At 70.3% G+C, this 57671-nt stretch carries 39 protein-coding genes and 1 pseudogene (1 of these 40 only partly in view); 16 read left to right on the forward strand and 24 right to left on the reverse strand.

Annotation, left to right across the window (positions count from 1 at the left end; all coding sequences use genetic code 11):
• Nucleotides 1–3669, reverse strand: partial view of a type I polyketide synthase gene (locus tag BJ998_RS05200; protein WP_221337879.1) — the 5' portion only. The gene continues 795 nt to the left of window position 1, outside the view; the window shows 3669 of its 4464 coding nt (coding positions 1–3669); its start codon is at nt 3667–3669; the stop codon falls past the left edge of the window.
• 601 nt (nt 3670–4270) lie between these two features.
• Here BJ998_RS05200 and BJ998_RS05205 point away from each other — a divergent pair.
• Nucleotides 4271–6619: an ATP-binding protein gene (locus tag BJ998_RS05205; RefSeq protein WP_184858975.1), complete on the forward strand. Its 2349-nt coding sequence runs from the start codon at nt 4271–4273 to the stop codon at nt 6617–6619.
• A gap of 17 nt (nt 6620–6636) precedes the next feature.
• Here BJ998_RS05205 and sbnB read toward each other — a convergent pair whose 3' ends face one another.
• From sbnB to BJ998_RS05220, 3 genes are read right to left on the reverse strand one after another with little or no spacing between them, the layout of a single operon-like run.
• Nucleotides 6637–7710 (reverse strand): 2,3-diaminopropionate biosynthesis protein SbnB, encoded by a 1074-nt coding sequence (gene sbnB, locus BJ998_RS05210; protein ID WP_221337880.1) that lies wholly within the window; start codon nt 7708–7710, stop codon nt 6637–6639.
• A complete protein-coding gene (locus BJ998_RS05215; RefSeq protein ID WP_184858977.1) occupies nt 7707–8684 on the reverse strand; it encodes a TauD/TfdA family dioxygenase in 978 nt (325 codons plus the stop codon). The genes sbnB and BJ998_RS05215 overlap by 4 nt, the downstream gene beginning before the upstream one ends.
• A 19-nt stretch (nt 8685–8703) precedes the next feature.
• Nucleotides 8704–10938 (reverse strand): amino acid adenylation domain-containing protein, encoded by a 2235-nt coding sequence (locus BJ998_RS05220; protein WP_184858979.1) that lies wholly within the window; start codon nt 10936–10938, stop codon nt 8704–8706.
• Between the two features lie 355 nt (nt 10939–11293).
• Between BJ998_RS05220 and BJ998_RS05225 the strand changes: the two genes are divergently transcribed.
• The gene (locus tag BJ998_RS05225) at nt 11294–14164 is read left to right on the forward strand and encodes an AfsR/SARP family transcriptional regulator (RefSeq protein WP_184858981.1); all 2871 of its coding nucleotides are present in this window, start codon (nt 11294–11296) and stop codon (nt 14162–14164) included.
• A gap of 33 nt (nt 14165–14197) precedes the next feature.
• On the opposite strand, the gene BJ998_RS05230 is transcribed toward BJ998_RS05225, so the two are convergent.
• On the reverse strand, nt 14198–16099 hold the full coding sequence (locus BJ998_RS05230) for a multicopper oxidase family protein (protein WP_184858983.1): 1902 nt from the start codon (nt 16097–16099) through the stop codon (nt 14198–14200).
• Nucleotides 16100–16863: 764 nt separating this feature from the next.
• Here BJ998_RS05230 and BJ998_RS05235 point away from each other — a divergent pair.
• From BJ998_RS05235 to BJ998_RS05260, 6 genes are all read left to right on the forward strand, one after another.
• Complete coding sequence (locus BJ998_RS05235) at nt 16864–18303, forward strand: flavin monoamine oxidase family protein (RefSeq protein ID WP_221337881.1); 1440 nt, start codon at nt 16864–16866, stop codon at nt 18301–18303.
• Nucleotides 18300–21545, forward strand: a complete 3246-nt coding sequence (locus BJ998_RS05240) for a ferritin-like domain-containing protein (protein WP_184858985.1) — start codon at nt 18300–18302, stop codon at nt 21543–21545. Before BJ998_RS05235 ends, BJ998_RS05240 begins: the two co-directional genes overlap by 4 nt.
• A gap of 5 nt (nt 21546–21550) precedes the next feature.
• Nucleotides 21551–22780: a cytochrome P450 gene (locus BJ998_RS05245; RefSeq protein ID WP_184858987.1), complete on the forward strand. Its 1230-nt coding sequence runs from the start codon at nt 21551–21553 to the stop codon at nt 22778–22780.
• A complete protein-coding gene (locus BJ998_RS05250) occupies nt 22773–23789 on the forward strand; it encodes a methyltransferase (protein WP_221337882.1) in 1017 nt (338 codons plus the stop codon). Before BJ998_RS05245 ends, BJ998_RS05250 begins: the two co-directional genes overlap by 8 nt.
• Before the next feature lie 64 nt (nt 23790–23853).
• A complete protein-coding gene (locus BJ998_RS05255; protein WP_184858989.1) occupies nt 23854–25503 on the forward strand; it encodes an FAD-dependent monooxygenase in 1650 nt (549 codons plus the stop codon).
• 451 nt (nt 25504–25954) lie between these two features.
• Nucleotides 25955–26911, forward strand: a complete 957-nt coding sequence (locus tag BJ998_RS05260) for an anti-sigma factor RsbA family regulatory protein (protein ID WP_184858991.1) — start codon at nt 25955–25957, stop codon at nt 26909–26911.
• Nucleotides 26912–27036: 125 nt separating this feature from the next.
• On the opposite strand, the gene BJ998_RS05265 is transcribed toward BJ998_RS05260, so the two are convergent.
• Nucleotides 27037–27564: a helix-turn-helix domain-containing protein gene (locus BJ998_RS05265; RefSeq protein ID WP_246488524.1), complete on the reverse strand. Its 528-nt coding sequence runs from the start codon at nt 27562–27564 to the stop codon at nt 27037–27039.
• 241 nt (nt 27565–27805) lie between these two features.
• On the opposite strand from BJ998_RS05265, the gene BJ998_RS05270 reads away from it, so the two are divergent.
• Nucleotides 27806–28876 (forward strand): NADH-quinone oxidoreductase subunit B family protein, encoded by a 1071-nt coding sequence (locus BJ998_RS05270; RefSeq protein ID WP_184858995.1) that lies wholly within the window; start codon nt 27806–27808, stop codon nt 28874–28876.
• 59 nt (nt 28877–28935) lie between these two features.
• Here BJ998_RS05270 and BJ998_RS05275 read toward each other — a convergent pair whose 3' ends face one another.
• The 4 genes from BJ998_RS05275 to BJ998_RS05285 form a co-directional block, all read right to left on the reverse strand.
• The gene (locus tag BJ998_RS05275) at nt 28936–29346 is read right to left on the reverse strand and encodes a YkvA family protein (protein ID WP_312889941.1); all 411 of its coding nucleotides are present in this window, start codon (nt 29344–29346) and stop codon (nt 28936–28938) included.
• A 153-nt stretch (nt 29347–29499) separates the two neighbouring features.
• Nucleotides 29500–29625 (reverse strand): hypothetical protein, encoded by a 126-nt coding sequence (locus tag BJ998_RS48480; RefSeq protein WP_281392779.1) that lies wholly within the window; start codon nt 29623–29625, stop codon nt 29500–29502.
• A 106-nt stretch (nt 29626–29731) separates the two neighbouring features.
• Nucleotides 29732–34120, reverse strand: coding sequence for a cation-translocating P-type ATPase (locus tag BJ998_RS05280; protein WP_184858999.1), 4389 nt, complete (start codon nt 34118–34120; stop codon nt 29732–29734).
• A 2-nt stretch (nt 34121–34122) separates the two neighbouring features.
• Nucleotides 34123–34632, reverse strand: coding sequence for a hypothetical protein (locus BJ998_RS05285; RefSeq protein ID WP_184859001.1), 510 nt, complete (start codon nt 34630–34632; stop codon nt 34123–34125).
• A 504-nt stretch (nt 34633–35136) separates the two neighbouring features.
• Between BJ998_RS05285 and BJ998_RS05290 the strand changes: the two genes are divergently transcribed.
• Nucleotides 35137–36300: a glycoside hydrolase family 5 protein gene (locus BJ998_RS05290; protein WP_246488525.1), complete on the forward strand. Its 1164-nt coding sequence runs from the start codon at nt 35137–35139 to the stop codon at nt 36298–36300.
• 70 nt (nt 36301–36370) lie between these two features.
• On the opposite strand, the gene BJ998_RS05295 is transcribed toward BJ998_RS05290, so the two are convergent.
• Nucleotides 36371–37207, reverse strand: coding sequence for an arginase family protein (locus tag BJ998_RS05295; RefSeq protein WP_184859003.1), 837 nt, complete (start codon nt 37205–37207; stop codon nt 36371–36373).
• A gap of 87 nt (nt 37208–37294) precedes the next feature.
• Nucleotides 37295–38143, reverse strand: coding sequence for a helix-turn-helix transcriptional regulator (locus BJ998_RS49030; protein ID WP_184859005.1), 849 nt, complete (start codon nt 38141–38143; stop codon nt 37295–37297).
• A gap of 122 nt (nt 38144–38265) precedes the next feature.
• On the opposite strand from BJ998_RS49030, the gene BJ998_RS05305 reads away from it, so the two are divergent.
• Nucleotides 38266–39045 (forward strand): NAD(P)H-dependent oxidoreductase, encoded by a 780-nt coding sequence (locus BJ998_RS05305; RefSeq protein WP_184859007.1) that lies wholly within the window; start codon nt 38266–38268, stop codon nt 39043–39045.
• Between the two features lie 52 nt (nt 39046–39097).
• Here the strand turns inward: BJ998_RS05305 and BJ998_RS05310 are convergent, their stop codons facing one another.
• Genes BJ998_RS05310 through BJ998_RS05325 form a run of 4 tightly spaced genes read right to left on the reverse strand, consistent with a single transcriptional unit; the run spans nt 39098 to nt 43376 of the window.
• Entirely contained in the window at nt 39098–40249 is a 1152-nt protein-coding gene (locus tag BJ998_RS05310) for a glycoside hydrolase family 68 protein (protein ID WP_281393116.1), read from the reverse strand.
• 4 nt (nt 40250–40253) lie between these two features.
• Entirely contained in the window at nt 40254–41078 is an 825-nt protein-coding gene (locus tag BJ998_RS05315; RefSeq protein ID WP_184859009.1) for a carbohydrate ABC transporter permease, read from the reverse strand.
• Nucleotides 41075–42022, reverse strand: coding sequence for a carbohydrate ABC transporter permease (locus BJ998_RS05320; protein ID WP_184859010.1), 948 nt, complete (start codon nt 42020–42022; stop codon nt 41075–41077). The genes BJ998_RS05315 and BJ998_RS05320 overlap by 4 nt, the downstream gene beginning before the upstream one ends.
• A gap of 1 nt (nt 42023) precedes the next feature.
• Complete coding sequence (locus BJ998_RS05325; protein ID WP_184859012.1) at nt 42024–43376, reverse strand: ABC transporter substrate-binding protein; 1353 nt, start codon at nt 43374–43376, stop codon at nt 42024–42026.
• Nucleotides 43377–43472: 96 nt separating this feature from the next.
• Between BJ998_RS05325 and BJ998_RS05330 the strand changes: the two genes are divergently transcribed.
• Nucleotides 43473–44615 (forward strand): LacI family DNA-binding transcriptional regulator, encoded by a 1143-nt coding sequence (locus BJ998_RS05330; protein ID WP_221337884.1) that lies wholly within the window; start codon nt 43473–43475, stop codon nt 44613–44615.
• Nucleotides 44616–45010: 395 nt separating this feature from the next.
• Complete coding sequence (locus BJ998_RS05335; protein WP_184859014.1) at nt 45011–46828, forward strand: ricin-type beta-trefoil lectin domain protein; 1818 nt, start codon at nt 45011–45013, stop codon at nt 46826–46828.
• An 89-nt stretch (nt 46829–46917) separates the two neighbouring features.
• On the opposite strand, the gene BJ998_RS05340 is transcribed toward BJ998_RS05335, so the two are convergent.
• The 4 genes and pseudogenes from BJ998_RS05340 to BJ998_RS05350 all read right to left on the reverse strand — a co-directional run bounded on the left by BJ998_RS05340 (nt 46918) and on the right by BJ998_RS05350 (nt 50544).
• Entirely contained in the window at nt 46918–48807 is a 1890-nt protein-coding gene (locus BJ998_RS05340) for a glycoside hydrolase family 44 protein (RefSeq protein ID WP_312889942.1), read from the reverse strand.
• Between the two features lie 588 nt (nt 48808–49395).
• Nucleotides 49396–49710, reverse strand: a complete 315-nt coding sequence (locus tag BJ998_RS05345) for a hypothetical protein (RefSeq protein ID WP_184859016.1) — start codon at nt 49708–49710, stop codon at nt 49396–49398.
• A 196-nt stretch (nt 49711–49906) separates the two neighbouring features.
• Nucleotides 49907–50043: pseudogene (locus BJ998_RS47090) on the reverse strand (IS5-like element ISMt1 family transposase); the annotation flags it as partial.
• 33 nt (nt 50044–50076) lie between these two features.
• Nucleotides 50077–50544 (reverse strand): hypothetical protein, encoded by a 468-nt coding sequence (locus BJ998_RS05350; RefSeq protein ID WP_184859018.1) that lies wholly within the window; start codon nt 50542–50544, stop codon nt 50077–50079.
• Nucleotides 50545–50555: 11 nt separating this feature from the next.
• On the opposite strand from BJ998_RS05350, the gene BJ998_RS05355 reads away from it, so the two are divergent.
• Nucleotides 50556–51373 (forward strand): IS5 family transposase gene (locus BJ998_RS05355; RefSeq protein WP_184857770.1). Its coding sequence is split into 2 segments (ribosomal slippage): nt 50556–50898 and nt 50898–51373, totalling 819 coding nucleotides; the frame shifts between segments, so codons are not numbered across the junction.
• A 178-nt stretch (nt 51374–51551) separates the two neighbouring features.
• Here BJ998_RS05355 and BJ998_RS05360 read toward each other — a convergent pair.
• Both BJ998_RS05360 and BJ998_RS05365 read right to left on the reverse strand, forming a co-directional pair.
• Nucleotides 51552–52688, reverse strand: coding sequence for an IS701 family transposase (locus tag BJ998_RS05360; RefSeq protein WP_425558910.1), 1137 nt, complete (start codon nt 52686–52688; stop codon nt 51552–51554).
• A gap of 65 nt (nt 52689–52753) precedes the next feature.
• Nucleotides 52754–53074, reverse strand: a complete 321-nt coding sequence (locus BJ998_RS05365) for an HTTM domain-containing protein (RefSeq protein WP_184859020.1) — start codon at nt 53072–53074, stop codon at nt 52754–52756.
• 136 nt (nt 53075–53210) lie between these two features.
• On the opposite strand from BJ998_RS05365, the gene BJ998_RS49035 reads away from it, so the two are divergent.
• Nucleotides 53211–53936: a hypothetical protein gene (locus BJ998_RS49035; protein ID WP_184869222.1), complete on the forward strand. Its 726-nt coding sequence runs from the start codon at nt 53211–53213 to the stop codon at nt 53934–53936.
• Nucleotides 53843–54067 carry a transposase gene (locus BJ998_RS05375; RefSeq protein WP_184859022.1) on the forward strand — a complete coding sequence of 75 codons (225 nt, stop codon included), beginning with the start codon at nt 53843–53845 and terminating at the stop codon, nt 54065–54067. The genes BJ998_RS49035 and BJ998_RS05375 overlap by 94 nt, the downstream gene beginning before the upstream one ends.
• 241 nt (nt 54068–54308) lie before the next feature.
• Here BJ998_RS05375 and BJ998_RS05380 read toward each other — a convergent pair whose 3' ends face one another.
• Entirely contained in the window at nt 54309–55376 is a 1068-nt protein-coding gene (locus BJ998_RS05380) for a ParB/RepB/Spo0J family partition protein (RefSeq protein ID WP_184859025.1), read from the reverse strand.
• Nucleotides 55377–55905: 529 nt separating this feature from the next.
• A complete protein-coding gene (cmlS, locus tag BJ998_RS05385; RefSeq protein WP_184859027.1) occupies nt 55906–57618 on the reverse strand; it encodes a chloramphenicol-biosynthetic FADH2-dependent halogenase CmlS in 1713 nt (570 codons plus the stop codon).
• Between the last annotated feature and the right edge of the window lie 53 nt (nt 57619–57671).

Genomic DNA, 57671 nt, shown 5'->3' on the forward strand with positions numbered 1-57671 from the left:
GTGCACGACGAGATCGTCCGGCCCGAGCAGGTGCCCGATCACCGTGACGTTGGTGGCGTGGCCGCTCACCAGCGTGAGCGCGGCCTCGGTGCCCAGCAGGTCGGCGAGGGCGGCGTCCAGCTCCGCGTGCGGCGGGCGGTCACCGGACAGCATCCGGGCCGCCGAGACCGAGGTCCCGTACCGGTCGACCGCGTCCTTCGCCGCGGCGCTGACGGTCGGATGCCCGGACAGCCCGAGGTAGTTGTAGCTGGAGAAGCAGATCAGGTCGGTGCCGGCGACGCGGGTGCGGCTGGCGTTGATCCCCTCATGCGTCACGAAGTACGGGTTGCGCAGCCCCAGGCGGTCCACGAGCTGGACCCGCCGCGCGGACTCGACGATCTCCGGGAACGCGGCCGGGTCGATGTGCTCCAGCGGCGGCTCCGGCGCCTCGTCGACCGGCTCGGCCGGCATGTCGATGACGCGCGGCAGGTCCGGCTCGTGATGTTCGCGCTGCTCGTCGACCAGCCGCACGAGATCGTCGACGGTGACGTCGGCCGACAGCCGCTTGCCGTCCAGCGGCAGGTCGGGCCACAGCTTGCGGATGACGGCGCCGAGGTCGGCGATCATGATCGAGTCGAACCCGAGATCACGGCCGAGCGACTGCTCGCCCCGCAGGTGCTCCGGCGGGTACACGCTGATCTCGGCGATCGCCGCGAGCACCTGGTCCCGGACGGGTGGCGAGTCCCGCGCGGGCGATAAGGCGTTCGCGTGCTCGGTCTTGGTGAGGGTGCGGAGCACGGCGAGCACCTCGTTGAGGAGATCGACCAGGTCGTTCACGGGGTGGTCCTCCGGTGGGTCGACGATGGTGGGACGGGCGTCGCCCGGCGAGGCGACCGGCCGGACACGCCGGCGCGGCGACCGGTGGCGCGACGCGATCCGGACCGAGTACGGCTGGGCGGCCAGCGGTGAGGGCGGCAGCGTGGCCAGGTCGCGTTCGCCGTCGCCGAACAGCGGCAGCAGATCCACCGGCAGCCCGAGCACGGCCAGCCGGACCAGCCCGGACAGGAAGGCGCGGCCGTCGTCCGGTTCCGCCTCCAGGGCGACGAAGTGGCAGCCGGTGGTGTCGGCGATCGACCGCCGGGCCATGGCCAGCAGCCCGTTCCCGCCGAAGACCTGGACGAAGACGCGGGCGCCGGCGTCGGCCGCGGCCTGGCTGGCCGCCGCGAACCGCACCGGCGACGACGCGGACCGCTGCCACCAGCCGCGCAACTCGTCCGGGTCCGTGCAGACCCGGCCGCTGACCGTGGAAACGAGCACTCGGCCGGAGCGCAGCGGCAGCTCGGCGACCCGGTCGGCGACCAACTCGTCGGCTTCGGCCACCAGCGGCGAGTGGAACGCGTGCGAGACGCGCAGCGGCACCGCCGGCACCCCCGCCTGCGCGCAGCGCTCGGTGAGCATCGCGACCGCGCCGACCGAGCCGCTGCCGACGACCTGCTCGGGATGGTTGAAGCAGCCGGGCCACATGCCCTCGATCCCGGCCGTGAGCTCGTCGAAACGTTCCTCGCTGCTCTGCACGGCGACCATGCCGCCCGCCGCCCGGCTGCCGCCGTTGGCGATCGCCTCACCCCGGTGCACCAGGAAGTCGATGGCGTCGACCGGGTCGAGCAGCCCGGCGCCGACCGCGGCCGGGAACTCGCCGACGCTGTGGCCCACCGTGATGTCGGGGCGGACGCCGAACTCGGCGAGCAGCGCGGTCGTCGCGATGCCCAACGCGCCCAGGGCCGGCTGGCAGCGCCGGGTGTCGGTGAGTGCGGTCTCCGCGATCTCGGGGGCGGATTCCCAGCCCCACACCAGCGACGCGAACGACGTCCCGGTCGAGGCCCGGACGCGGTCGTCCAACCGTTCGATCTCGCCGCGGAAGCTGCGGAACCCGTGGTAGAGCTCGCTGAGCATGCCGACCCGCTGTGCGCCCTGCCCCGGGTAGAGGAAAGCCACCTGCCGGTCCGACTCGGCCAGCGGCGCGGCCGCGGCGTGAATGCCCCGGCCGAGATCGCCGACCTCGCCCGCGCGCAGCGCCGCCGCGGCGGCGCCGAGCAGGTCGATCAACTCGCTCCGGCTGGTCGCGACGAAGGCCACGCGGGCGGACAACGGCGTGCGGGTCGCCAGGGTGTACGCGACGGAGGCCGGTGTCAGTCCGGGGTCGGCCACGACCTGTTCGCGCACCGCCGTCACGTGTTCGGCGAGCAGCTCCAGCGAGTCGGCGGTGAGCAGCACCGGCACCGGCCGGGCGGCGCGCACGGTGCGCCGCCGCGGCGCTTCCTCCAGCACGGCATGGACGTTGGTGCCGCCGAAGCCGAACGAGCTGACCGCGGCCCGTCGCGGGTGTTGCGGCCGGCTGCGCCACGGCAGCGCCCGCTCGGCGATCGCAAGCCTCGCGTCGGTCAGCATCCCGGCGTCGTCGGGAGTCGTCTCCGGCTGCGGCGGGATCGTGGCGTTGTGCAGCGCCAGCACGGCCTTGACCAGTCCGGCGGCGCCGGCCGCCGCCATCGTGTGCCCGATCAACGCCTTGACCGAGGACACCTGGCACTCCGCGGCGACGTGGTCGGGGTCCTCCATCCGCAGCGCGCGCAGCGCCTCGAGCTCCACGCGGTCGCCCACGACGGTGCCCGTGCCGTGGGCCTCGACGAACTCGACCGTGTTCGCACTGACGCCGGCGTCGCGGTAGGCGGCCCGGAACGCCGCCAGCTGTCCCTCGACCCGAGGCGTCACGGGGCCGTCGCTCGCGCCGTCGTTCGACGTGCCGACGCCTTTGATCACCGCGTAGATGCGGTCGCCGTCGCGCACCGCGTCCGCCAACGGGCGAAGCACCGCGACGGCTCCGCCCTCGCCGAGCACAAATCCGTCCGCGCGCTCGTCGAAGGGACGGCACACGCCGTTCGCCGACACCGCGCCGACGCGGCACAAGGTGACCAGACCGTCGGGTGTGAGGTTGAGGAAGACTCCACCGACCAACGCGACCGTGCAGGTGCCGGCCCGGAGATGGTGCATGGCCTCATGCAGCGCGACCATGGACGACGAGCAGGCCGAGTCGACCGCGAACGCGGGACCGCCGAGGTCGAAGACGGAGCTGACCGCGCACGCCGCCATGTTCGGCAACGTGCCGGGCAGCGAGAATGCCTGGAGCGGAGCGAGCGCCTGCTGCGCCGCGTCCTGGATCGCGGCGAGCAGCGCTTCGTCCTCCTGCCCGCAGTGCAGTGACCCGTCGGCGAGCAGCATCGCGCGCAGTCGCGTCGCCGCCAGATCCTGGTACGTGGACTGGTTCAGGCCGACGAACACGCCGGTGCGCGCCCGGTCGAACGGGCGGCGCTCCCATCCGGCGTCCTGCAACGACTCCCGCGCGAGATCGATCAACAGCCGGTGCTGCGGGTCCATCGCGATGGCCCGCCGGGGCGGGATGTTGTAGTGCGCTGTCGCGAACCGCTCGACGTCATCGATGAAGGCGCCCTGGTCGGTGTAGGCCGTGTGCGGGGAGCGACGATCGCGTGGATCGTGGAATGTCTCGTGTCGCCAGCGATCAGGCGGAATCGCGTCGAACTGCCGCTCGGCCCGCAGAATCATTCGCCAGTACTGCCCCACGTCGGCCGCGCCCGGAAATCTGCACGCCAGACCGACAACAGCGATGTCGCTCACGCGGCCACCCTGCCCAGACGTCGAACCCGGTGTTCTGCCCGACAAACCGAGGCCGTGCGCCGACGCGCGACCTCGCCACGATGAAGATCCACGAGCACAGTCTGTTGCCGGTGGCGGGTCCGCAGAAGGGGGCCATGCACCTGGCCCCGCACCGATTCGGACCGGCCCGCCCCGATTCAGAGCAGTGCTCGGATTCGCGGTCGTGTCCGCGAGACGCCCCGTGTCGCCGTCAGCCGAACACCTCCTTTCGTGCGAGACATCGGGTGCGCACTCCCGACGGCTCGCACTTGGCGACGATTCCCAGATTCCACTGGTTGCCGGTGGGCTCCAAGAGGCCATGTCGGTGGCCACCTCGTGGGCCGCTCGGGGCCGCACCCCGGCGTTGTCGGCGCGGCCGCGCCACTGACGTGAATCGGCCGCCGAAGACGCAAATCGGCCAGGCACCCCCGTTGACGGCCAGGATTCGACGTCCTAGCGTTCGGCCCGTGGTTCACCCGGGGTTAACCAGGCAGCGCGCGGCGGACGGCACCCGGTGAACCAGCAATGGCGGAAGCCGCCCCGGCGACGCTGCCGGTCATGAGCAGATCCCTTGGTAGGCAGCGTGACGGAACCAGCAGGCGCGTCGACGCGGCGGCGGGCGGGCAACATGCCGGCCGAGGTCACCAGCTTCGTCGGCCGCCAGCGGGAGATCGCCGACGCCAAGCGGTTGCTGTCGCAGTGCCCGCTGGTCACGCTCACCGGGATGGGCGGCGTCGGCAAGACCAGGGTCGCCCTGCGCGTCGCCCGTGAGCTGCGGCGGTCCTTCACCGACGGGGTGTGGCTCGTCCAGCTCGCCGGGCTCGACGATCGGGACCTGGTGGCGCACACGGTGGCGGAGACGCTGAAGGCACATGACAACACCGGGCGGGAGGTGTCCGCGGTACTCGCCGACCACCTGCGCGATCGGCGGCTGTTGCTGGTGTTGGACGGCTGCGAGCACCTGGTGGACGCGTGCGCCCGTCTCGTCGAGACGGTGCTGGAGGCCGCGTCGGGACTGCGCGTGCTGGTGACCAGCCGGCAGCCGCTGCGGACCCCCGGGGAGCACGTCCTGCCCATCCCCCCGCTGGCGACACCGAGCCTCGAACGCCCGTTGCGACCGGACGCGGCCAACCGCTATCCGGCCATGACGCTGTTCGCGACCCGGGCGACGGCCGCGGCGCCGGACTTCGAGCTCACCTCGGCCAACTGGGCTCAGGTCGCGACGCTGTGCCACCGGCTCGACGGGATCCCGTTGGCGATCGAACTGGCGGCCGTGCGGGTTCGTGTGCTGGGCCTTCGCCAGATCCTGGAACGCCTGCAGGACCGCTACCAGTTGCTGATCACGCGGCGCTGGGGCGGGTCGCCCCGGCACCGGGCCCTGCTCGCGACCGTCGAGTGGAGCTACGACCTGTGCACCCGTCAGGAACGGCTGTTGTGGGCCAGGGCATCCGTCTTCGCCGGGAGCTTCGACCTGCGGGCGGCGGAAGTAGTCTGTTCCGACGACGGCATCGTCCCCGACGAGGTTTTCGACGTGGCCTCGGGACTGGTCGAGAAGTCGGTGCTGACCAACCAGCGCGGCCCCGACGGCGTGCGCTACCGGATGCTGGACACGTTGCGGCAGTTCGGCGCGGACCGGCTGGCCGAGGACGAGGAGCGAATGACGCTGCGCCGCCGGCACCGCGACTGGTTCCTCCGCGTCGCCCGGTCGTGCGAGCGGGACTGGTTCGGTCAGGACCAGGAGCGGACGTTTCGCCGCACCCAAGCGGACAAGGCCAATCTCCGTGCCGCGCTGGAGTTCTGCCTCACCGCACCGGGCGAGTCCCAGGCCGGCCTGGAGCTGGCCGGCACGCTGTGGTTCTACTGGGTCGGCTGCGGCTTTCTGGCCGAGGGCCGCCGCTGGCTGGACCGGGCCCTGGCCCAGGACACCGCGCCGAGCCACGCGCGGGCCAAGGCGCTGTGGGTCAACGGTTACGTGTGCATCCTGCAGGGCGACTTCGCCGCCGCGAGGCCGATGCTGCACGAGTGCCTGGCGATGGCTGAGGTCCTCGGCAGCGACCTGCCGGCGGCGTACGCGGTGCACCGGCTCGGCTGCGCCGAACTGTTGGCCGGCAACCACGCTCGCGCCCAGGAGCTGTTCGAGGATGCGCTCGGCCGCTACGCCGCGCTCGGCGAGCTGAACAGCAACGTGATCATGGCTCGGATCGAGCTGGCCATGGTCTCCGCCTTCCGCGGCGACCTCGACGAGGCGGTCGAGCTCTGCCTGCGGACACAGCGCGTCTGCCTGGCCCACGGCGAGCGGTGGGCCTACTCCTACGCGCTGTACGTGCTGGCCTTCGCGGCGTGCACCAGGGGCGACCTGAGCCAGGCGGTCCGTCACGCACGGGAGTGCATCCGCATCAACCACACCTTCCGCGACCTCGTGGGCATCGTGCTGCCCATCGAACTGCTCGCGCTGCTGGAGGCGTTGTCGGGCGCGGCGCCCCGAGCCGCCGTGTTGCAGGGCGCCGCCCGCACCATCTGGTCATCGGTCGGTCTCTCCCTCTTCGGCTCCAAGTACTTCAACGCTCCCCACGACACCTGCACGGAACTCGCCCGCGGCGCCCTCGGGGACGCGGAGTACGAGGCCGGCTTCCGCCGGGGCGCCGAACTCACCCTGGACGAGGCGGTCGCCTACGCGCTGGGCGACACGCTGCCGAGCATCGAAGGCGCCGCCGAGCCACCGGTCGCGCCGCCGGCGACACCGCTGACCAAACGCGAGTTCCAGGTGGCCGAGCTCATCGCCGACGGACTGTCCAACAAGGACATCGCCGGCCGCCTGTTCATCGCCCTGCGCACCGCCGAAGGGCACGTCGAACACATCCTCACCAAGCTCGGCTTCACCTCCCGCGCGCAGGTCGCCGCCTGGGTCAACGAACGCCGGCCGGCTCGCTGAACGTCGGCTCGTCGGCCTCATCCGTACCGGCGCAGCTCGTGGAAGAAGTCGTCGACGACGCGCAACTCGCCGCCGCGCGACACCTCGTCGTAGACGTACTTGCCCAGCGCCACGTCGAGCACGCCGAGGCCGAACGGCGAGAACACCAGCGGCCGGTCCACCGGCAGCATCACCCGTCCGTCCATCACGTCGTCCAGCGTGCCGCACAGGAAGTCCCGGTTGCCGGCCAGGCGCTCGGCCAGCGCCATCGAGGTGTTGCCCGTCAGGGAGTGCTCGACGTCGTCGACGATGTTGACCGAGGCGAGCACGACCTCCGGCGCGAGATCGCGCAGGGACATGTGCAGCACCAACGGGTTGTGCCCGAACCAGGACAGGTCGCCGACGTGCGGCCGGGTGGCCACGGTGGCGAAGACCACCACGTCGCTGGCGCGGATCAACCGCTCGGCGCTGTCGTACCCGGCGATCCGGCCGGCCGCGCCCGACCGCTCGAGGTAGCCGCGGAAGCCGGCCACGCTGTCCGCGGCCAGGTCGTACACGCCGGTCTCGTCGAACGACCAGCCGGTGCCGACCAGATAGGTGTGGACGTAGCGGGCCATCAACCCCGCCCCGAAGAACCCGATGCGCGTCGGGCGCGGCCGGGCGCAGCCGAGCCACTCGGCCGCCAGGGCCGCCAGGGCCGCCGTCCTGGTGGCGCTGATGATCGAGCCTTCCATGCAGGCGAACGGGTAGCCGGTGTCGTGGTCGTTGAGGATCAGCACGGCCGACGCGCGCGGCCGGCCAGCCGCCACGTTGCCGGGGAAGCTGGAGATCCACTGCACCCCGTCCACCCCGACATGGCCGCCGATCGACGCGGGCAGCGCCATGATCCGGCTGGCCGGCCGGTCGGGCAGGCGCAGCGAACACGAGCGCGGATTCTCCGTGCCGCCGCCGAAGCAGTGCAGCCGATAGGCGTCGTCGATCACCTCGACCACCTGGTCCTCGCGCCCCGTCAGCACGCGCTGCACCTGCGCGCCGGAGATCACGGCGAACGCCGGCGCGCCGGCCGGTTCGGACATCGGGGAGGTCGTCGCGGAGGGATGGATCCTGGTCATCCGTTGGTCACCCGCACCGGGTCGGCCATCGCCACCACCACGTCGCGCGGTCCCGCGAAGGGCTGCCGGCCGTGGGCGGTGCGGACGTTGTCCACGAGCAGGAGGTCGCCGGCCCGCCATGGCTCACGCACCGTGTGGGCCTCGTAGGTGTCGCCCAGCAGCCGCACGATCCCGGCGTCGACCGGGTCGCCGTCGCCGAAGCACGTGGTGAAGGGCAAGGCGTCGGCGCCGTACACGTCCACCAGGTACTCGCGCACCTCGGGGACCATCGTCCACTCGTTGAGGAAGGCGATCTGGTTGAACCAGCAACGCCGGCCAGTGACCGGATGGCGCATCACGGCTTTGCGGCGCTGCCGGGTGCGCAACCCGCCGTCGGGCCGCCACTCGTAGTCGATGGCGTTGGCGCGACAGTAGTTCTCGACGGCCATCCGGTCCTCGGTGCCGAACGCCTCCGCGATCGACGCCCCGATCTCGTTGTTGTAGTTGCGGACGAGCAGCCAGCCCTCCCGCTCGAACCGCCCCACCAACTCGGCGGGGAGCGCGTCGAGCACGGCAGCCGAGTCGGCGACGGTCGTGGCCCCGCCCGCGGTCGGGGCGCGCAGGCACGCGAACAGCATCAGTCCGGGGAACTCCAGCGCGTAGCTCAGCTCGTGATGCATGCACATCGGCTCGCCGGCCGGCCACGGTGACGAGGAGTACACGCCGTCGGCGTGGACACGCCTGGGGGCGAACGTCTCCCGCTCCGTCATCAGGCTCGTCGCCAGCCGCCGGAAGACGGCGGTGGCGTCGTCCACGTCCTGCAGCCCGAGACCACGCACCAGAAGCGAGCCGTGCTCGACGACGGCGGCGCGCAGCCCGTCCCGGTGCCCGGCCGTCCACCGCACCACGTCGCGGGCGTCGTCGACCCACAGCATCGGCGTCGTTCCCGGCCGCAGGTCCACGTCGAGCGTTGCCGCCAGGGATGAGGTCGACATCAAGTCCTCCTTCTGTTCGTCACTCATGGCAGGCCAACAACCGGGCCAGGTCGGCGAGCACCGGGTGGCGGGTGACGTCACGCAGGGACACCGCGCGGTCGAGGCCGATCACCAGCCGCACCGCCGACAGCGACGTGCCGCCCCGGTCGAAGAAGTGGTCGTGCCGGCCGATCCGGTCCGCCCGCAGGCCCAGCGCCTTCGCCCACGCGACCGCCAGCCGGTGCTCGGTCGGCGTGCTCGGCGGGTCGCGATCCGGCCCGGCGGCGGGCGCCCGCGACAGGGCCGTGTCGACCTCGCCGATCTCGCCCCGGCAGCCAGGGATCTCGGCCTGGCAATCGCGCGGACCGAGAAGCTCCAGCTTGCCGTCGAGCCGCCAACGGCCGTGGTCGCCGCCCCGGTAGAGGCGTTCGCCCTCCCGGTGCGGATCGGTCATGAAGGCCGACCGGGTGCGTTCCGCGTCGTCGACGTAGCCCCGGCCGACGCAGACCCCGGAGAACACGATCGCGCCGGGGGCGCCGAGCGGCACCGGCACCAGGTGCTCGTCGACCACGTAGGCACGAACGTTGTTGACGCACCGGCCGAGCGGGACCCGGTCCCCCGCCGGCGGCGCGGTCATCACCTCGTGGTGGGTGGCGCCCGAGGTCTCGGCCGTCCCGTACGCGTTGACCAGCCCGATCCCGGGTTGGGCGGCGAACCAGCGCCGCGCGAGGTCCGGGCGCAACTCCTCGCCGGTGACCGACACGAACCGCAGGTCCGGCAGCCGGCGAGGGGTGTGTTCCAGCCAGGCCAGCACGGCGTCGAGGTAGGACGGAGCGACCTGGAACACGGTGACCCGACCGCGCACGATCGTGTCCACGAAGCGCTCGACGTCGGCGATCGCCGCCGGCTCGACCAGCAGGGTCCGCCCGCCGACCAGCAGCGCGGACAGCAGCTGCCACAGCGAGAGGTCGAAGCCCTGGGGCGCGGTCTGGGCGACCACGTGCCCCGCGGCGAGCCCCAGGTCGTCGATCTTGGCGTAGAGGTGGTTGAGCATGCCCGCGTGCTCGCCCATCGCGCCCGTGGGCTCGCCGGTGGAGTCGGCGGTGAAGTAGATGTGGGCCAGCTGCTCCGGGCCGACGTGCACGCCGAGGTCACCGTCGGCGTACGGCTGTCCGCAGGCCGCGTCGATGAAGATCAACTCGACCCGGGACAGCGTGTCGAGGTCTTGGTCGAGCGCGCGGGTGCTGCCGAGTTCGGTCAGCACGAGCCGACAACCGGCGCGGCGCAGCATGGCCGTGACGCGGTCGGCCGGCAATTGCGGCTCGATCGGCACGTACACGCCGCCGGCCTTGAAGACCGCGACGACGGCGGCCGCCCAGTCCAGGTTGCGCTCGGTCACCACCGCGACGGCGTCCTCGCGTCGCAGCTCGCGCGCCTGCAGGGCCCGCGCCAGCCGGTTGGCCCTGGCGTTGAGCTCCCGATAGGTCAACCGCCGGTCGCCGTGCACGACGGCGACGGCGTCCGGGTGCATCCGCACCCGCCGCTCGAACAGCTCGTGGAACCGGCGGTCCGGCAGTGTCCGGTGGGGGCCGGCGAGTTCGTCGAGTTGGAAGCGGAATTCCTCGGCGGACAGCAGGCTCTGCGGCCCGTGCTCGGCATCCGGATCGGCGGCGAGCAGCATGAGCGCGGTGCGGTGGTAGCCGGCGATCCTGGCGGCGCAGTCGGCGTCGAGCACATCGGTCCGGTACCGCAGCCGCAGCACGACTCGCTCGTCCGTACGGACGACGCCGACCCGCAGCACCGTCCGGCCGGTGAGGTCGCCGTCGCCGGTCGGATCGAACACGACCTCGAACGGCTGCTCGGTCACGCCCAACTCGCGTGCGCACTCCTCGACCGGAAAGTCCTTGTACGCCAGCAGGTCCGACTCGACGCGCCGAACGTCGCGCAGCAACGCCCGCCAGGTTTCCCGTCCGATCGCCAGCCGACAGGGCAACGGTGGACCGCCCGGCGTCGCGACGTAGCCGGTCACGACCGCCCGCTCGCCGCACAGCGCGGCGAGCACCTTGGCATGGGCCGCCAGCTGCACCGAACTCACCGGCACCGCCAGCTGGTCCGCCAGCCGGCCCAGCGCGGCCGTGACGTCCTCGGGGATCGCCGAGTCGAGCTCGGCGGCACCCGGCACCGGCGTGCGGGTCCACCGTGGGATCGTGGTGGAGCCGCCGGCGAGCAGCACGCCGCGCCAGTGTTCCCGGCCGGACTCCGTTGGCGTTGCCATCGACTCATCCTTTCCGTCACCGTGGGCACCCGGTCGCCGCGCAGGACGTCGGCCGGCGTCCCGGCCGGCGCCGCCTCGATACGATTCGCCGACGTGTCAACGGATTGGCGTCACGACATCCACCACAACGCCCGCCACTTGTGAGCGGGTTGCACAGCGGTTGTGGCCCGTGCAACCCGAGCGCGAGGCCGCGGCGCCGCTGGCCGAAGTGCGTCATCGGCGCGGTCGCGTCGTGCCGGCAGCCTGTCCTTACCCGGGGCGGGTCCCGGTAAGTTGCTCGGTCCGAGCCAGTACGTTGGGCGGCCGAGGCGGGGTGGAAATGCCCGAGGGGCTGGACATACGCATCCTGGGACCGGTGGAGGTGGCCGGGCCCGGCGGGCAGGTCGACCTGCGCGGCCGGGGGCAGCGCACCCTGATCGCCCGGCTCGCGCTGCAGCCCGGGACCACGATGTCCCAGGACACGCTGATCAAGGCCCTGTGGCCGCAGACCCCGCCGCCGACCGCGGTGAAGACCTTGCACAGCCACATGGCCCGGCTGCGCATCCAGCTGCGGCTGGCCGGTGTCACCGACGTCATCGCGACCCGGGATCCGGGCTACGTGCTGCTGGCCGAACCGGAGGAGGTGGACGCCACCCGGTTCGAGAACCTGGTGGCGGCGGGGCACAGCGCGGTTGCCACGGGGCAGCACGAGCTGTCCTCGGGTCTGTTCCGAGCAGCGCTCACACTGTGGCGCGGCGAGCCGCTGACCGATTGCCGGCCGGGCGAATGGGCCAGCGCCGCCGCCGTCCGGCTCGGCGAGATCCGGCTCGCCGCCGCCGAGGACCTGATCGGCGCCCGGCTCGCGCTCGGCGAACACATCACCGCCATCGGCGAACTGGAGTCGCTGGTCACCCAGCACCCGTTTCGGGAACGCCTGTGGGAGCTGCTGATCCTCGCCCTCTACCGATCCGGGCGGCAGGCCGACGCGCTTGCCGCCTTCCACCGGGCCCGCGCCACCCTGGTCGACGAGCTCGGCATCGAGCCGGGCCGGCAGCTGCGCCGGTTGGAGGCCGCCGTCCTGACCGCGGACCCCATGCTCGACCTGTCGGCGGCTGCGACCGTGCCGGTCGCCGATCCGACACCCGCCGACCGCTCCCGGCGGCGCGTGCCGGTGCCCCTGACCCGGCTGGTCGACCGGGCGGCCGACACGGCCCGGACACGGTGGTTGTTGGACGAGCGGCGCCTGGTCACATTGACCGGTCCGGGTGGGTGCGGCAAGACGCGGCTGGCCATCGCCGTGGCCTCCGGGTACGAAACGGGCGAGCTCGGCTTCGTGGATCTGGTGTCACTGACCGATTCCGCCCTCGTGCCGCAGTCCGTCGCCGACGCCTTCGGCCTGCCCGAGCAGGCGGGTCGCAGCGTGCTCGACACCGTGGCCGACCACGTCCGCGATCGGCCGACGCTGTTGGTCCTGGACAACTGCGAACACCTCGTCCGGGCCTGCGCGCACCTGGTCCGCGCGCTGCTGTCCGCCTGCCCGGCGCTGCACGTGCTGGCCACCAGCCGCGAGCCGCTGCACGTGCCCGGCGAATTGGTCTACACCGTGCGCCCCCTGCCCACGCCCGACCCCGAGGCCACGGATTCCTTCGACGACCTGGCCTGCTACGACGCCGTCCAGCTGTTCGTCGACCGCGCCCAGGAGGCCGGCGCCCACATCAGGAAGGACGGGGCCACGGCCCGGGCGCTGGCCACCATCTGCGCGAGTCTGGACGGCCTGCCGCTGGCCATCGAGCTGGCGGCGGCACGTGCGGCGGCGCTCCCGCTGTCCCAGATCGCCGAGCACCTGCGCGACCGGTTCCTCGGACTGTGCTCCGGCGGCCACGGCGCCCGGCCGCAGCATCGGACTCTGCACGCGACCGTCAAGTGGAGCTACGACCTGCTCACGCCGGACGAGCGGGCCCTGTTCCGGAGCCTGGCGGTGTTCGCCGGAGGTTTCGAGCTCCCCGCCGTGGCGGCGCTGTGGCCGCACGACAACGCGGTCGACCTGCTGGGCCGGCTGGTCGAGAAGTCGTTGGTCACCAAGGAACCCGACACCGCGCGGTACCGGCTGCTGGACACGATCCGGCACTTCGCGGCCGCGCAGCTCACCGACGCCGAACTCGCGCGGGCCCGGCGCCTGCACGCCGAGTACCACCTGGGGCTGGCCGAGCAGGCGGAGCGGCACCTGTGCGGCGCGGGCGCGGTGCAGTGGCTGGAGCGGCTCGCCGCCGACCACGAGAACCTGCGTACGGCCGTGGCCTGGGCTCTCGCCCGTCCCGACCCGACCCCGGCACTGCGGTTGACCACCGCGCTGATCCGCTACTGCCGGCTGCGGGGCCACTACGGGGACTGCCGTGACTGGCTGACGGCCGCGCTGGAGCTCCCCGGACAAGCGCCCGCGGCCTTGCGCGCCAAGGCATTCGCCGGCGCGGCCGTCGTCACGTTCCTCCAGTGCGACTACGACCCGGCAGTGTTGCTGGCCGAGCAGAGCCTGCTCCTCTACGAGGCCGGCGACGACCAGCGGGGCCTGGCGTTCGTCCGCTCGCTGCTCGGTTCGATCTGCCGGGAACAGGGCGACTACGCGCGTGCGCTCGACTACCACCAGTCGGCCCTGCGGAACTTCCAGGGCCTCGACGACGAGCACGGCATCGCCCACGCGCTGCACCTGAGCGCCTTCACGGCGTGGCTGCGGGGTGATCTCGCCCCGGCCGAGCGATGGGCGTACGAGAGCCTGCGCCGTTCCCGGAAGCTGGGCGACGCCGAGTCGGTTTCCAGCGCGCTCAAGCACCTCGGCGCCGTCGCGCACTACCGCGGCGACAACAAGCTGGCGTGCCGGCTGTTGCTCGAAGCCCGTGCGCTCTCCGAGCGGACCGGGTGCCGGGAGGGCATCGCCTGGGCGCTCAACCTGCTCGGTCTCGTCCACCACGCCACCGGATCGGCCGAGGCCGAAGCGTTGCTCGAACGGAGCCTCGCCGCGCACCGGGAGCTGGGCGACCGGTCGCGCACGGCCAGCGTGCTGGAGACGCTGGCCGCGATCGCCTGCGACCGGTCGGCGTGGACCCGCGCGGCCGACCTGTTGAGCGAGGCCACCGCGATCCGCGCGGCGCTGGGCATCCCCGTCCCGCCCTGCGAGTTCCCGCTCCTGCGGCGCACCCGGGCCGCGCTCGGCGCGGCCGAGATGTCGCGGTCACGGGAGTGCGGCGGCTGACCCCGGTGGCCTCCACCGGCGGCTCCCGCCCGGTCAGCCTCCCGGTTGGATGGGGCGCATCATCTCGTTGTCCTCGTGATCCAGGATGTGGCAGTGCATGACGTAGCGGCCCGGGATGTCGAACCGCGCGTCGACTCTGGTGATCTCGTTCGGGTACACGATCACCGTGTCCTTCTCCCCGGTCTCCCCGCTCTCCGGGCCACGGCCGGGAGCCGCGCCCCCGAGCGGTTGGCGGCCGGTGACGCGGAACTGCACCTGATGCAGGTGGATCGGGTGCGCCTCCCCGGTGAAGTTGGTCAGCTCCCAGGTCTCGGTGGTCCGCAGCGCGGGGCGTTCCGTGACGTCGTCGGCCCAGGTCAGCGGTTTCGGCGTCCCGTCGGCGGCCACGGTGCCGAGCAGGAACGACACCGCGGCCGCCGGCTGCGCGGTGGAACGGCGTTCGGTCAGCGAGATCCGCCACGTGCGCCGGGACGGGCCGAGCGGTGGCAGCCGCGGCAGGGACAGCTGGGCCGGCGGCACGCTGGTGTCCCGTGTGGACTGTTGCGTGACGACGAACTTCATCACCTGCCCGGTCGTCGCCGGATCGGCCGGGGTCAGACCCTTGCCGGGCGAGCCGCCCATGAACATCCCGTCGGGCCCCTCGTTGATGAGGAAGAGTTCGGTTCCGGCCGCCAGGGAGGTGAAGTCGATGATGACGTCGACGCGTTCCGCCGGCGCGCACAGCAGCTGGTCGGTTTCCACCGGACGGGGCAGGAAGCCGCCGTCCGCGCCGATCTGCCAGCACGGCAACGCCGCCGGCACCGGCCGCGGGGCCAGCGGGTTGGCGACGATCTTGAGCAGCAGGGTCCGCGCGTTGCACGCGTTGAGCAGCCGGAACCGGTAGCGCCGCGGTTCGACCGGCAGGACCGGCCAGGTGCGGCCGTTGACGACCATCGTGGTGCCGAAGAAGTCCGGGTTCCAGATCGGCGGGACGTCGCCGGCCGGGACGAACGGGCCGTCCGGCGGCACGTCCCCGGTGAACGCCCGGCTGTCGGGGAAGAAGATCGAGCCGTCACGGTTGAAGGAACGGTCCTGCACCACAAGGGAAAGCTCGTGGTACCGAATTCCGGGACGGTCGTCGACCCCCGGCGCGGGGCCGGGCAGCACGCCCGGCGGCAGGTCGCGCGCGCCGCCCCTGAGCAGGTAGAAGCCCGCCAGGCCGGCGTGGGTGTTCAGCCGCGACAGGCCGAGCGTGTGGTCGTGGAACCACAGGGTCGCGGCGGACTGGTCGTTGGCGTACTGGTACACGGCCGTGCCCGGCGGCCACTCGACGCCGAACCGGTCGGCGGCCATCGCGCGGTAGCGGTCGTGGTAGGACCCCACCCTCGCGTATCCGCCGGGAAGGTCCCAGGCGGGCGGGAGGTACCAGGCCTCGGGATAGCCGTCGCTCTCCTCCGTGACGTGCGCACCGTGCAGGTGGGTCACGATGGGCACCGGCCCGGGGTAGGGGCCCGGGGTCGAGGCGAACGTCGGGTGGGTGTCCCGTCCCCGCAGGCCACCGGGCGGATTCGCCCAGTGCAGAGTCGGGTCGACCGGTAAGAGGTGCGGCAGAAATCGGCCGCTGGCGTCGACGAGCTGGTTCGCCCACGTCACTCGGACGGGACGACCCACCCGTGCCTCGATGGTGAGCGCGGGGCTGTGGAACGTGGCGGGATTCCGCGGCGATCCGTAGCCCCAGACGACGGTTTTGGGCAGGCTGGGCGGCAGAACCTGTTGGGAGAACTGCCGGACACCAATCACGTAGTAGTCGATTCCGCCGTACGACGACCACATCGGCATCGCGGGCAACGCCGGTAGCCGTGTCACGTACTTCGGGATCGTCCGGGGATCCAGGGTGCTGCCGACAACGGCGGTGGAACTGCCGTGAGCGGCGAGAACGCGCGAGGTCAGCGGCATTGACACCGCGGTCCGCAGTAATGAGCGCCGACTTAATCCGTTGGCGACTATTCGATTTTCGGGCATTGGCCTTCCTGGTGCGCACCGTTCGACGATCGAGCCGGGGTGGAGCGAGATCGAGCACAGTGGAACAACGAGCCTTGTGCCGGACTGGAGCAATGATCGACCTCCATGGAGGTTAGCGACACCGCCCGGCGCGCTGAAGGCAATTCACCCTTCCAAGTGACCCGATATTCTCGTTTTTCCTGCTGACGGTTTTGCCGCCGGCACGCCGGCAAGAGCGGGCCCGACCGCACCCGGTCCGCGGCCGCGACGCCGCCGGGGATCGCCCGTCACCCGAACGGCGGGACGGCCCCGACGTGGCCATTGTTGCGGCACGAACGACCGGTCGCCGGCCCCCGGACCCCGAATTCATTCTCACGGCCAATTCGCGACAGTGGCGAATCGTGGCCAAAAACCAACAATTCGTACCCGAAGATTGTGGCGAAGCTGGTGGGGTTTTACACTGAGAGAGTTCAGCGACGTGACGCTTGAACGGGGGTGACCACAGCCACCCGCGCACATGCGCGGCGGCGTTTGCCACGAGCGATGTCAATCGCCGAAGGCTACCAGTCGCAACACTCCCACGGTCGACGCGCCCCCATTTCACGTGCTGGCGGGCGGGTATTCATCTGGTCGATTGTCGGCCTGGTTTCCTCTAGGGGGTCGCGGTGTCCACCATGCAGCACGGCATGACAGGTGTCATCGACGGGACCGCAAAGAGAGTGACCATCATCGGGGCCGGGGTCGCCGGCCTGGTGGCCGCGTACGAGCTGGAGAAACGCGGGCATCTTGTCGAGATCCTGGAGGGAAGCAACCGGATCGGCGGCAGGATCTACACCCACCGGTTTCATTCGGGTCCCGACGCGCCACTCATCGAACTCGGGGCCATGCGCATTCCCGTCAAGCACCGGCGCACCATGCAGTACGTCACCAGGCTCGGCCTGGCCGACAAGGTGCGCACTTTCAGCACACTGTTCTCGGACGCCGATTCCTACTGCGCGACCAGCGCCGGCCACACGCGTGTCCGCGATGCCGCGAAAACACTGATGGCGGACTTCTCCCGAAGCCTGCCCGTGGGGAGGTTCAACGGCGACACCATCCGTTTCGGCGCATGGCTGACGGCGATCGGCGACGCCATCGCCCCGTCCGACTTCCGCGACAGCCTGCGCGGCGACCTCCGGCTCGAACTGCTGGAGCTGATCGACCAGTTCGACCTGAGCCCGTTCCTGCGCGGCGGCGACCAGGTCGACCTGCACGCCTTCTTCGCGGTCCACCCGGAGGTCCGGATGAGCCACAACGGGCGTCTCAACCGGTTCCTGGACGACATCCTCAGCGAGACCGGCCCCGACCTCGTCCGCCTCGCCGGCGGGATGGACCAGCTCGTCCGGCGGCTGGCGGCGCGGATCCGCGGCCCCATCAACCGCGGCCAGGAGGTGGTCGGCATCGACTCGTGCGACGACCACGTCACGGTCGCCGTGCGCGACGGCAACCACATCGTCGGCCGGCGCTGCGACTACGTCCTGTGCACCGTCCCGTTCTCCGTGCTGGCGAGGCTGCGGTTGACCGGGCTGAGCGAGGACAAGACGGCCGTGATCCACGACGCGAAGTACTGGTCGGCCACGAAGATCGCTTTCCACTGCCGGGAGCCGTTCTGGGAGAACGACGGGATCTCCGGCGGCGCGTCGTTCAGCGGCGGCAGCCTCAGACAGACCTACTACTGCCCGGTGGAGGGGGATCCGGCGGGCGGCGCGGCGCTGCTGGCCAGCTACACGATCGGCGCCGACGCCGACGCGCTCGGCCGCCTGCCCGCCGGCGTCCGGCACGCGGTCGTCCTGCAGGAACTGGGCAAGATGCACCCCGAGCTGCTGCGCCCGGGCATGGTTCTGGACGCCGTGAGCCTGGCCTGGGGGCGGTACTGGTGGAGCGAGGGAGCCGCCTGCGTCCGCTGGGGCAAGGACACCCACGCCTGTGAGCGGGAACGGCGGCGGGCCACCCGGCCCGAGCACCGCCTGTTCTTCGCCGGGGAGCACTGCTCGTCGACCACGGCGTGGATCGAGGGGGCGATCGAATCCGCGGTCCGGGCGGTGCACGAGATCCATCTCCACCGGCCCCGAAGCCGCGTGCCCGTCGCCGTTCCGCGTATGGAGGTGATGACCGAATGAGCGTGTTCGACACACCGCGCCTGCACTTCTCGGGCACGGCGACGACGGGGCTGCCCACCGGGATCCGCAACGGCCTGGTCGACCTGGCCACCGACGAGGCGCTCACGGAGCACGGACCGTTTCCCGTGCACCGCCCGGCCCGCGAGTACCACGACTACCTGCACCGCCTCGGACCGCGCTTCGACGCGGCCGGCCACCTCGACGACGACGGCGTGTTCAGCGCGGCGAAGGGGTGGAACTTCGGTGGCAACGGCCATTTCTCGATCGACGCCCGGATCGTCGGCTGCGAGGTCACGCCGGCCGACGTCGATGTGACGGACCCGGTGGTGGGCCGCAGCGTCGACATGTGGGGCCACTACAACCCGTATCTGGCCACCACCGTGAACCGGGCCCGGATCTTCGACGTCGACCCGTCCTCGAACTGGACCACCAGCCTGATGGTCGGCCAGTTCTGCTTCGGCCGCGCGGGGCGCTCCCACGACGTCGGCTACATGCTCACCGGCGAGGTGCGCGGGATCCACCCGCCGCGATGGCACAACTTCGACCACATCCTCGACGTCGGCGACCATTACCTGGCGCCGCAACTGAAACTGTCCACTCTCTACCAGTTCGTGGTCGAGTCCGGCGACGGGCTGAGGTGGCTGGACGAGGCGTCGGTCTCGCCTGCGGTCACCGGATTGCGTGCCACCGTGGCGTCCGGCAAGGCCGACGGCCTGGTGGTGCAGTTCGCGCTCAGCGACATGTCCGCGCCGCAGGCGCCGGACTCGCCCGGCCGCTGGGTGCTGCGCGGAACGATCGCGCCGTGGCGGAAGTCGGAGCCGCGCACGTATCCGGCGGGACGCCTGCTCGTCCCGCGACGGGCGGGACTGGGCAACATGACCGTCGACGTGACGCCGGACCACGTCACGCTGAACATGATCAATGCGGTGCCGGCGACCGGCCGGGCCCACAACGGCGGCCCCGGTCCACTGCTGGATCTGGGCGACTGGGAGTTGCGCACCGTCGACGGCCATCAGCTCGTCGCCCGCGTCCCGGCCGCGGCCTACCTCGCCGGCGACGCGCTCACCAGCGGCGTGTTGACGGTTCCCGCTCAGGAGCTGTCCCGGGCCGACGAGCAGGCGCTGTGCGTGGTGGGCACGGACCCGTCAGGCGCCCGCGCGGTGCTGTTGCTGGAACGGGAAACCAACGTGCAGGCCGACGACGCCGCTCTCATCCTCGACCACCCCGAGAACGGCGGAGACGACATCCAGGTGCCGATCCGGTCGCTCGTCCGCGGCCGCCCGCACGCCGTCGAGGCGATCCACGTGCGGCAGTTCTTCAATCCCCGGGCACTCCCCCGGGATCCCTTCGCCACGTCGCCGGACGCGCTGCCCGGCGACATCGAGATCGTGCGCCTGCGTCCCGGCCGCGCGGACGAGCCGGGAGACTTCGCCGGCAGCTGCGTCGTCAGCACCGACAACGAGGGCCGCGGCTGGCTGACGATCCGAGGTGCTCGGCCCGGGGCGGCCCGGCTGCTGCTCTCGGCCCACGCCGAGGAGTCCCCGTGCGACACGACCCGGCCGGGATCCGCCAACGCCTGCTACGACAACGACGATCTGCTCGGCTACTGGGCCGGTGCGGGGTCGCTGGCCGTTCGGGTGCTTCCCGACGACCGGCGGCTCGACGACATTGCCCAGGAAGACGTGACGTACGACCTGGTGTACCGCGAGGTGCTCGCGTTCTACGAGCTGACGGGTTCCTTCATGAGCAAGGAGGTGTTCAGCCTCGCCGACCGGTTCGCGGTGCGCACGTATGCCGACCTGATCTGGCAGATGTGCGATCCGAGCACCAGGATGAAGACCTACCACATGCCGCCGACACGGGACATGTCCGCGCCCAAGGCGCGGCTGCTGCTGCGATTCCTCCGTGCCTGCCGCGCGGTCGAGAGCGTGCCCACGTTCGTCCCGGCGAGCGGTCCGGCGAGGAAGGCGATCACCACCCGCGGAGAGCTCGTCCACGCCCTGCGGGACGCCGTGACGCTCGAACTCGCCGTGATGGCGCAGTACCTCTACGCGGCGTTCTCGGTGCCGACGCACGCGGCCGGCACGGAACACGTGCGGCAGGGCCGGTGGTCGTCCCGGCAGCTGGCGCTCGCCTGCGGTGACGGCGGTCGGACCCGCGACGGCGGGATGCGGGGCAGCCTGCTCACCGTGGCCCGCGAGGAGATGATCCACTTCCTCGCCCTCAACAACATCCTCACGGCCATCGGCGAACCGTTCCACGTGCCGCTGATCGACTTCGGCGCGATCAACCACCAGCTGCCGATCCCGCTGGACCTGTCGCTGGAGCCGCTGGGCGTCGGCAGCGTCGCGAGGTTCATCGCCATCGAGCAGCCGGCCCGGCTCGTCGAGGAGGTCCGCCGGCCCGGATCCGCGGCGGCGGAGTCCGATGTGGACGAACGCTACGGCTCGGCCAGCGAGCTCTACGCCGACATCCGGGAGGGCCTGCGTCGGGTCCCGGACCTGTTCCTGGCGGGCCCAGGCCGGGGCGGCGGCGAACACCACCTCTTCCTGCGCAGGTCGGTCAACGACGTCCATCCCGACTACCAGCTGGAGGTCGACGACCTCGCCAGCGCCCTGTTCGCGCTCGACGTCGTCACCGAGCAGGGCGAGGGGAACGTGCTCCCCGCGAGCGGTCCCGAGGAGAAGTCGCACTACGACACCTTCCTGCGGATGTACGAGTGCCTCACGGCCGAGCAGCTGGCGGGCCCGCCCGAGCGGTCGGCGCCGTGGACCCCGGCCTACCCCGCACTGCGCAACCCGACACTGCTCGCGGGGGACGCGGCCAGGGAGCTGGTCACCGACCCCGCCGCCGCGGAGGTCATGCGGCTGTTCAACCGGGCCTACTTCATGGCGCTGCAGTTGATGGTCCAGCACTTCGGCGAGTCCCCGGACGCCAGCCTGCGCCGTTCCGCCTTGATGAACCGGGCGATCGACGTGATGACCTGCGTCATGCGGCCGCTGGGCGAACTGCTGACCGCCATGCCGTCCGGGCGCCGGGGACGGACCGCGGGGCCGTCGTTCGAACTGGAGTCCGTGCCCGGGTACGTGTCCCGGCCGGATGTGGCGCGACGCGGCTTCTCGCTGCGCTTCCGCCACCTCGCGGCGCGCGCCCGCACGTGTGCCGCCGTCCCCGTCGACGTGACCGAGGCACTGGACTTCCTGGCCGACTTCTTCGGTCCATACCCCACGAATGACGAGTGAGTGCCATGACACAGCGAGTTCCGCGCCCCTTCGATCCCCTGGACTGGCCGGCCGAGGACATCGCCGACCCGTACCCGATCTACCGCCACTACCGGGAGAACGATCCGGTCCACCGGGGTCGGTCGAGCCTCGACGGGCGGGCGAGGTGGTACGTCTTCCGCTACGACGACGTCACCCGCGTGCTGACGCACCCGCACTACGGGCACCACGCCGTCCCGCTGCTGGCCGGCATCCCGCCGGAGTGCGAAACCCTGTGGCGGCTGGTCGGCAACTGGCTGGTCTTCATGGATCCGCCGCGACACGGCCAACTGCGGTCCCTGCTCGTCGGGAGCTTCTCGACGCGTGTCGTGGCCGGGCTGCGGCCCCGCGTGGCGGAGATCGCGCGCGACCTGATCGCGGACGTCGGCCGCCGGCCCACGCTCGACCTGATCGAGGAGTTCGCCGCCCCGCTCCCGATCCTGGTGATATCGGAACTGCTGGGCGTGCACGAGGGCAGCCGGGAGTGGCTTCGGGAGCGGGCCGTGTCGCTGCAGGAGGCCAGTTCCGGGCGGGCCCGCGACTACGCGCGGGCGGAGGCCGCGGCGACCGAGCTCATCGACTTCTTCCGCTGGGAGGCACGGCGCAGGCGGCACGATCCCGCCGCCGACCTGATCACCGCGCTGGTCAAGGCCGGCGAGTGCGGGTCGGTGACGGAGGACGAGGTCACCGCGACGTGCGTGCACCTGCTCACCGCCGGACACGAGACGACGACGAACCTCATTGGCAAGGCAGTGCTGGCATTGCTCAGAAACCCCGCTGTGCTCGCGGAGTTGCGTGCCGACCCGGAACTCCTGCCGTCCACTGTGGACGAACTCGTCCGCTACGACTGCCCGGTGCAGATGGTGACGCGCTGGGCGTACCGGGACGACGTGCTGGGCGGGCAGGACATCCGGGAGGGCGACAGCGTCGTGCTGGTGCTGGGCTCGGCCAACCGTGATCCGCTGGTCTTCCCCGAGCCCGACGAGCTGCGGCCGCGCGGGCGGTCGAGTCGCCACTGCGGATTCGGCGGCGGTGTGCACCGCTGCCTGGGGTCGGCGCTGGCGCGGGCGGAGGCCGAGATCGCGATCGCCGTGCTCTTCGAGTGCCTGCCCGGGCTTCACCTGACCGACAAACCGGTTCACTTCGCCGAGGACATGGTCTTCCACGGCCCACGGCACCTCGTCCTCGGCACCTCTGGAGGGAGTACCGATGCATGACACCGACCAGCGCGAGGACCACGCCTACCGACTCATCCAGCTGGCCGAGGGGTTCGGTGCGGCTCGGGCCGTGCAGCTCGCGGCCGAGCTCGGGGTGGCGGACCTGCTCGCCGGCGAGCCCCGGGGGGCGGCGGATCTCGCCGCCGCGGTCCCGGCCCATCCCGACGCCCTGTACCGGCTGCTGCGCGCGCTCGCCAGCATCGGAGTGTTCGTCGAGGTCGAGCCGGGCTGGTTCGGGCTGACCCCGGTGGGTGAGCGGCTGCGCACCGACCATCCGCAGTCGCTGCGTTCCTGGGTGATCTTCCAGGGGTTGCTCAACACCGTCTACGCGAACGCCGCGGACAGCATCCGGACGGGCGAGGCCACCACCGCGCACGTCTTCGGCGAGCCGCTGTTCGAGCACCTGCGCAACCATCCCGAGCACCGCGCGCTGTTCAACGCCGCGATGGCCGAGCAGAGCCGCGTGACGGGTGAGGCGCTCGCCCACTACTACGACTTCTCCCGGGCGCGCCAGATCGTCGACGTCGGTGGTGGGAACGGCGCCTTCCTCACCGCGGTCCTGCGCGCCAATCCCGAGCTGACCGGCGTGGTCTACGACCAGCCGTACCTGGCCGACGACGTCGAGCGGCAGCTGGCCGCAGCCGGGCTCGCCGACCGCTGCGGCTTCCTGCCCGGCGACTTCCTCGAGTCGGTCCCGGCCGGCGCGGATCTGTACCTGATGAAGGGAATCCTGCACAACTGGTCCGACGACGACGCCCGCGCCATCCTCGCCAACTGCCGCCGGGCGATGGACGCGCACAGCCGGCTGCTGCTCGCCGACTGGGTGGTGCCGACCGGAAACGGGCCGCATCCCAGCAAGTTCCTCGACCTGACGATGCTGTTCGTCTACGGCGGGCGTGAACGCACCGAGGCCGAACACGCCTGGCTGCTGGCCGAGGCCGGCCTGCGGCTGGCCCGTGTCGTCGGCCCGCCCTCGATGTTGAACGTCCTCGAAGTCGTGCCGGCCTGACGGAGGCGATCGCGTGCCAGCACCCCGTTCTGCCCCCAACCCTGGAGAGCGCGGGGCGCCGCCGTTGCCTGGAGCGGTTGCCGAAGGCACCGGTTCAGAGGGGCCGAGCCGCGCCGCCGAAGACACCGACGTGCTGGTGATCGGCGCGGGACCGGTGGGCCTGACCCTGGCGACGGCCCTGCGCCGCCAGCTGCTGCGCGTGCGGGTCGTGGACCGGGCGACCGGCCCCAATCGCGAGGCGCGGGCCGACGTGATCTTCCCCCGGGCCGGTGAGGCGCTCGGCGCCCTCGGCGTGGGCGAGACGATCCGGCGACACGCCTACGAGATGCGGAGCCTGAACTTCTACGGCGACGGGCGACATCTGGGCTGCTTCACGGCCGGGCGGTTCGACTCGGACTACCCGTACGCGATGACGATCGAGCAGCACGACATCGAGCTGCTGCTGGCCGAGGAGTTGAGCGGGCTCGGCGTCGACGTCGAATGGCGGACCGAGGCGACCGATGTGCGCCAACGGGACGACCACGCCCTGACGACGCTGCGGCTGCCCACCGGCGTCACCGAGATGGCACGGGCGTCGTGGGTGGTCGCCTGCGACGGCCGCCGCAGCACCGTCCGAACCCGGCTGGGCATCCCCTTCGACGGGAAGCGCCGGGTGAACATGCAGGTGGTCCAGGGCAACGTGGTGCCGGCCTGGCCGCTGCGCGACCGACCGGGCCAGGGCTACATCTTCCTCGGCCCCCGGTGCACGGTCCTCGCGTTTCCCACCCCCGGCCAGGGATATCGGGTGTTCTGCATCCGGGACGATCCCGAGCCGGACCGCACGGAACCGCCGACGCTGGGTGAATTGCGCGACCTGGTCGCCGACACCGCCGGCATCCCGCTGCTGCGACTCGGGCCGACGGAGTCCGGCTGGCTGAGCCGGGCGCGTTTCTCCGACCGCATCGCCGCCGAGTTCCGACGCGGCCGTGTGCTGCTCGCCGGCGACGCGGCGCACGCGTGGGCGCCGGTCGGCGGGCACGGGATGAACATCGGCATGCTCGGCGCGCACAATCTGGCCTGGAAACTCGCCGCCGTGCACCACCGGCAGGCGGGCGACGCCCTGCTCGACTCCTACGACATCGAGCAGCGAGCCCTCGCCCGTGCGGTGATCCGTGACATGAGGTTCAACATCACGGAGATCCTGCTGCCGGAGCCCCTGCACCGGGTGCGAACCGCCGTCCTGCGCGCCGCCCTGCCGTGGTCCGGTTTCCAGCGGCGGGTGGAGTGGCTGATGAGCGACTTCGGCCGGAACCATCGGGACAGCCCGCTGTCGCGACAGGAAGTCCGGCGCATCGGGCGCCAGTGCCGTGCGGGCGATCGAATCCCCGATGTCTACGTCACGCGCGAGGCCGGTGCCGAGCCCGTACGGCTGCATCGGCTGCTCGGCTACGACCGCTGGACGTTGCTGCTGGCGGTGGCCCGGGCGGAGCCGGCCGTCGTCCGGCGGCTCGAGCGCGTGTGCGCCGACTACCTCGCGGCGATCGACATCGTGCCGATCGCCGCCGTGGACCGGTCTTCCGCCCGCCAACTGGCCGGCGTCCACCACGTCACGCTCGTCCGACCGGACGGGTACGTCGGACTGGTCGCGCCGCTGGACGACGTCGACGCGCTGCGCGACTACCTGGCCGCGTTCCTCGTACCGCGCGATCCCGGACCGGATCACGCCGCCCGGTGACATCGTCGTGCCGGCACGGGAGGCGACCCGCTGGTCGCCGCTGTGGCTCTCCTCGGCGCCGTGCGGCGCGGAGGAGGGAAGGAAGCCGGGGCGTGTTCCGTGGATCACCGCCATCATCCCCGGGACACGCCCCGGCGCGGCGCCGGCCGCCGAGGCGGACACATCCGTCCCGGCGCGTCGGGCCACCGGACAGTGCTGTCCGACCGGCCGGGACCAACCCGAGCGATCCTCGGGCACAACCGTGTCCATCCGCGTCGAACCACAACCTCCAGTGCCAAAACGGTGTCTTTGTCCAACTCCCGCAACGGATCCGACGTAGGAGTACGATCTCGTCGGAGTGGTTCCGCGTCATCGTCGCCGGAGGTAGTCTCCCGTCCCATCGCGAATCCGCATGACGAACCGCATCCGACACCGGCTCGACGTGGGCGCCGTGCGGCGCATGGGAGGTGTGATGAAGTCAGGCTTTCTGCACCAGGGCTGCATCTACGGCAGCGATGCGGAATTGCTGTCGATGGCGGTCCCGTTCGTGCGGGACGGCCTGCACCGGGGCGAACCGGTGCTGGTCACGACGACTTCGGCGAACCTGGACCTGTTACAGGACGCGCTGGGCACGCAGGCGAGCGAGGTCGACTACGCCGAGTCCGCGTACTTCGGCCGCCGGCCGCCCCAGCGGGCCACCGCGTTCCAGCGCTACTGGACGCGCCACCGGCCGACCTCGCCGAGCGGCGCCGTGCGCATTCTCGCCGAGCCGGTCTGGGTCGGCCGGTCCCGGCGCGAGGTGGCCGCGTGGAAGCGCATGGAGGCGGGCCTGAACGTGGTGCTCGCCGACACCGCGATCCGGATGATCTGTCCGTACGACACCAGGATCGTCGATGCCGCGATCATCGAGGACGCCCGCCGCACCCATCCCGAGTGCGTCGCCGGGAGCCGGGTCGAGCCCTGCGCGCAGTTCGTCGCGCCCGAGGAGTTCGCGCGGCTGCAGGCGCCGCCGCCGAGGCGCCCGTGCGACGACGTCGCCCGGTTCGACGGCGACCTCGCCGCGGCGCGCCGGCACGTGCTCGGCGAGGCCGCGCGGCTGCTGCCGTCGGAGGACAGCGTGGCGATGTTCTCCATCGCGGTCGGTGAGGCGATGGCGTACCTGCGCCGGCGGAACATCGAGCGGGTGACGGCGTGGGTGCGGCTGGCGGCCGGCCGGGTGGTGTGCACGGTGCACAGCGCACAGCCGCTCGGCGACCTCCACCCGTTCGTCGGCTTCCGCACGCCGGCGCTGTGCGAGCAGACCGGCGACGGTCTGTGGCTGACCAACCAGATCTGCGAGTGGCTCGACATCAGCTCCGACGACTCCGGGTGCACCATCGAGCTGGCCGTGCCGGGCCCGCACGCCGAGGAGGAGCACCACGTCGGCTGACGGCGGCCGAACTCGTCACCCGACATTTCATTGATCACTTTTTCTCCGTGTTGACCCGAATGCGCCGGGACCATTCGATGACAATGACGCACAATGGACACGGACGGACGCGGGACCGACATCGTTCAGCTGAACGGAACCTCACCGAACCGCTCCTGAATACGGCGCAGCTCACGCAGCCGAGGCTCGGTTTCTCCACCGATCCAGCGACTCACCGTCTTCACCGAAACGTCCAACTGGCTCGCGGCGACATCCCGGGAAATCCCCTCCCTGCGCAGCGCGTCGGCCAGCCAGGCGCCGAAATCGGCGGCGGTGTGCGCCCGCGGTCGCAGCGTCACGAGCTGTTCGATGACGGGCTCGCACATACTGCCGGGGACCACGTCGCACACGTCGATCTCGATGTGGCTGGGGTAGGTCCGGCAGCAGACCTGGACCGCGCCGGTCGTGCCGGCCGCCGTGAGCAGGGCCTGGAACACCGTCTTGGCCACCGTGCTGCTGTCGGCCTCGGCCAGCGCCGCGCCCGCGAGACACCGACGGAGAAAGTCCCGGACCTCCGGGACGGAGGAGGGCCGCGCGTGGAAGACCTTCGTGGTCACCTCCACCGGGAGCAGCGAGATCGACTCTTCGGGGGACTGACCCGTCGGATCACTCAATCGGACCACCTTCCCATGGCCTTGCGTCATTTCTGTCCCGTCGACCGTCACCATTGGCGGATCTATTGGACAGTACCGTCCACCCGTCACGATTCTGGCACGCACTTGCAGAGGCTGCCGGCCGGGACTAACGTGACCTCGGTCCGCGATCGACGGAGATGATTTTCGGTCGAGCTGCCTCCTGCCAAGGGCATCGGGTTGTCAATAGCGGCCGGCGTCGGCCGCGAGGAGGTGCGTATTGATGATCACGGCCGGGCGAACCGGCAACGGCTCAGCCGAATCTGGTGCCACGATACACATCCTATGGATGAATGGTGGTCTGAGCTGTGACGGCGACTCGGTCGCGCTGACCGCGGCGACCCAGCCCAGCATCGAGGAGATCCTCCTCGGCGGTCTTCCCGGGCTGCCGGAGGTCGCCATGCACTGGCCGCTGCTCGACTTCCAGTCCGGCCCCGAGCGGGGGCCGGACGACTTCGTCGAGTGGTGGCGCCGGGCCGACCGCGGCGAGCTGGATCCCTTCATCCTCGTGGTCGAGGGTTCCGTGCCGGACGAGTCGACCAAGTCCGAGGGCTACTGGACCGGGTTCGGCACCGACCCCGACACCGGCCAGCCGGTGACCGCCAACGAGTGGCTGGACCGGTTGGCCCCCAAGGCAATGGCGGTGCTGGCCGTCGGGACGTGCGCCGCCTACGGCGGGATCCACGCCATGGCCGGCAACCCGACCGGCGCCATGGGCGTGCCCGACTATCTCGGCTGGGACTGGAAGTCCAAGGCCGGCATCCCGATCGTGTGTGTGCCCGGCTGCCCCGTTCAGCCCGACAACCTCTCCGAGACCATCCTGTACCTGCTCTACCACGCCGCCGGCACCGCGCCCGCGATCGCGCTCGACGAGTCCCTCCGCCCCAGGTGGCTGTTCTCGGCGACCGTGCACGAGGGCTGTGACCGCGCCGGCTACTACGAGCAGGACGACTACGCCCGCGAGCACGGATCGGCCAAGTGCCTGGTGAAACTGGGCTGCTGGGGCCAGGTGGTCAGGTGCAACGTGGCCAAGCGCGGCTGGATCAACGGCGTCGGCGGCTGCCCGAACGTCGGCGGCATCTGCATCGGCTGCACCATGCCGGGCTTCCCCGACCAGTTCATGCCGTTCATGGACGACGCCGCCGCCGGCGACGTGCCGTCCGCGACGACAACCGTGCGCGGCACCACGATCCGCATTCTGCGGGAGATCGCGGCGAAGCCCCCGGACGAGAAGCACCCGGGGCGCCGCCGGGGCGCGCCGCCCGACACCGTCCCCCCGACCGAGCAGCCATGACCCGCCGCGGCGGCCACCGAGTTCCGGCGTGAACGGAGGATGACCATTGCCGATTCCGCTCAGCGGCCACGAATGCGACGCCGCCGGCGGGAATCGTCCGGATCGCGCTGCACGCGAAGGCGGCCGATGAGCCGGTCGAGCACCGCCGGGTTGCCCGACCAGGCCGCGAAGAGAACGTCGCGCGTGACCCGGCGGCTGGCATAGCGCAGTGCGACGACAAGCACGATGACATTGTCCAGCAACCCGATCACCGGGATGAAGTCCGGGATCACGTTGATCCCCGAGAGCGTGTACAGGCCGGCGAACGCCAGCACGTATTTGGCCCGGCGGGGTACCCGCGGATCCCGCCGCAGTACGAACGCGGCCCGCACGCAACACGGCACGAAACGCGCGATCTCCTTGGCCAGCCCCGGTGGCAGCAACCACGCCACCAGGGCCAGCACCAGGCACGACGCGCCGAGCACGACCACGGTGACACCTATCCCGAGAACCCATCCCACCATGGCGCAATGTCACCGAGCTTCCACTTTCCACGGGATCTTCCACCGTAGCCAACGAAATGCTCGGCACGAGCGGTCGGGCACATTGTGGCCATTGGCGTGTAATGGCCGGCCGGCACGGAGCTAGCCGGCCGTCGCGACCTTCGACGAGAAAGCCCTCGCGAAGATCACCTGCGCCACGCGGACGGCGATGATCTCAAGGAGAATCATCGCCGCCTTCGCGACGACGACAGCAAGGAAGTCAGCCATCGGATTTTCCTCTCCCGCACCCGATTCGTCGGATCGAACGGCCGAAGAATAGGGTGCCCCGCTGTACCGGCGTGGAGGCGCGGCTTGCCAGCAGGTTAAGAGACGGTTATCCGGCGGCCTCGATCGCTCGTCTGCCCGCGGTGCGCGGCGACCGCAGCGCCAGGCTGACCAGAGCGGCCGCCACCGACGTCCCGACGGCGATGGCCCAGCCGTGCGGCCACAGGGGACGCGAGCCGAAGAAGTGGCTGACCCCCGGCGTCTGCACGATCGCCGCCAGCGTGGCGAACGACAGGACGGTGGCCGCCAGCACCAGCCGGTCCCGGCGGCCGGCCGCGAGCGTCTGGCCGAGCTGCGCCCCCACCAGCGCGACCAACGCCGCCGTGTTGGCCTGGTGGCGGGTGCCGGTGAACCGCCCCAGCAGCCACGCGGCACTGGTGGCCGCCGTGGTGATGGTGGCGCGGCGGTAGATGTCGCGGGTGAGCGACGGTCCCAGCGAGGCGTCCGGTCCCTCCGCGAGCAGCACCTCGGCGGTGGCGCCGGGCGGCGGCCGGACGGCGATCGCCATGGCGGGCAACACGTCGGTCAGCACGTTGATCAACAGCAGTTGGCGCGCGTTGAGCGTCTCCGCCGCGCTGATCAGGCCGGTGCCCACGGTGAAGGCGATCTCGCTGAGGTTGCCCCCGAGCGGGATGGCCACCGCGTCGCGGACCGACGCCCACATGGCGCGGCCCTCGACGATGGCCGCCGTGATCGTCTCGATCCGGTCGTCGGTGATCACGACGTCCGCGGCGTGCCGCGCCGCCGGCGTGGCGTGCCGGCCCAGGGCCATGCCGACGTCGGCCAGCCGGATGGCCGGCGCGTCGTTCGCCCCGTCACCGGTGACGGCGACGACCCGGCCCGCGGTGCGCAGCACCCGGACGATGCGGGCCTTCTGCGCCGGGCTCACCCGGGCGAACACGGCGATGTCCGGCAGCTGGCGGGCGAGTTCGGCGTCGTCGACGGCGTCCAGCTCCGAGCCGGTCATGATCCGATCGCCGTTGACCACGTCGAGTTCCGCCCCGATGGCCGCCGCGGTGTCGGGGTGGTCGCCGGTGATCATGACCACCCGCACGCCGGCCTGGCGCAGCTGCCCGACCGCGTGCAGGGCGGTCGGCCGGACCGGATCGGCCAGGGCGAGCAGACCGGTCAGGCACAGGCCGCGCACCCGGTCGTCGTCGAGACCGTCGCCGCCCGAGGGGGTGTGTTCGGCGACGGCGAGCACCCGGTATCCGCGGCTGGCCAGCCGCGTCACCTCCTGGCTGAACCGCCGATGGGCCTCGTCGTCGAACGGCCGCATCCCGTCGCCGTCCTCGGGATGGCGCCAGTGGCCGCAGCGGGCGAACACGATCTCCGGCGCGCCCTTGACGCTGACCAGCAGTCCCTGCTCGCCGCGCCCCAGCACGGCGTGGAATCCCCGCGCCGGCTCGAACGGCATCGAGTCGACCAGTTCCCAGCCGGCGGCTCCTTCGGCCGTGCTCACCCCGACGCCGAGCGCGCCGTCGACGACCGCGCGATCGGTGGGGTGCGCGAGCGGCCGGTTCTCGTCGGGCGCCGGACTGGCACGCAGCGCGGCGCCGACCACCCGGCGCAGCGCCGGCGTGAGGTCGTCCGCCGGACGGTCGGCGAACCCGTCGCTGACGCGGTGCAGTCGGATCCGTCCCTCGGTGAGCGTCCCGGTCTTGTCGAAGCACAACACGTCGACCCGGCCGAGAGCCTCCATTGTGGACGGATTGCGGACGAGCGCGCCGTGCCGCGAGAGCCGACGGGCGGCGGCGAGCTGCGCGACGGTGGCCACGAAGGGAAGTCCCTCCGGCACCGCCGCCACCGCCAGGCTCACCGCCCGTCCCAGCGCCTGGGCGACGGGACGGCCCCGCAGCACGTCGATGCCCAGCAGCGTCACGCCGGCGCCGATGGAGATCGGCAATGCCAGTCGCACCAACGAGTTCAGCCTGGTGTGCACGCCGCCGGACCGTGGCCCGCCGCCCATCAGGGTGGTGCGGCCGATCTCGGTGTCCGTGCCGACGGCGGTGACGACCGCGACCGCCGAGCCGGCCGCCACAACCGTTCCCTGGTACAGCATGCAGTGCCGGTCCGCGATCACCCGGGCCGGTGCGACGTCGGCGGTCTTGCCGACCACCTGGGACTCGCCGGTCAGGCTCGACTCGTCGACCTCCAGGTCCCGCGCGACCAGCAGCCGGCAGTCTGCGGGCACGGCGTCGCCCGCGTCGAGCTCGACCACGTCGCCCACCACGAGCTCCTCCGCCGACTGCTCCACCCGCTGCTCGCCCCGCCGCAGCCGGGTCCGCATCGCCACGGCCTCGGTGAGCCGGTTCAGCGCGCGGTCGGCGCCCAGTCGCTGCGTGCCGCCCACCAATGCGTTCAGCCCCAGCACTCCCACGATCAGGACCGTGTCGATCACCGACCCGACGGTCCAGGACAACCCCGCGCTGCCGGCGAGCACCGGCGTCACCGGGTTGTCCAGCTCCTCCAGGAAGGTCTCGGCGACACTTCCGGGCCGCTGCACCGCCTCCTGGTCCGGCCGGCCCTGTCGACGCCGCGCCGCCTCGTCGGCGTCGAGCCCGTCGGGCGACGTCCCGAGCCGGTCGAGCACGATGTGCGGCGGCATGGCGTGCCACGGGGTGTGGGTGACCGGCACGGGTGCGGGCATGCGCATCGGCCGGGTGCCCCACCATGTGCCGGCGGCCAGCGCCAACAGCGCGGCGACCTGGACCGGAACCTGGGCCCGGACGGCGGCGCTTCGCGGCGGCCCCAGCATCGACAGCAGGCTGCCGGCAGTCGCGCCCGCGATGGCCATCTGGGCACTGCGCCGGCTGGCCTTCCGCGCGAACGGCACGGACTGCAGCAGCAGGCACGCCTCGCCGAGACCGGACCCGCAGAGCAGCGACGATCCCCAGGGCGGCGGCGAGTCCGCCCGGGTGATCCCGATGCCGACGTCGGCGGCGGCCAGACCGTCCGGACAGTGGGCCGAGACGACCGCCACGACGTGGCCGTCGGTCTGCAGGGCCCGCACGGAGGACGCCACCTCCACGTCACCGGGCAGCCACTCGTCGGCATCGATCCGCTTCTCCAGCACGCCGTCGGCCCCGGCGATGACGACGGCGCCGGCCCCCTGCGCCGCCGACACCAGCGCCTCGGCCAACGGGTCGAGCTCGGTGACCACGCTGATCAACCCGACGACCTCGCCACCGCGCAGGAGCGCCAGCGCGAGAGCGCCCCGGTCCGTCCATTCGCGCACCTGGGCGTCCGCACCGAGCGGACCGTCGGCCGCGGGCACGACCGACCATCCGTCACGTTCCCGGCGGGCCTCCGGGGCCGTCGGGTCGACCAGTTCGTGCGCACGCGCGTGCAACTCGTCCAGTGCGATGCTCGTGTCGACCGGCACGACCTCGTCGATGATCTGCTCGCCGGTCCGCAGGATCGCCGCGTCGAGCACCACCGTGTCGACACGGTCCAGCCGTCGCAGCGCATCCGGGTCGACGGCGAGGACACGACGCCGGGCGATGCCGCGACCGAGCTGACCGGCGAACGCCTCCCGGCCCATCCGCGCCGCACGCGGTGCGCTGGCAACCAGCACACCCAGTGCGCGCTGCCGGTTGCCGACGAGCGTCACACCCGCACCGGCCGTGCCGAGCGACGTCACGACGTCGGCGACCCGGTCGGTCGCGCCGGCCGGCAGCGGGACCGGACGTGGTGCGCGGTCGATCGGCGGGGCGTCGTATGCGCCCTCACGGTCGGCCAGCGTTCGGTGCCACTGGTCCCAACTGCGTTGCCGGGCCAGCCCTTCCATGAGCAGGGAGCCCCGATGACAGGCGTCGTTGATCAGTTGCAGGGGGACCTGGGCCATGGCGTTGGCCACCGCCCCGGTGAGCGCGAACACGGCGTCGGCCGCCGGACGGCCCACCGCGCCTTCCACGTAGCCGTGGACACGGGGCGAGTAGTCGGCGACGGCGACGAGCGCGGACAAGGTCGTGGGCGCCTTGGGGAGCGGAAGCAGCCGGCCCGCGAGCGCGTAGGGCAGGCCGACGAGATCGACGCCGAGCGCGATCGCCTCCGTCACCATCCGCCCGCCGGCGCCGGGAAACTGCCCGCGATCCGCCCGCGGGACGGCACGCAGCGCGTGGGTCTCCTCGACCTCGCGGATCGTCCGCACGAGGTCGTCCACCCTGGTCTTGTCGTGGTCGAACGCGATCATCGCCCACCCCAGCGCGGCGTTGACCTCGACGGCGCGCACACCGTACGACTCGGTCAGGCGCTTCACCAGTTCGCGGGCCGCGTCTTCCGTGCCGGCTCGGTGAATGCCGTGGACCTCGACATAGGCGCGGTCGCGGACGACACGCACCCGGCGGTCGACACCGGTCGGCAGGAATGCCCGAGCGGTGGTGACCGCGCCGCCGGCAACCTTCGACGCCAACCGGAACAGCTGATTCAATGGCATGGCTATTCCGATGGCTTTCCTGGCTTCGCCGGCTTTTCCGACACTGTGGCGTCCGGCTCTTTCCCGTGCTCGACCACCGTGCCCGGCTTTTTCCCGTGCTCGGCCGCCATGGCGTCGGGTTCCTTCCCGACCATGGCGTCCGACTCCTTCGCCTGCTCGACCTGGCGCCGGATGGTCCGTTGCAGCACGATCATCCCGGCCGCCGACACCACGACCACCGGCCATTCGACGATCTCGAACACCGCGAGCACCCCGAGCCCGGCGTAGTACGCCAACTGGGTGGGCGGCGGCAGGGCCTCGCGCACCTTGTGCACCGCGGCCTCCATCTCCTGGCGGCCGATCGGCATGGAGAACTCGGGCAGCCGCCACTGCACGGTGGCGAACGGAAGGGTCAGCGTCCCCGCGTACCCGCTACCGCTCTCCTGGGCGTGAATTTCCACTTCGTGACCGGCGGCTCCGGTTTCCCGTCCCTTGCCCGAGGAGCGCGCCCCCTTTGCTTCCACTGTCGTCATCGCCTCTCCCATAAGAATGCGCAAATTTCAAGAAAATACGAAACTAACAGGCGTTGACAGAACGACGACGGGGCCAATTGTGGCGCATTCGCGCCATTGGCGCGCTCATGCCCGGAGGCGGCACATCCACCGGACCCGTCTCTTTACCACCGCCGAGGGCCGCGGTGCCAGGGGCCGCGACAGTGGCCTCTTACTCGACCGCACTCTCTCCAGAGGAGACGGCGGCGGACCCACGCGAGGCCGTTGACCGTCAGAGGCTCGCCAGGACGGGCGATATGAAAGTTTCACAGTCCCGACGACCGGCCGCCATCGCAATGGATCCGTTTCGGGTGGCCCGCCGTGCACGTTCACATGGACTCGCACACAACGCTTGAAACGATCTTGGGCCTGCGATTCCATCACCGAAGATCATGCGGTGGCCGACACCTCATGTTCCCACAACCACGGGAGGGGATACCTATGGCTTCAAGAGCAGGGAAGACCAGGGTCGTTTTCCTTGCCGCCATGGTGGCGGCCGCCGCATCCGTGTGCGGCTTGGCGAGTCAGACACCGGCCACGGCCACGGCGCAGTCGAGCGCCTCGCAGATCGTTGCCGACATGGGTGCGGGCTGGAATCTCGGGAACCAGCTGGAAGCCAACGCCAACGGGTATCCCAGCGAAACGGCATGGGGCCAACCGACCGTGACACAAGCCCTCATCGACAAGGTGAAGGCGGCCGGATTCAGGACGATCCGGATCCCGGTCTCCTACTTGAGGGACATAGGGCCAGGCCCGGACTACACGATCAGTTCCTCGTGGCTGAACAGAATTCAGCAGGTCGTCAACTACGCCTACAACCGCGGCCTGTACGTGCTGATCAACATGCATGGCGACGGCTACAAGACCGTCAACGGGTCCTGGCTGATCTGCGACTCGTCCTCGCAGGCGACGATCAAGGCCAGGTACCAGAAAGCCTGGCAGCAGATCGCGTCGAAGTTCCAGAACTACGACCAGCACCTGATCCTGGAGTCCATGAACGAGGAGTTCGACGGACAGTACGGCCGCCCGACCCAGCCGTGCTACTCGAACATCAACAGTTACAACCAGATCTTCGTGGACACCGTAAGGAAGGCCGGCGGAAACAACGCTTCACGGTGGTTGCTCATTGCCGGCTGGAACACGAACATCGATTACACCGCGGGGAACTACGGCTTCACGCTTCCGACCGACAGGTATCGATCCCCCTCCGTTCCGGCCGGTGAACAGAGGATCATGATCTCCGTTCACTACTACAGCCCGTGGGACTTCGCCGGGGAGGAGAGCGGCGCCATCACCCAGTGGGGCCGAGCGGCGACCAATCCGTCGAAAAAGTCCACCTGGGGGCAGGAGGACTACCTGGATTCAGAGTTGAAGACGATGCACGACACCTTCGTCGTGAAGGGATATCCGGTGGTCGTCGGAGAGTACGGAGCGATCGACAAGTCGTCGTTCGATTCGTCCAACAACAGGTATCGTGCCGACTTCGCGCGGGCCGTCGTGGCCACCGCCAAGAAGTACGGAGCAGCCACCGTGTACTGGGACAACGGCGCGAACGGGCAGTACGGGTTCGGACTGTTCGACCGACGTTCCTCTACGGTGACCCACCAGGGCATCATCGACGCCATCATGAGCGGCGTCGGATCCAAATAGCCCACCCGTGACGAGAAGGCCCGGGACCGCCGGTCCCGGGCCGGCCGTCCCACTACCCCGGCCGCCGGCGTCAGGTGCCCAGTTCGGCGAGAAGCACCAGCACGTCCAGTGCGGTGTCGCGGATCCGAGAGCCGCGGTCACAACGCGGGTCGTAGCTGGCCAGCGTCGCCGAGGTGATGCGGGTCCGCTCGGCGATGCCGACGAGGATGCGACGGACGTCGTCGGCCAGCAGGCCACCGGGCGCGGCGAACGAATTCGCGGGCGCCAGCGAGGGGTCGTACACGTCGAGGTCGATGTGCACGTGGACGGCGTCGACGCGGGCGGCGAGTTCCGTCAGCACCGTCGACAGGCGGCCCACGTCGCGGGCCTGGTCGGGCGGCAACCAGGCGACATCCGAGCCTCGTAGCGCCGATTCCTCGGCGGGATCGAGACTCCGCGCGCCCACCAGCACCACGTTCCGCTCAGCGACGGGCACGACCTCGGGCACCGCGGCCGTCCAGCAACGGCCGACCGCCATCGCCAGTGCCTGCCCGTCGAGAAAGCCGGTCGGCGAGGTCTCCGGCGTGTTGAAGTCGCCGTGCGCGTCGAACCACACCAGGCCGCCGCCGGCGAGCATGCCCACGGTGGAGTTGCAGTTTCCCGCCAGCAGCAACGGGAACTGGCCAGCCGCGCGTGCCGCGACGGCCTCGGCGGCGACCGCCCGCTGCAGCTCGAACGCGGTGGTGGTCTCCGACCGCCACCGCGAAGCTGCCTCCACCACACGCTCCCGCACGGTGTGGCCACGCTCGCGTAGCCGCGCGGCGGCACCGGCTCGCGCCAGCGCCAGCGGGCCGGACCCCATCCGCGCGTCCCGGTGGCCGGAGTCGTACGGAACCTCGATCAACCGCAGCGGAAGCCTCGCCGTCACCGCACCAGTGTGCCGCGCTCCCGGTCAGCCCGCGCCGGCGAGCGGCCCGGCCGGCCATGTCCCCACACGTGGCCAGCCGCGCTGGCGTCAGTCGCGGACCCGGGCGTCCGCCACGGGATGCGCGTCACCGGTGTCCGCGCCGAGGCCGGCGAGCAGGCGTAGGCCGTCCTCGGCGGGGCTACCAGGAGCCGCGGACAGCACCAGCAGCTCCATCCCCGACTCGTCCGGCAGCACGAAGTTCTCCTGGTGCAGTTCCAGCATTCCGACCAGCGGGTGCCGGTACGTCTTGCGGCCATGGGTGCGGGTGCGCACGTCCGCGCGGGCCCAGAGGCGGCGGAAACGCTCGCTGCCCATGGCCAGTTCGCCGATGAGCGAGGCCAGGCGGGGATCATCGGGGTACTTGCCGGCGGCCAGGCGCAGATGCCCGACCACGTCGAGCGTGCAGTGCTCCCACTCCGCGTACAGGCCGCGCTCGGCCTCCTCCAGGAACAGGTGCCGGGCGGTGTTCAGGCCCGGTATCGATCGCCCGTAGAGGAGCCGGGCCAGGCGGTTCCCGGCCAGCACGTCCAGCCGGTGGTCCATGATCAGCGCGGGCGCGTCGACGACCAGGTCGAGCACGCGCAGCAGCTCGGACCGGATCCGCCCGCCCGGCGCCTTGGCTCGGCGTTGACGCTGTCGGGCGAGCCGGCAGAGGTGCTCGCGTTCGGTCTCGTCGAGGCCGAGCACCCGGGCCAGCGCGTCGAGGACCTGCTCGGAGGGCTGCGTCGCACGGCCCTGCTCCAGGCGGACGTAGTAGTCGACGCTGACCCCGGACAGGTGCGCGACCTCCTCGCGGCGCAGCCCCTCGACCCGGCGGCGCCGGTCGACGGGAATGCCGACGGCCGCCGGGTCGACCCGGGAACGCCGGGTCCGCAGGAAGCCCGCAAGATCGTCCACTCCCCCAGTATGGCCCCGGCGGTGAGCGCGAGGGTGGTCCTGCCGTTACCAGGAAGTCCCGTCCCTGAACGCCGGGCGTCGCCGCGGCCAGGATCGACAGCGTCCGATCCGAAGGAGTGACCATGAAGACGCTGATCGTCTACGCCCACCCGGAGCCGATGTCGCTCAACGGCTCGCTGAAGGACCTCGCGGTGTCCACATTGGAGTCCGCAGGGCACGACGTGCGAGTGAGTGATCTGTACGCGATGAACTGGAAGGCGGTCGTCGACGCCGCGGACTTCGGCCCTCACGCCTCGACTCCGCTGGACGTCGTCCGGAACTCGGGGCGGGCCTTCGACGCCGGGACGTTGACCGCGGATGTCCTGGCCGAGCAGGAAAAGCTGCTGTGGGCCGACACCGTCATCTTCCAGTTCCCGCTGTGGTGGTACACGATGCCGGCGATCCTCAAGGGCTGGGTGGACAGGGTGTTCACCTACCGCTTCGCCTACGGCGTCGGCGAGCACAGCGCCACCAAATACGGCGAGCGCTTCGGCGAAGGCACGCTGGCGGGCCGCAAGGCGCTCCTGTCGGTGACCACCGGCGGCCCGGAGTCGCATTACGCCGCCCGCGGGATCAATGGCCCCATCGACGATCTGCTGTTCCCGATCCACCACGGGATCCTGTACTACCCCGGCCTTGAGGTGCTGCCACCGTTCGTGCTGTACGGCGCCGACAAGATGACCGCCGAAGAGTACGCGGACGCCGCCAAGGCCTGGGAGCAGCGTCTGCTCACCCTGGAGTCGACCGAGCCGATCCCGTTCCGCCGGCAGAACTTCGGCGACTACGAGATCCCGTCGCTGCACCTCAAGGAGGGACTGGAACCCTTGGGCCACACGGGTTTCCGGCTACACGTCCGCGGCTGACCGGGTCGGGTGCGCCCGGCGGTCCCGCGTAGCTCCTTCGAGGTCGAGAAGGCTAACAGCGCCTTGCGCGTTCGTCGCGGGCAGACGTGCCGAGCAGTGCAGTGGCGGCATCGTGCAGCGCGAGGTGCAGCGTGGGGGCGGCCGTACCACCAAAACGGGCTCGCGCGGTCCCGGATTCGGCCCGGCGGGGATCTCCGCCGCCGGTGGACGGATAGTTCACGAAGCTCTCGACGCTCATGTCGGGGAGCACGAGCCAGGCATAGGCCTGGTCGGGCTGGGCGGGTGGATTCCGGATCACCAGGCCGGAGCCGTTGAGCGGCTCGTAGGGCCCGGTCAGCGCGGGCGCGACGAAGCCGTAGAGCCCCGTCGGAGCGCTGCCCGCCGGATGGAAGGCCTGGCGGCTGGTGCAGAAGAACAGGTAGTACCGGCCCTGGTGGACGACGATGTGCGGCCGTTCGATCTCGTGGTTGACGCCCTCGGAGACCAGGAGAGGTGGCAGCAGAGCCCAGCGTCCCGTGGCCGCGCCGGCGACCGCGACCGCACCCGTGAAGTGGCCGTGCCACGGCACGGAGGCCGCGACGAGGAGGTACTCGCGTCCATCCAGGGGGTCGCGGAACCAGCCGGGATCGCGGAAGGCCCTGATGCGTCCCGGGCCTCCTTCGACCTCGTCGGCCGGCAGGTACTGGCCCTCCCCGCGGAGCACAACGCGGTGCTCGACGTGTCGTTCGAGCTGGACGGCCTCGCCAACCGAGGTGAGCCGGGCCCGAGCCTCGACGACCCGTTGGTGAAACGTCGGGTGGGCCTCGCCACGCACACCGGCCGCGGTGTAGAAGATCGACACGGTGCCGTCGGGTCGGCGGACCGCGGACCCTGACCATTCGCGGCTGCCCGGGGACGTGCCGTCGGCGAACACGTCGCCGAGGTCGCGCCACCGCTCGCCGGTCCTCGCCAGCAACCGGATGCGGGCGCGGTCATGGCGTTCCTCGGGATGACCGACGGCGGGTGCGGCCAGTGCCATCCACAGCTCGGCGCCGTGCACGACAGTGGTCGAGCCGTCCTCCTCCTGCACCGGCCACGAGTCCCAGACGTCGTGGTGCGGCAGCACACGTGGTTCGTGGCCGATGGCCGGAGCGGTGGTCGCCGGGTCCTCGGCGAGCCGGGCGAGATGGTCATGGGTCCATCGGGCGGTTCGGATCTCGGTCAGTGGATCAGCCCTTCAGCGAGCCCTGCAGCAGGGCGGAGACGAACCGGCGCTGGAAGATCAGGAAGATGACGTAGGTCGGTGTCAGCACGAGCAGCGATCCGGCGCACAGCAGCGGGATGTCGGTCCCCCACTGACCCTGGAAGGCGCCCAGCGCACCGGCCATGGTCCGTTGTGTCGGGTCGTCGACGAGGACGATCGCCAGGAGGAACTGGTTCCAGGTCCACAGGAACAGCAGGATCGCCAGGGACGAGATCGCCGGCATGGCCAGCGGCACGTGGATGCGCCAGAACTGCTGCCAGGTGTTGGCGCCGTCGATCTGGGCGGCCTCGGAGACGTCGCCGGGCATGGTGACGAAGTGGGCGCGCATCCAGAACACGCCGAAGGGCATGAACAGCCCGATGAGCGGCAGGATGATCGCCCATCTGGTGTTGAGCAGGCCCATGTCCCGGATCTGGTAGTACAGCGGCGTGATGATGCTTTCGTACGGCAGCGTCAGGCCGAGCACGAACATCAGGAACACCGGGCGGCGGCCCGCCATCTTCAGGTGGCCGACGGCGAAGCCGGCCATCGTGGCCAACAGCAGCGAGACGGGCACGACGCCGAGCACGATGAGCACGCTCGAGCCGAGCAGTTCGCCCATGTGCGCGGCCGTGAAGGCGGTCAGGAAGTTCTCCCAGTGGGGCTTGCTCGGCCACTCCAGGCCGGCCGGGTACGTGCCGGACTGGTGCAGCGCGGTGACGAACAGGCTCACGAACGGCACGATCGTCGCCACCATCAGCAGGACGAGGAACACTCGCCCGGTCCACGCCTCGCGACGCTGGACGATCACGATTCCTCCCTGGTGAGCCGCTGGATCGGGAGCACACACACGAGCACCAGGACAACCAGCACCACCGCGAGCGCGGAGGCCACGCCGACCTGGCGTTCGACGAAGGCCCGGTAGTAGATCTCCAGCCCCGGGACCATCGTCGTGTTGCCGGGTCCGCCCTGGGTGGCGATGTAGATGATGTCGAAGCTGGCCAGGGCCGCGATGACCGTGACCGTGACGCAGACGCCGATCTCCTGGCGCAGGTTCGGCAGGGTGATCGAGAAGAACTCCCGCAACGGCCCGGCGCCGTCCAGCCGCGCGGCCTCGTACAGCGCCGGGTCGATCTTGCTCATGCCGGACAGCAGCAGCAGCGTGCACAGGCCCAGCAGCACCCAGGCGCCGATCACGCCGACCGACGGCAGGGCGGTGCCGAGGTCACCCAGCCACGCCCGGGTCACGCCCTTGAGCCCGATCGCGGACAGCAGCTGGTTGACCAGACCGTCCGAGGACAGCAGCCAGCTCCACGCGATACCGGCGGCGACGAGCGGGATCACCTGCGGGATGAACAACACCGCCCGGGCGACGGCGGCGAGCCGGCTGGTGGCGATGCGCCGGATGGTGGCCGCGATCGCCAGGCCCAGCAGCACCGGGATCCCGCTGAAGAACACGATCAGCTCGAACGCGTGCACGATCGTGCCGGACAGCTCCGGGTCGGTGAACACCCGCACGTAGTTGCCGAACCCGACCCATGGTGACGGGCCGATGCCGTCCCACTGGTAGAACGAGTACTGCACCGTCCGGACCATCGGCGCCAGCACGAACAGCGCGTAGGCCGCGATCGCCGGGGCGGCGAACAGCCAGGCGATCCACCGCTGACCGCGTCGCGGCGCCCGACGGGTGGCCTTCGCGGCCCCCGGCCGAACCCCGGCCCGTTCGGTCGACGGGGTCAGCGTCGCGCCGGTCATCTCAGCTCCCGACCTGGGTCTTGTAGTCGCTCTGCACCGACTGCAGCAGCCCCTGCGGGGTCTGCTGCCCCGCGAACAGCTTCTGCAGCTGCGGGGTCCAGCTCTTGGCGTAGATCGCGCCGGTGGCGTTGGCGATGAAGTCCATCGCGCCGTTGTCCTGTGCGATCCGGGCGCCGGCGGCGAGCGTCGCCGCGGTGACGGTGTCCTGCTCGACCGGGGGCATCGGCGCGTCGGCCGGTCCCATCGGGTGCGAGCCCCCGACCTGCACGGCGATGCGACGGGCGTCCGTGTTGGTCGCGACCCAGTTCAGGAAGACCGCGGCGCAGTCGGCGTGCTTCGCCTTGGCGGCGATGCCGACCGTGAGCGGCGCCGACATCGTGGCCACCTTGCCGCCGTGTTCGGTGGGCAGCGGGAAGAACCCGACCTTGCCGGCCATCTGCTTGTCGAGGTTTCCGGACTCCCAGTCGCCGTTGAACATGAACAGTCCGTCGCCGGCCTGGAACTCGCTCATCATCTTGGCGTAGTCCATGGCGTTGGCGTCCGGGCTGAAGTAGCCCGCCCTGATCCAGTCCTGAAGGTGTTGTGCCGCCTTCTGGTTGGACGGGGTGTCGATGGTGGCGCCCGGCTTCTGGTAGATCCAGTCGTTGATCGGGCCCGGCTCGCCGTAGGCCGCCATCAGGTTCTGCAGCGGGAACGCGAATCCGCCGGTGGCCCCGCCGTTGAACTGGACGATCGGGGTGATGTTCGCCTGCTTGGCCTTCGCCAGCGCGGCGTCGAACTCGGCGAGCGTGGCCGGCGGGGTGGTCATCCCTATCCGCGCGGCGAGAGTCTTGTTGTAGAAGACGCCGGTGACGCTGAAGTTCAGTCCCATCGCGAACAGCGAGCCCGCACCGCGCGGGCCGCCGCCGGGCTTCATGCGCAGCTGCTCCAGCTGCGACGCGGGCCAGGAGTTCCAGCCGAACACTCCGGCGTACCCGTCGAGGTTCTTCAGCAGGTTGTCCTTCACCAGTTCGGAAACCTGCGGGAGCCGCATCAGGTCCGGCGGGTCGTCCGCCAGCACCCGCGGCGCGTTCTGGGTGATCACCGCGAACTGGTCCTCGCGGATGTCCCACTTGACGTTCGGGAACTGCTTGGAGAACTCGTCGGTGAGCGCCTTCGCCATCGGGAAGCCGGTTTCGAAGTACGCGCTCAGCGTGACCGGTTGCGTGCCGCAGGTCGGCTTCTCGGTGAGGGCCGCGCCCGTGTCGGTCGACTGTGCGCTGCCACTTCCCGGCCCGCCGCAGGCGGTCGCCAACGTCGCCGCCAGCACGACGACCGCGATCGCGCTTCTGCGGTGGCTGATGTGACGCGGCATTGCGTCTCCTCGGTGTGCTCGTCGGAACAGATCGACGTCGTGACGCCTTGCTAAATCGAGTTAGCAGGGCTGAAGTGTTACGCTGCAGGCCAGCCGATGTCAAGGAACACGCTGGGGGTCGCCTTGAGTCCACGACGGGTCACGCTCGCCGAGGTCGCCGAGCACGCCGGCGTCTCGCGCACCACGGCGTCGCTCGTGCTCGCGGGGCGGGCTCGTGAGCTGCGGATCTCGCAGAGCGTCGAGCAGCGGGTCGTCGAGGCGGCCAGGGAGCTGGCGTACCGGCCCAACGCCGTGTCCGTCGGGCTGCGCACCGGCACGAGCAGGACGATCGGTTTCGTCTCGGACACCGTCGCCACGTCCCGCCTCGCCGGCGACATGATCAAAGGAGCCCTCGAAGCCGCGCGCGAGCAGGGCCTGATGCTGTTCATCGGCGAGACGGAGGGGGAACCGGATCTCGAGCGCGGCCTGCTGCAGGCCATGCACGACCGCCAGGTCGACGGCATCATCTTCGCCTCGATGTTCACCCGGGCCGTCAAGGTGCCGGCGGCGTTGACGGCCGGTCCCGCCGTGCTGCTCAACGCGGTGCCGAAGCGGGCGTCGGCACTCCCGTCGGTCGTGCCGGACGAGGTCGAGGCGGGCCGCAGCGCCGCCCGAGTGCTGCTGGACGCGGGGCATCGCGACGGCATCCACGTCATCGGCGCGGGCCCCCGGATCCGCGACGTGCCCCCCGAGACCCTCGCCGGTGTCGAACGGCTCACCGGCATCAGCGAGGTTCTCGCCAGGGCGAAGGTGAAGATCGCCAGCGGCCACGTCTGCGCCGACTGGCAACCGGAGTACGGATACGAAGCGACCCGCCGACTCCTGGAACACACCGGGCCACGCGCGCTGGTCTGCCTCAACGACCGACTCGCCGTCGGCGCTTACCAGGCGCTCGACGACTTCGGCCTCAAGGTGCCCACGGACGTCTCCGTCATCTCGTTCGACGACCACCCGGTCGCGAGCTGGATCCGCCCCAAACTCACCACTGTCGCGCTCCCCCACTACGACCTCGGCCGCAAGGCCGTTGAGGTGCTCCTCGCCGAGATCGACCGGAACCGTGAGGGAACCCCACCGCGGGGCGAGACATACCGCGTGCCCATGCCGGTCCGAATGCGCGACTCCGTGGCCGAACCCGCCTCGACGGCCGGGAACGCACGGCCTTCCGGCGCGGACACGCCGTTCTCGCGCACAACCTCGTGAAGGTCACGGCCCGGCCGCGGCTCGCGCGAGCGGACAGGGAACCATCCAGCCCTGGGCGCTGACTCCGAATGTCCACTGGGGACAGCCGCCTCCCGGCTTCCCCGTGTTTCGCATGTAACTTACGGCCGAGTCCGACCGTCCTCGCTCACCGTTCGGGCGGACCAGCACGGCCCCGCAACCCACGTCACCGCCCCTGATCAGCGGTTTGTCCCGCGCCGGATCTCCGCCGCGCCGACCCCGCCGAGGCGAGCCCACCACGCTCTTGACAGACGTGTTCGGGTTCATCACGTTACCCCGACGGAACCACTGATGTCCCTCTCGCGCTGGCAGCCGAACCGATCGGCTCATGCAGGCACAGCGCAGTCCGTGGGAAGCAACAGAAAGGCTTGACGAAGATGCCCAGAGCAAGTCTTCGCGCCCGTGTCGCCGGCGCCCTGGCCGGCGTACTCGGGATCTCGACGCTGGTGGCGGTGTCGGCGCCGCCCGCGTCGGCCGCCAACGAGGCCGTGCAGAAGTGGCTGACGACCTCGGACCTGAGCCAGCACCTGACGCAACAGTCCGATCTCGGCTTCTCGGGGTCGTCCGGTTCGGGAACCATCAGCGTCAATGACGCGCAGACGTTCCAGACCATGGACGGATTCGGCGCGGCGATGACGGACACCTCGGCCTGGCTGTTGTCCAACAAGCTGAGCGGCAGCGCGCACACGAACGTGATGAACGCGTTGTTCAGCCCGAGCCAGGGCATCGGCATCAGCTGGGTCCGCATTCCCATGGGCGCGTCCGACTTCTCCGCCACCGCGCAGCCGTACTCCTACGACGACAACCTGTCGGCCTCCACGGGCACGACGGTCGGCGTGGGTTCCGGCCGCTGCCTGGACGACACCGGCAACCCGGCCAACGGCGTCCAGCAGTACATCTGGGACTGCACGAACGGCAGCGCGAACCAGCAGTACACCTACACCAGTGCCGGCGAACTGCAGGTCGCCGGCAAGTGTCTGGACGCCAACGCTCAGGGCACCAGCCCCGGCACCAAGGTGATCCTGTGGACCTGCAACGGCCAGGCCAACCAGAAGTGGACGCTCAACGTCAACGGCTCCATCACCGGCGTGCAGTCCGGTCTGTGCCTGGACGTCGCCGGTGTGGGCACCGCCAACGGCAGCCTGGTCCAACTGTGGACCTGCAACGGTCAGACCAACCAGCAGTGGCGGCGGCCGGACCCGACGCTGGCGAACTTCTCCATCGCGCACGACCTCGGCTACATCATTCCCGACCTCAAGCAGGCCGCCGCGCTCAACCCGAACATCAAGTTCATGGCCAACCCGTGGAGCCCGCCGGGGTGGATGAAGTCGAACGGCCAGATGAACAACCTCAACAACGCCGCGACGCTGCTCACCACCAGCTACGGCCCGCTGGCGCAGTACTTCGTGAAGTTCATCCAGAGCTACGCGGCGCAGGGCGTGCCGATCTACGCGATCACCCCGCAGAACGAGCCGACCTACGGCACCGCCTACCCCGGGATGAACTTCAGTGAGCCGAACGAGGCGAACTTCGTCGCGAACCACCTCGGCCCGGCGCTGGCGCAGGCGAATCTGTCGCCGAAGGTGCTCGGCACCGACTTCAACACCGACCAGCTGTACAACTACGCCGAGCCGCTGATCAAGGACGCCGGCGCCGGCAAGTACCTGGCCGGCACCTCCTGGCACTGCTACGCGGGCAACCTCGGCGCCCTGTCGACCATGCAGGCTGACGTGCCCGGCAAGGACAACTACGAGACCGAGTGCTCGGACGGCATCGATCCCCAGAACGCGATCGAGACCTTCATTCAGAGCAGCCGCAACTGGGCCCGGGCCGCGACGATGTGGAACATCGCGCAGGACCAGAACAACGGCCCGGTGATCCCCGGTGGCTGCAACGCCTGCACCCCGCTGATCACGATCAACCAGAGCACCGGCAACGTGACCTACAACGCCGCCTACTACTCGGTCGGGCATTTCAGCAAGTTCGTCGTCCCGGGTGCCCGGCGCATCGCCTCGACCACCACGGGCAACCTCGACGACGTGGCGTTCAAGAACCCCGACGGCTCGATCTCGCTGATCGTCTACAACACGTCCGGCTCGACCCAGTCGTTCACCACGAGCTGGAACGGCCAGGCGTTCAGCGACTCGCTGGGCGCCCACGCCATCGCCACCTACAAGTGGACGTCGGGCGCGTGACGGCGTCCAACGTCAAGTAGTCCACGGCCGTCTGTTCGCGGCGGTGCCGGGCCGATCGATGTCGGCCCGGCGCCGCCGCGCCGGTTTGCTCAGGTGGGGGTACAGGTCAGCGTCGGTGATGCTGCCGCCCCGGTGGCCTGGATCCCGAAGGTGGTGCTGCCACCCACACCGATCGAGCCGTTCCACCCGGCGTCTGTGGCGACCACGCTGGTGGCGTTCTGCTTCAGAGTGGTGTTCCACGAGTTGGTGACCTGCTGGTTGCCGGGCCACGTCCAGCTGACCTGCCACCCGGTCATCGCCGTGCGGCGGTCGTTGGTGACGGTCACCGTCGCCACGTGTCCGGTGCCCCAGTCGCCGTTGACGTGCAGGCTCGCCGAGCACCCGGCCGCCGGCAGGACCAACAGCGTGATCGAATTCGCCGGGTACGTCGCGTCGACGTGGCCGTTGCTCACCTGGAGATCGCCGCCGCGCACGATGGCGCCCAGATTGTCCGGGCTGTAGGTGTACCGCTGCGCAGCGGCGGCGTTGTCGAACCCGGCCACCGACAGCGGCGAGGTCAGGTCGCCGTCGGTCTTGTTGACGACCATGACGGTCAGCGCCTTGTCGGAGGAGCGCTGCGCCGCGTACACCGCCAGCTGGCCTTGGTCGGCTGCGGTCGCCGACACGCTGACGTCACCGAACCGGCTGCCCGCGCCGTCGTAGTCGCGGTACATCCGGAACGCGTACGCACCCGGATCGGTCGGCTTGGGCTCGCCCCACATCGTGGCGAGGTCGAGGCCCTCACGTCCGAAGATGCCCAGGATGTCCGCCTCGGCCAGCGCGCCGTTGATGTCGTCCAGCGCGCCCCAGTTGTACTCGGTGATGGCGGTCTTGGTGCCGGGGTAGTACTGGGCGATCCACGACTTCATCGTGCGGATGAACTGCAGCGGCGGCGCGTTGACCCCGCTGGGGCCGATCCAGGACTCCTCGACGTACGTCGGATCCCACAAGGACCGGACGGACCGCAACCGCAACGCATTGGTCGCAGGGTCCTTGTCGCCGCTGATCTGCGGGTAGAAGTGCTGGTCGAAGTAGTCCAGGTAGCGCTTGCCGCCGTGGGCGTCGCTGTAGTCCTTCATGTTCTTGAGGTACCACTGGGAAAGGTTGAGCCCGCCGTGCGCGGCCGCATCGGCGCCCGGCCCGCAGCCGTCCAGCCCGGAGGCGACCCACTCGCAGTATCCCCAGCCGGACGGGCCGAGGACCGCCGCGCTGGGGTCGGCGGCCTTGATCGCCGCGGCGGCCGCGGTGCCCTTGCTGCCCAACTCGTCGTCGGAGACCGGATCGGGGTGCACGTCGCGATGCGTGCTGGACCACAACACCGGTTCGTTGTCGAGCTCGTAGATCGGCACGCCACCCTGTGCTGCCGTGCCGAACTGGTCCACCAGGTGCGACACCATCTCGCCGTCGAACGCCGCGTCCGCCCTGATCGAGCTGTCGGTGGGCACGCCGGTGAGGTTCTGCTGGTTGAGCTGGCCGTTGCCGCAGTTGGCGTCCCACTGGTCGAACTTGTCCTGCTGCGGGAACCGGGTCGCCGGGAAGCCGCAGGTGAACGGGTGTGACGACGGCGAGTCCTTGGCCACCCACCCGATCAGGGGCACGGTGACGACCGGCTTGATGCCGCGGTCGAGGTCGGACTTGACCACCCCTTCGACGGAGTGTTGGTCGTCGGCGACGATGTTCTCGAAGTACCAGTCACTGCCGGTGTTGTAGGTGTGGTTCTTGAAGTTGTAGCGGGTGGCCGCGTTGCCGCCCCAGCGCGCCACCGGCTGGCCGATCTCGGCGCTGAACGCCGGATCGCCGCCGTTCAGGCCGTAGATGTCGGGGCTGATCGCGTGGCGGGCGGCGGACACGTCCACCGACAGCGCGGGCCCGGCGGTCGCCGCCGCGGCTGCCGTGGCTGCTGGAGCCGCGACCATCATCGTCACGAGAGACGCCGTCACGCCGACAGCCGTGACCGGTTGCCGCTTCCGCCATCGCCGAGTACCCACCACGGACGCCTCCACCCGATCCAGTGCGCGGACGTACTTGGATTGCCGACAGGATGCTGGAGGACATGCGGCACCCGTCAAGTCGACCGCGACCGTCGACGGCAGGAGCCGGCCGCCGCTGCGATCGGAGAACGCCTGCCGCATCGACTCGTGAAAGCCGTTGCGCCTTAGGGCGTTTGGCCTACTGCTCCCCTTGGCGGCGCCGCGTCCTGTCGCAGGCGACCGGCCGAGCCTTGGCTCTACCACGGGAATCAGGCGCCAGTAGCGCGGCACGCCGGCCGCGTCACGCGCCGCCTTCCCGCCGGGGACGGCGGCGATTCGTTGCCCTGCTTTGCGGGTTCGACTCCTGCGCCCGGCAATGACATCCCGGCAGGTCTGGAGGTGCTGGTACTGAAACTTTCACGGGAAGCGCGCTTGCCGCGCCACCACTGGGAGATGTCTGCTTGCCTACGCCCACCCTGGCGGCGATCCAGTCCACCGCGACCGCCGACCAGCCCTCGGCGTCCAGGACAGTGATGTGAGGTTTCCTCCATTTCAGGCTCACCTGGCCGACCGAGCGGTCATCGCCGATCCCTGCCGAAATCCCTGCTTGTCTGCCGCATCGTCGCCCCCCACGTTGCTGTGGCGGCACCACAGCAACGTCGCCAAGATGTGGCGCCAGCCGAAGCCACCGTGCCCGCCGCCGATCAGCGACGAGATCATCGTGCTGATCGCCCGATTGGCGACGGAGAACCGGACCTTCGGGGTTCCGGAAGTCGGCCCATGGATCCAGCCTGCGGCGACGGGAGCGTTCAACGGGCACGGCAGGTGCTCGAAGGCCTGATCAACGAGTACGAACGAGCCGCGTAAAACCACTGGTCAGCAACCGGTAGTCGTCCCCGCGCAGGCGGGGCTGTTCCGGCCCCCTTTTCCCGGGAGAGTGGAAGCGGGGGCGTCGTCCTCGCGCAGGCGGGGCTGTTCCGCTGGCCACCGAGGCAACCGGCTACTCTCCCGCGTCGTCCCCGCGCGAGCGGAACTGTTTCGCGGTGCGCACCGGCGGCACCTGGGGAGCGTCTCCTAGTTCTGGGAAGCCGTGCGGGAGATCATGATCGTGCTGGCGAGTAGGAGACCGCCGAGGAAGGTCAGGGCGTACTTGTCGTAGCGGGTGCCCAGTCCGCGCCACTGCTTGAGACGGTCGAACGCCCGCTCGTTTGAAGCGCTAGAGGCTCACGGTCGCATCCGTCAGTTGAAAGCCGCGCGCGAGGGCCCACCGCTCGCCGACACCGCCTCCCGTGACCCACCATCCCTCGACGGTGGTCCGCCCCTCGGCGCGCAACACCGGGAAAAGCGTGCGCAGGAAGTCGGTGCCGATGCCCTGTCGACGTGCATCACCGTCATGTGCCCGATCACCGTGCCGGCCTGATACGCGAACCAGTGTCGGACGGTGTCGGCATCGGAACTGGGCCTGCGCAATCGGCCGATCACCGCCTCGTAGCTCGTGGCCGGCTCGTGTGGGCGGTCGATCTTCGCGCTCGCCACCGCCAGTTCGTAGTACTCCGCCAGCGCGGCCTCACCCGCCTGATCCAGGTTGCACGGCCTGATGTCGGCTTGCGACGCCACGACGATGATCGTCTCGTTGTTCCGCGGCGATATCCGCAAATTTCCACCGTAAGAGCTCGTCTCACGTGGATCTTGCTCGGCCGCTGCCATGATCAGACGTTGTGACGGATGCGTTGTCGCAGCGGCTGGTGCCCGACGAGTTGTGGGCACTGGTCGCGCCGTTGGTCCCACAGTTCACGCCGCGTCGGCAGGGCGGTGGGACGACGCCGGTGGACGACCGGGCGGTGTTCACCGCGATCGTGTTCGTGTTGACCAGCGGCTGCGCCTGGCGGCATCTACCGCCGTCGTTCGGGGTCACAGTGCCGACCGCGCACCGCAGGTTCACCGAGTGGACCAAAGCGGGCCTGTGGCCACGGGTGCATCGGGCGGTCTTGGACGAGTTGGGCGGCCAGGGCTTGATCGATTGGTCGCGGGTGGTGGTGGACGCGGCGGCGGTGCGGGCGAAAAAGGGGGATCGTTGACCGGTCCGAGCCCGGTCGATCGAGGCAAGCCGGGCTCGAAGATCCACGCGCTGTCCGACCGGGCCGGTCTGCCGTTGTCGGTGGCGGTGTCGGCGGCCAACACCAACGACGCCTACGGGCTCAAACCGTTGGTGCGGGCGATCCCCGCAGTGAAGTCGCGGCGTGGTCCCCGTCGGCGCAAGCCGGCGAAGTTGCACGCGGACAAGGCCTACGACATCAAGGAGTTACGGGCGTGGGTACGCGAGCAGGGGATCGCGGTGCGGATCGCCCGCAAAGACACTGAGTCCAGCGCGCGGCTGGGTCGGCACCGGTGGGTCATCGAACGCACGATCGCCTGGTTGTTCGGGTACCGCCGACTCGCGATGCGGTACGAGCGCAAGGCGAACCACTTCTGCGCGTTCCTGACGTTGGCGGCGGCCTTGACTTGCTTCAAGAGGCTCGCCAAGGCCGCCACGTAAGACACCCTCTAATACGACAACGACAGGTCGTGATGTTGTCTCCGGTGGTGGCTAGCTCGGGCACGGGCCTGGCTAACCAACCGCCACCGTGACCAGTGCAGGATGTGATCGACGGTGTGGGCGGAACGGACCACGACCCGGTTCCATAACCGGCGAACCTCGTTGACCGACAACGGGATCACGGTCTGACCATCGCCAGCAACGGAGCCCCCTTTTCAACGGTTGGCCGTGTGATCACCAGGAACGCCAACGCCGTCATCGACAGCGTGACGTGCCGGTACCACGCCTGGTAACCCCGCGCCTGGTAGTGATCCAGACCGGTCTCGTTCTTCGCCGTCTGGAAACACTCCTCGATCGCCCAGCGGCTGCCCGCGACACGAACCAGCTCCGCCAAGCTGGTATCGGCAGGCCCGAAACACACGTAGTAGGCGATGTCGGTCGGATCGCTGACCGAACGCCGAGCCAGCAGCCAGTGCCCCCAACCCCGCCGGCGCAACGGCCGGATCTCCACCGCCGTCCAGTCCGACACCCGAGGGCCACGAACTCCGTCCCCGCAGCTGAGCCGCTGCCAATCTGCGTCCGCGACGTCCGCAATCATCCGCGCAACCCGGACCTTGGCCAAGTGCATCGACACCACCATCGCCGACTTGGGCACCGCCACCACATGCGGGACGTCCACGGTCTCCAACCACAGCCGGAACTTCGTGTCCTGCCCGTACAACTCGTCGGCGGTCACCCATCCGAACGGCACCTCCGTCGCGAGCGCACGCTCGATCATCCGGCGGGCCAGCACCTGTTTGGTCGCGAACTCCACCTCGTCATCAATGCCAGCCGCCCGGCACCGGTCACGATCATCGGTCCAGTCCTTGGGCAGATACAACTCCCGATCAATCAGCGCACGACCGCGTGGTGAGGCATACGCCAGAAATACCCCGATCTGCGAGTTCTCGATCCGGCCGGCAGTGCCCGAGTACTGCCGTGCGACTCCTGCGGAGTGGGCACCCTTCTTCAGAAAGCCGGTCTCGTCGACGATGAGCACCCCCTGCTCACCGTCACCGATGCGTTCCACAACCGCGGCACGCACGTCGTCACGCAAGCCATCGGTGTCCCACGCGTAGAAGTTCAGCAACCGCTGCATGCCTTCCGGCCCCGCATCCCCGGCGGCCTCGGCCAGCGTCCACCCGTTCTTCCGCTCGATCTCGGCGAGCAATCCCTTGACATACCAGCGCATCCGGCGCCGCGACTCCACTCGGGGGAACCTGCCGGCGAACCGGCCCAGAAACGCCTCGAAGCTCGCCGACCAGTCCGCCACCATCTCCGCCAACACAACAAGATCAACTACCAGAGTCCGGACCTAGATTACAACCTGTCGTTGTCGTACTAAGCGACCAGTGAGAACGCTATCATGATCAGTCCGAAGCTCGGCAGACGCATGGCGACGATTATCGACACGTGCAGTGCGGCGACCAGAACAACGGCGATCGCCCGCATCCTGCTGCGGTCGATGACGGTCAGCGCTCTGGACAACTGCACGGCGATGACCGACCAGGCGATGCTCCTGATCAGCCATGGTGTTTCCAGGGTGGGCAGAATCAGTCGGGAGGCGGAATGCTCAGGTAGGGGTCGTTGGCCGCGAAGTAGAAGGCGCCGCCGCCCCGTCATGCCGTTGAAGTGCCTGAAGCACCAGCGCTCATCGGTCACGGGCGGCACTGAGAAACCCAGTCTGGAAACGTAGCCGGTGCCGGGTTGCGGTGACCGCGCCTTCAAGGCCTCTCTGGCACGGCACAGGAGTCAGTGGTCATGCGGACCTCAGTGGCTGGTACGGCACTGGCACCCAGTGGGCCTCGCCGCCACGGAAGCGAATGCGTCCGACACCTGGGAAGGGAAGATGCGCGGCACAAACCGCCCACCCTCGGGTCTGGATCTCTCCCAAGAGGTGCTGCCGGGCAGCGCGAGCACCAGGTCGATCACTGTCGATGTCCATTGTCACGTGCGGGGCGCGCAGTTGAACGGTGTGGCAGTGCACGGTGTCACCCCAGAACAACAGTTGTTCCCCTTCATCGCCAACGAGATAGCCACTGTGACCAGGAGTGTGGCCGTGGAGATCGACTGCGATCACACCCCGGCTTGTCCCCACGACAAAGCGATCCTCGCGTGCCTGAGCCGATCCCAGCTCACGCAGCTATCCAGCATCGTGAACGGCGACACCGGCGGGTTCAGTAACCGTCTGCTCGGCCGGTCGTCCCCCAGCGTCGACCACAAGATCCGGTCCGCCGTCCTTTCTGACGCCACCGCCCAGGCTCAGCGCGAACTGGAAACCGCCGTTGGTCTTGTCTGTGTGATGTGGTTCTGGCTCGCTGAAAAGCACCGTCTCGTCCTCAAGTCCGTACTCGCGCACTGCCCAGAACTCGGCGCCCTCACCCGCCACGTCCGCTCCTTCGCGGACATGCTCGTCCATCGCCGAGGCGAGTGCTTTCGCAGTGGCTCATCGACATCCAGTCCGACGACCTGCCTCGGCTGCACAACTTCGCCACCGGACTCCAGCGCGACCTGGCCGCGGTGACCGCAGGACTCGCCCGGCCCTGGGACTCTGGCGCTGTCGAAGGCCACGTGAATCGGATCAAGATGCTGAAGCGCCAGACGTTCGGCCGCGCGGGATTCCGGTTGCTCCGCAAGCGCGTCCTGCTGTCATGACGGTCCGTGACCGCTCCACGGAATCTGAGCCAGAACCACATCTCGCAACTCACCGGGCCCGACCGACCCGCGGGTTCGATCAGGGATGAGCGGATTCGCCGCAGGAGCTCAGCCCCTGCGGCACTGCTCATGTTCCACTCCAACCCGAGCACTCCGGGCTACACAACGGAATCCGGTCGGTGACCGTTCGCCGCGGTCATCTGCACGCTAGCGCCCCCAGGACGTTGCGGTTCAGCTCTTGTCACCTCGCCCGCGGCGGTACCCTCCGGTACGCCACGGAGTGGTGTTGCACGTGCGGACGCCGGTCCGCCCCAGCGGTCAGCAGCCGGCCGACCGGGGCGTGCGACGAGTTGCCGGACGACTGCACGGGCACACCCGGCACGTCGTAGGTACGTAAGGTTTCGGCGGTGCGGAGCAGGTCGTCGGCGCAGCGGGAGAGGATCTCCGCGACGGCGGCGCGTCCGTGCGGTGGGACGCCGGGTGCGAGATCCCGCCAGTCCTCGATCCGGCGGAGCTGGGTGTGCAGTTGCTGGAGCACGAGGCGGCCGACCTCGTTGAGGCGGAACGAAGGGTCGTTGCAGAGCACGTTGAACACCGACATGTGGTCGGCCTGCTTCACGTCGGAGCCGGTCGGCCCCGGCACGGCGTGCTGTGAATCGGCCCCGGGCACAGGATCTCGGCCTTCGGCGAGCCGGCGGCGCACATCCCGCGCGGTTCCGACGGAGATTCCAGCGCGACGCGCGATCTCGCGGAGGGAGGCGCCCGGGTCGTCCCGGATGATCTGCGCGGCGACAGCGCGTCCGGCGGCCGTGCTTGCCGGGCGCACCCGACCATCCCGGCCGACCCTGGGCTCCGAGACGCCGCCCGTGTGCTCCCGACGCAGGTCGGCGACGACCTTGCCGCTGAGCCCGGCCAACACGGCGATCGCACGGTCGGACATGTCGGGATGCGAGTGCAAGATCTTGACGGCGGCGCGCTTGCGGTCGTCACGGGTCAGCGGCAGCCCGTGGACGGTGTTGAGCTGGACGGCGAGCACGAAGGCGTCGCGCTCGTCGCCGTCGAACCACTGGGCGGTGATCGTGGTCCTGCCCCGTGCACGGGCGGCGAGCACTCGGTGCACGCCGTCAACGACGCGCATGCTGTGCCGGTGCACCAGAATCGGCGGTAGGACGGTGTCGCACTCGGTGAGCACTCGGACGTGGTCGGGGTCGGCGCGCGACCGTGGCCCGTCACCTAGTACCAGGGCCGAGAGCTCCAGCTCCACCGTGGGCGCGCGGCGATGATCGGCTGCGGATTGCTCTGCTGACATGGATCCTCTCCGGGTGTGGCGGTCGGCAGGCACCGGCGACGGCGCCTGCGGTCGGGAAGGGCCGCGGCGGCCGGCCCCACGGAGTCGTCTCGCTGCACAGTTGTTCGGCATCCCCCCTTGCGATCGGCCCTCCCCAGCCGCACCGGCTCGTCACGATCCGGCACCACACCTCCCGGCCACCCGATCGTCGCGAAACCCGCGGCGACGACCCGATCACAACCGGTGATCCCATGAATTTATCGTTGGTTTCCGGGTCAATCCAGGTTGTTCACAGCATGTGCCGGCATCCGGGCCTGTCCCGCTCGCGGGATGAACCTTCACAAACCGGCCATGACCTGCGTGTACACCCAAAAGCGCGGCCTACGGTGCCCGCCTCGTCACGCATCGGCCCCGTTTCGACCGCGGTTATCCACTACCGGGGGTCACCGCGAGCCCGTTCTCCGAGCTCACGGCCGGTGACAGCACACGCCGGTGTCCGGCGGGAGGATGCACCTCCCGCCGGACACCGGCGCTGCGCCTGCGGTGCGGATCAGACCTCGTACTCGACGCCGACGCCGCCGAAGTGCAGTCGGCCCTGGATGCGGACCGGCTCGCCGTCGGCGTTGTAGCCGGTGAGCAGGCCGGCTTCCATCAGCCGGGTGACCAGCTGCGCGCTGATCTCCTGCCGACCGACCGCGCCGAGGCGCTTGACCAGCGTCCGGTAGCCGAAACCCTCCTCGGCCATGTCCTGGAAGACCCGCCGGACGTCCTCGTCCATGGCGTACTGGGTGAGATCCCGGTCGCCGTCATCGGCCAGCACGTGCACCGGTGCCAGGCGCAGGCTCAACGGCTCGACCTTGTAGTGCGGCTTGAGCATCACCTTGCTCCCGGTCCAGACCAACCTGGTGATGCTGTTGAGCCGCTTGGTGAGCTCGGCGATCCACCGCACGCGGGCGGCGTCGAGCTCGGATTCCGAGTACTCGTCACTGAGCTCCTGACGCTGGTGGCGGCCGATCCGGATCATCGTCGCCGCGCGGTCGTGGAAGTCCGACACCGCCTGATCGCCGTCCTCGTCGCCGGCCGACAACCGGTCGAACCACTGCTTGCGGGCCAGCCGCTGGTCGTCGGACTCGGTGATCCGGCGCTTGAGCCAGAACTCCGACTCCGGCTCGGTGAACGAGGCGAACGTGTAGAAGGAGGCGAGGAACTGGTGGTAGCCCTCATAAGCGTCCCGGTAGGAGCGGTTGTACCAGGCGTGCACGGCGTCGGCCTCCTCCTGGTGCGCGCTCATCCGGTCGATCGCCGCGGCGGCGCTGACCGCCGACTGCGAGGCCAGGTGCACGCCCTGGGAGAACAACGGGTCGGTGAAGCACGCGGCGTCGCCGCAGAGGAAGTAGCGGTCGGCGGAGAAATGGCCGGCGTCGTAGGACCAGTCCTGCACGATGCGGACCTGGTCGACCATCTCGGCGTCGCCGAGGATCTCCATCGCCCGCCTGGCCTTCGGCAGGGTGGCTCGGTAGAAGGCGTCCGCTCCCATCTCCCGCACCTCGGCCGCCCGCGACCGGTCGATCACGAGACCGACGCTGTAGAGGCCCTCCTTGACCGGGATCAGCCACACCCAGCCGTCGTCGAAGGTGATCGAGTACGTGGTGCCGCGCAGGTCGCCCTTGAACGGGTCGGTCAGCGCGAAGTAGGACCAGATGGCGAAGTTCTTGTAGAACTCGTCGTAGCGGCGCACGCCGAGCTGTCGGGACAGCGGCCCGCCGGAGCCGCCCGCGTCGATCACGTAGTCGGCGCTGACCTGCGAGGTTCGCTCGCCTTGGCGCAGCGCAAGGGTGACCCGGTCCGGCGCGGACAGGTCCACCGCGGTCACGGTGGTGGCCTCGTGCACCGGGATGCCCCGGGACCGGGCCTCGTCCATCAGCAGCTGGTCGAACTCCTCCCGTTTGACCTGCACCGCGTGGTCGAACACCCACGGGGCGATCCGCGGCGCCGCGAACGAGAACGTCCACGGGGCCTGGTCCTGTCCCCACAAGAAGGTCGCCGACGGCTTCTTGACGAAGTCCGCCGCGTCGATCCGGTCCTGCAGCCCCAGCCGGTTGAGGATCGACATCGTGCCCGGCAGCAGCGATTCGCCGACCCGGTAGCGCGGGAAGGTGTCGCGCTCGTAGACCTCGACCTCGTGGCCGAGCTTGTCCAGGGTCAGCGCGGCCACGCAGCCCGCGGGCCCACCACCGATGACAGCCACCTTCGACCGTGCCATCTCACGCTCTCCCTACGTTTGTCCTCGTGTCGCACCGGGATCCGCCCCGGGCA

The organism is Kutzneria kofuensis, from assembly GCF_014203355.1.
Taxonomy (GTDB): domain Bacteria; phylum Actinomycetota; class Actinomycetes; order Mycobacteriales; family Pseudonocardiaceae; genus Kutzneria; species Kutzneria kofuensis.

Coding starts and splice junctions, on each gene's coding strand:
- sbnB (WP_221337880.1), bottom strand. CDS start 7,710: ATGACCAGGATCCATCCCTCCGCGACGACCTCCCCGATGTCCGAACCG.
- BJ998_RS05215 (WP_184858977.1), bottom strand. CDS start 8,684: ATGTCGACCTCATCCCTGGCGGCAACGCTCGACGTGGACCTGCGGCCG.
- BJ998_RS05220 (WP_184858979.1), bottom strand. CDS start 10,938: ATGGCAACGCCAACGGAGTCCGGCCGGGAACACTGGCGCGGCGTGCTG.
- BJ998_RS05230 (WP_184858983.1), bottom strand. CDS start 16,099: ATGCCGCTGACCTCGCGCGTTCTCGCCGCTCACGGCAGTTCCACCGCC.
- BJ998_RS05240 (WP_184858985.1), top strand. CDS start 18,300: ATGAGCGTGTTCGACACACCGCGCCTGCACTTCTCGGGCACGGCGACG.
- BJ998_RS05245 (WP_184858987.1), top strand. CDS start 21,551: ATGACACAGCGAGTTCCGCGCCCCTTCGATCCCCTGGACTGGCCGGCC.
- BJ998_RS05250 (WP_221337882.1), top strand. CDS start 22,773: ATGCATGACACCGACCAGCGCGAGGACCACGCCTACCGACTCATCCAG.
- BJ998_RS05260 (WP_184858991.1), top strand. CDS start 25,955: ATGAAGTCAGGCTTTCTGCACCAGGGCTGCATCTACGGCAGCGATGCG.
- BJ998_RS05270 (WP_184858995.1), top strand. CDS start 27,806: ATGATCACGGCCGGGCGAACCGGCAACGGCTCAGCCGAATCTGGTGCC.
- BJ998_RS48480 (WP_281392779.1), bottom strand. CDS start 29,625: ATGGCTGACTTCCTTGCTGTCGTCGTCGCGAAGGCGGCGATGATTCTC.
- BJ998_RS05280 (WP_184858999.1), bottom strand. CDS start 34,120: ATGCCATTGAATCAGCTGTTCCGGTTGGCGTCGAAGGTTGCCGGCGGC.
- BJ998_RS05285 (WP_184859001.1), bottom strand. CDS start 34,632: ATGACGACAGTGGAAGCAAAGGGGGCGCGCTCCTCGGGCAAGGGACGG.
- BJ998_RS05290 (WP_246488525.1), top strand. CDS start 35,137: ATGGTGGCGGCCGCCGCATCCGTGTGCGGCTTGGCGAGTCAGACACCG.
- BJ998_RS05305 (WP_184859007.1), top strand. CDS start 38,266: ATGAAGACGCTGATCGTCTACGCCCACCCGGAGCCGATGTCGCTCAAC.
- BJ998_RS05320 (WP_184859010.1), bottom strand. CDS start 42,022: ATGACCGGCGCGACGCTGACCCCGTCGACCGAACGGGCCGGGGTTCGG.
- BJ998_RS05325 (WP_184859012.1), bottom strand. CDS start 43,376: ATGCCGCGTCACATCAGCCACCGCAGAAGCGCGATCGCGGTCGTCGTG.
- BJ998_RS05330 (WP_221337884.1), top strand. CDS start 43,473: ATGTCAAGGAACACGCTGGGGGTCGCCTTGAGTCCACGACGGGTCACG.
- BJ998_RS05335 (WP_184859014.1), top strand. CDS start 45,011: ATGCCCAGAGCAAGTCTTCGCGCCCGTGTCGCCGGCGCCCTGGCCGGC.
- BJ998_RS05350 (WP_184859018.1), bottom strand. CDS start 50,544: ATGGCAGCGGCCGAGCAAGATCCACGTGAGACGAGCTCTTACGGTGGA.
- BJ998_RS05360 (WP_425558910.1), bottom strand. CDS start 52,688: ATGGTGGCGGACTGGTCGGCGAGCTTCGAGGCGTTTCTGGGCCGGTTC.
- BJ998_RS05380 (WP_184859025.1), bottom strand. CDS start 55,376: ATGTCAGCAGAGCAATCCGCAGCCGATCATCGCCGCGCGCCCACGGTG.
- cmlS (WP_184859027.1), bottom strand. CDS start 57,618: ATGGCACGGTCGAAGGTGGCTGTCATCGGTGGTGGGCCCGCGGGCTGC.